The organism is Staphylococcus sp. HMSC055C03 (genome assembly GCF_001809385.1).
In the GTDB taxonomy this organism is placed as follows: domain Bacteria; phylum Bacillota; class Bacilli; order Staphylococcales; family Staphylococcaceae; genus Staphylococcus; species Staphylococcus simulans.
Map to the genome: position 1 here is coordinate 1 of NZ_KV797474.1, position 57671 is coordinate 57671.

A 57671-nucleotide genomic window follows, 5' to 3' on the forward strand; every position below is an offset into this window, starting at 1 on the left:
GTTAGCTATATTTTTTTACTTTGCAACAGAACCTGAAAATCAATATAACAACGTAAAAAATGCGGCAAGCAAAATGGCCGACATTAAAGAAAGTGGACACAAAATTGTTGTGACACACGGTAACGGACCGCAAGTAGGTAACATCATCGTTCAAAACGAAGCGGCTAAAGACCAAGTTTCTCCAATGCCGATTGATGTATGTAACGCTGAATCTCAAGGTTTCATCGGTTATATGATGGAAAGTGCACTGAAAAACGATTTATACCAACGCGGTATCGATTCAAATGTTGTGTCATTTTTAACAATGGTTGAAGTCAGCAAAGATGATCCAGCTTTCGATAATCCAACGAAACCAATCGGTGTGTTCTTCTCAGAAGAAGAAGCAAAACGTATGGAACAAGAACAAGGTTTCACTATGGTTGAAGATGCTGGCGGTGGCTATCGTCGTGTTGTACCTTCACCAGAACCAATGGTGATCAACGGTGTAGACGCGATTAAACGCTTAATGACAGACACAGTTGTCATTTCATCTGGCGGTGGCGGTATCCCTGTATATCGTGACGATGACGGCAAAATTCATGGCTTAGAAGCGGTTATTGATAAAGACCGTTCAGGCTTGAAATTAGCTGAACAAGTGAACGCTGATACGTTCATTATGTTAACTGACGTACCGAATGTTTATATCAACTACGGTAAAGAAAATGAAGCGAAATTAGAAAACATCTCAGTTGAGGAAGCGGAACAATATGTTGCGGAAGGTCAATTCCCAGCAGGCAGTATGTTACCGAAAATCCAAGCTGCGATTGAATTCGCGAAAACAGGTAAAGAAGCGATTATCTGTTCATTAGCAGACGCTGTCGATGCTTTAGAAGGTAAAGCAGGTACACGTATCACTTTAAATAAATAAGTGACGTGATGCATAGTAAGGTATGTTAATCTTCTATACCTGTACTTGCATTGATGAAACGAAAGACATAGAATAAAGTTAATTCAATGAGGTGGGGAGATTAGGTTCTGTCCTACCTCTCTCTTTATTTTCAAATAAACTTAAATAAATGAAGAAAGGGTGAGCATATGGTACAGGATGAGCGCTTCCAAAAACATAGATTGCGCGATTCGTGGTTGATTGTTCTTGCGATGGTCTTTGTCGCATCAACATTACGTGCACCGTTAACAGCAGTTGGTCCGGTTATTGATCAAATTAAAGATGCCTTATCAATCAATAACAGTGTGGCAGGTATCTTAACGACGATCCCGCTGTTGATTTTTGGTATTGTATCACCGCTTGTATCTAAAGTATCCTCTCGTCTGACGATGTCTAAGACGGTGTTCTTATCTACGATTTTAGTCATTATTGCTTTAATCGTACGTGTCTCTGGCGGATTCCCGATTTTCATCCTTGGTACAGTGTTGCTAGGTATTGGTATTGCCTTTGGTAACGTCGTGCTGCCAAGTTATGTAAAATGGAAATTCCCGCTTCAAATCGGTCTAATGACAGGCTTATACAGTGGTACAATGAACTTCACTGCAGGTTTAGGCGGCGGCTTAAGTTATCCGTTATCTGAAGCGGGTACATATCGTCTATCGTTAGGTTTCTGGTTAGTATTTGCGATTATTGCGATTATATTATGGGTTCCGCAAATGCTTTCAGGTACGAAACAAGAGAAAGCCATGCTTGAACAAGCAGCTAAAGAAGAGAAAAAGTTATTTAAAATCAGTCGTTCTAAACTCGCATGGACAGTCGCATTCATGATGGGCTTCCAATCTATGATTTTCTATACAGTTGTCGCATGGGTACCGTCTATCTTAGTAGATAGAGGTGTAGATGCTTCAACAGCAGGCTACTTATTGATGCTGAACCAATTCGCACAAGTACCGATGACGTTTATTTTCCCTATTTTAGCGTCACGTATGAAGAACCAAAAACTATTAGTGACTATCGTTTCCGCATTCTTTATTATCGGATTCGCACTGTTCTTCTCACAATCATTCACGCTATTAATTATCGGTATGATTTTAGCCGGCTTTGGTATGGGTTCTGGATTTAGTTTATGTATGACATTCTTCTCAATCCGTGCACGTACAAGTGATGGCAGTATCGCATTATCTGGCTTCGGTCAATCAATCGGTTACTTCATCGCCGCAATCGGACCATTCTTAATCGGTTTACTACACGATGTGACTGGTGGATGGATTTCTGGAATTATTTCACTCGTTGCGATGGGTGTCTTATTCTATGTATTTGGATTGCTTTCTTCACACGGTGAAGTAGAAGATGAATTAGCATAGTTACTTTAAGCATGACAGTAAATAGACTTACGCTGTCATGCTTTTTTAATGGAAATTTAGAGATACATTCATAGCCCTTTTGAGAATGGTCTCATATAATGGAAGTAAGTCGAAATAAAGGGAGAAATCAATGGAAAATTTTAATGAGTATTTAAATAAAATCGAGGATCCAAAACAAAAGGAAATTTTAACAACTGTTTTTAACTGGGTAGATGAAACGTTTCCTGAGTTAGAAAAAGCCATTAAGTGGAATCAACCTATGTATACACATCATGGTACCTATATTATCGGATTCAGTCGTGCAAAGGCACATTTCTCTATAAATCCTGAAGCTGCAGGAATGAAGCCGTTTATAGACCGTTTTGACGCAAATGGCTATACGTATACTGAAAACTTATTCCGTATTAAATGGACGCAAGATATAGACTATGACTTATTAAAGGATATGATTCAATTCAACTTAGAGGATAAAGCAGACATTACGTCTTTTTGGCGTCATTATAAATAAAGTCAGTAGGTGTTTATATGGATGATAAGACAATTGAAATGTTGAAAACACATGCAATGTACTTATTAGGGCTAGAATTAAAAGTGTTTGATAATCGTCATATTAATCAAATTGTAAATGAAATTAAAACGCCGTTTATGAATTACGAAAGTAAACAATTACGTAAGTCTTTAAAGACTTACATTAATGAGATGAGCAGTCAGCACATTTACTTTTATACCAATGCGTTTAATGTCCATTATTATTTCTTCAAGTATCGTAAACAAAAACAATTTATTATGATCGGTCCTTTCTTAAATGAACGACCGACTGAAAAACAGAGTCATGAAATGCTGCAAGAAGCGGGCATTAAAATATCAAAGATGGCTACTTTGAAACAATATTTATTGAGCATTCCGGTTTGTAATCGTAGAGACGCATTGAAAATGACACGATTAGCCGTACGTTTTATTAAAAATCGAGATGTGAATTATGAAGTCATTCCATTTACATTAAAGATGCATACAACAGAACTAGGTTATACAGCGACACAAGAACAATATGAATTCACATTGAATGAATTAGAAGAAAGATATAAAGTTGAGAATCAATTAATCACTGCGATGGAAAATGGTGATAAAGAAACAGTATTTAATTGTCTGATAAAATTAATGAGTAGTGTGGCTGGTATGAAACGTTCAAATGATTACGCTTTAAACGCAAAATATAAAGCTTATATTTTAAATACATTCGGACGTAAAGCAATCGAAAAAGCAGGCGCAAACTTGTTGCTAGTCGATCAGATTTCTAAAAAATATGCTGCTGAAATAGATGAAGTAGTTAATTTGCAGGGACTCAGTGATGTGATGCATGCGTTAACTATGGAATACACCGATATTGCTCAAAAAGTGAAACAGTACGAACACACACCAAAAGTTAATAAAATTCTGCAGTATATCGATTTACATTTAGATCATCCACTCACGCTTCAATATTTAGCAGAGATGGTTGATTTATCTCCTTCTTATTTATCTAGAATCTTTAGCGAGGAATTAGGCGTTACCTTATCACAATACATCATTAAAGCTCGCATTAAAGTTGGGCGGGACTTGTTAGTGCGAACCAATATGTCTGTCTCTGACATTGCAGTTTATGTCGGGTTTAAAAATCAAAGTTATTTTACTCAAAGATTTAAAGAAGTATATCACATGTCTCCATTAAAGTATCGAAAAATGAAAAAACATACAAAATGATGAAACCGTTTACAATCGCTACACCATTATTGTATCTAAATTCATAAACATAAACAATTTTTCATAGTATAAATTTGTCAGAAATCTCGGAAAAAACGCAAATAAGGTAAAAATTTGTATAAAAACGTAAAAAAAATGATAAAAACAGCGGATATTCCAAGAGTAAAAAGTAAAATAGTAACGTAAAATTTCATATCATTTTTCGCCGAAAATTCATTGTTCGTGTAGATAAATATTACAAAGAAACGCTTTTATATCAAGGGTTTAACTTGATTGATAAAGGCGTTTTTTTATTTGCATTTTTTGCATAAAAAGAGGTCTGAAATCTGATGGAAAATTGACCATTCTTAAAAAAACTTTTACTTTAGTGGTGAGCTAGCTAGTTAAAAAAGTATTTTTAAGGGAGGATTAAACAATGCATAAATATACAATATTGGAACAGTTGCATAACAATTATCTGGTCGCAGTTGTCAGAGGCAAATCACAAGAAGATGCACAAAATATGATTGATCAAATTATAGAGGGCGGAATCAAAAATATTGAAGTAACATTTACAACACCAGGTGCAGAACATGTGATTCAACATTTACAACAACATGCTGATGACACAGTTGTGATTGGTGCTGGCACTGTACTTGATGCGCATACTGCGCGTATCGCAATCTTAAACGGCGCTAAATATATCGTCAGTCCAAATTTTGATGGAGACATTGCACAGTTATGTAACTTGTATTCAATTCCGTATCTGCCTGGTTGCGGGTCGGTCACAGAAATTACAGATGCATTGAAATCAGGTGTAGATTTAGTCAAAGTCTTTCCAGGTGATGTGCTTGGTTCAGATTTTATCAATGCAGTTCACGGACCTATTCCAAATGTCGAAATGATGCCTTCAGGTGGTGTATCCATTGATAATATGGACGAATGGTATAAAAAAGGTGCATTTGCAATCGGTATTGGCGGCGGATTAACAAAAGGTGCGAAAGACGGCAGTGATAACATCATTTATCAGAACACGAAGAAATTTGTAGAACGCTTCGAACGTATTCGAGGTGATAAGTCATGAATTTTATCACACTAGGTGAAATCATGATGCGTTTAACACCTCCAAACCATCAAACGATTACAGAAACCACATCGTTTGATGCGGTCTATGGCGGTGCAGAAACGAATGTAGCTGTCGGGTTAGCTGGATTCGGCGTATCAACACAAGTGATAACGGGATTACCTCAAAATGAGCTTGGGCAAGCTGTATTAAGAACTTTAAGAAAGTACGGTGTCGGGACAGATCATATCGTACAAGCTGATGGCAGATTAGGTGTGTATTACTTAGAAAAAGGATTTGCTTATCGACCTTCTAAAGTAGTGTATGATCGTGCGAATTCAGTATTTTCACAGTTGGATACAACGTCAATTGATTTTGAAGCAGCTTTTAAAAATCAACAGTGGTTCCACTTTACAGGTATTACACCTGCATTGAATGAACAGTTGTTTAAGGTTACGTTACAAGCCGCAAAAGCCGCAAAATCACAAGGCTTATTTGTAAGTTGTGATTTAAACTTCCGCGCAGCATTATGGTCTTTTGAAACAGCACGTGAGGCGATGTCTGAGTTGTTACCTTATGTTGATTTAATCTTTGGTTATGAACCTTTATCACTTACAAATGAAGATGGAACGGATAAAAAGGATGGCTTAGATAGATTAGCTTCGATTGAAACATTAAAACCATATTTAGCTGAAATACACGAACGCTATGACATTGAATACATTGCTTTTACACAAAGAAAAAATTTTACGAACTCAAGAAACCGCTTACAAGGTTTTATATCACATAGAAACCATATAGAACAGACAGCACAATTTGATTCAGATATTTTAGACCGCGTCGGTACTGGTGACGCATTCAGCACAGGGATTATTTATGGATTAATGGAAAATTGGGATTTGAGAACGACAGTTCAATTTGCGATTAACAATATGTTGTATAAGCACGCCATCCATGGTGATTATCATACAGCGGATGTTGAAACAATTTTCCAAATTACAGATTCAGCGGATATTAAACGCTAGAAAAGAGGTCATGCTATGGAAACGATGACAAAACGACAAGAGGAAAAAGTTGAAACATTTAAAGCGATAGAAAAGCCGAAATTACCGCTCAAAGAGAAAATTGCTTATGGATTTGGTGACTTAGGTAACGGAATGATGTTTGACTTAGGTCAAATCTACTTACTTAAGTTCTATACAGATGTTTTAGGAATATCAGCAACGTATGCAGGTTTAGTATTCCTAATTTCAAAAATATTTGACGCTTTTGTCGATACAGGTGTCGGATCTTATGTAGATTCACGTAAAAATATTGGTCCAAGAGGTAAGTTCAGACCATATATCTTATTTGGGACAGTACCTTTAGCAATTATGACAGTAATGACCTTTATCACCCCGAATTTAGATTATACCGGTAAAGTGATATGGGCATTCGCAACTTATATGATATTCAGTATGGCTTATTCAATTGTTAATATTCCTTATGGTTCACTTTCTGCATCTATGACAGTAAACGCAGATGACCGTACACAACTTTCAGTGTTCAGAAATATGGGGTCACAAGGTGCGTTGTTCATTACAGGTATCATTGTTTTACCTATGGTAAGCCAATTCCCTAATCAAGCAATTGGGTTCCCAGTTGTTGTAGGTGTACTTGCGGCAATTGGTGTGATTTTCCACATCATTTGTTATAAAGGTGTTAAAGAACGCTTTACAGTAGAACCCCCTGATACAAAAGGACAAAGTAGAATTGCGTTTAAAAACTTATTGAAAAACGGAGCATTCGCAGTGCTTGCCTTCTATACATTACTAACAATTACAGCCATGTTCTTAAAGCAATCTACACAATTGTATTACTTCCAATATGTACTTGGCGAAGTTAATTTAGTAGGCATTGTTAGCTTGTTCAACTTTATCGCACTGATTCCAGCATTATATCTTACAACTGTTTTAAGTAAGAAGTTTGGTAAAAAAATGACTGCGATTATTGGTGTTGTAGGCTTTATCATTTGTGAAATGTTAAACTATGCATTCTTTGGAGAGAACGTTGTAACCTTCTTAATCTTTAGTACATTAGGCATGTTCTTCCTAGTGATTCCTAATACAGTTACATGGGCATTTATCGCAGACGTTGTAGAATACGGCCAATGGAAATCAGGAGTTCGTACTGAGGGGATTATTTATTCAAGCTACAGCTTCACACGTAAAGTATCACAAGCTTTAGCTGGATTTATTCCAGGTATAGCACTAACGTTTATTGGTTATCAACCGAATGTCGAGCAAACTGCCGATACATTACAGGGGTTAGGACTTTTATACTTTGTCGTACCTGCTGTTATCAGTTTAATTGCGGTAATTGTCTTCGGAATATTCTATAAATTAACAGATAAACGACATGAACAAATTGTAAAAGAATTAGCGTTAAGAGAAGAAATTTAAAAGGAGCGTATATACTATGGCATTTATCAATGAAACTTTTATGTTACACAATGATAAAGCAGTACAACTTTATGAAGATTATGCAAAAGACATGCCAATTTATGACTACCATTGTCATTTAGACCCTAAACAAATCAGTGAGGATCATCACTTTGATAACATTACAGATTTATGGTTGAGCGGCGATCATTATAAATGGAGAGTTATGCGTGCTCAAGGTATCGAAGAACATTACATCACTGGAGATGCGGACAAAAAAGAAAAGTTTGTCAAATGGGCACAAGCACTTCAAAACGCAGTCGGCAACCCAGTGTATCACTGGTCACAATTAGAACTTGCGATGTACTTCGGTGTCTATGATTTATTAACTGAAGATAACGCAGAAGAAATTTATGAACGTGTGAATCAATATCTGAAAGACAATCATGTGACAACGCAATCTTTAATTAAAGAATCAAAAGTTAATTTGATTTGTACGACAGATAATCCAACAGATGATTTACATTATCATGATGAAATTAAAGCCCAATCTGATTTCAAAACAGCGGTTTTACCAGCATTCAGACCTGATGCAGCATTTAAAATCGGTTCACAAGATTTCATAGATTTTGTTGAAAAACTAGCTGAGATTACTCAACCGATTCAAAGTGTTGAAAGCTTCATTGACAGTTTGAAACAACGTATCGATTACTTCCACGGCAAAGGCGGCAGATTAGCTGACCATGGTTTGGAACGAATTGATTATGAAGATTTCACATCAGAAGAAATCACGGACATCTTCAGAAAAGCATTAAGCAAAGAAACGGTTTCTGATTTTGAAAAAGCACAATTTATCACATTCGTCTTAAATGAGTTAAGCAAAGCATACGCTGACAAAGGATGGACAATGCAAATTCACTTCGGTGCGATCAGAAATAACAATACGAGAGCATTTGAAAAGCTAGGTCCAGACACAGGTTTTGATTCAATTAACGATCAAACGAACTTAGCCTATAACTTGAACCATTTACTAGACATGATGGAACGTGAAGATCACTTACCAAAAACGATTCTTTACAACTTGAACCCAAATTATAACGACGTTGTAGGTTCAACAATTGCGAACTTCCAAACAGAGCCAGGTATTGCGAGTAAAATCCAACACGGTGCTGGCTGGTGGTTCAACGATACAAAACGCGGCATGTTGAGACAAATGTCATCACTAGCTGATCAAGGTATGCTGATGCACTTTGTAGGTATGTTGACTGACTCAAGAAGCTTTATCTCATACGCACGACATGAATACTTCCGTCGCATTCTATGCACATATATCGGAGAGATGGTTGAAAATGGAGAAATTCCAGATGAACCATCATTATTAGAAAAATTAATTAAAGGCATTTGTTACAACAATGCTTATCATTACTTTGGATTAATTAAGGAGGAGAATAATCAATGAAGATGACATTTCGTTGGTATGGTAAAGAAGATCCAATTAGTTTAGAGTACATTCGTCAAATTCCTGGTATGGAAGGGATTGTCAGCGCAATTTATGATGTACCTGTTGGTGAAGTTTGGCCATTAGATAAAATCGAAGCACTAAAGAAAGAGATAGAAGATGCTGGTTTAGAGTTATCTGTGATTGAAAGTGTACCAGTACATGAAGATATTAAGTTAGGACGTCCTACACGTGACAAGTATATTGAAAACTACCAACAAACATTACGTAATTTAAGTAAAGCGGGAATTAAAGTTGTGTGCTATAATTTTATGCCAGTGTTTGATTGGACGCGTTCAGACTTAGAATATCGTTTAGACGATGGTTCAACTGCTTTAATCTATAACGAAGACCATATCAAAAAGATGGATCCATTAAGCGGGGAACTTTCATTACCTGGTTGGGATTCAAGTTATACGAAAGATGATTTAGCAGATTTATTTAAAGCTTATGAATCTGTTGATGAAGAAAAGCTATGGGAAAACTTGTCTTACTTTATTAATAAAATTATCCCTGTAGCTGAAGAGGAAGATATTTTAATGGCGATTCATCCGGATGATCCACCATGGAATATTTTCGGCTTACCACGTATTATCACAAACAAAGAAAACTTAGAACGCTTCATTAACCTTTATGATTCAAAATCAAATGGTTTAACAATGTGTTCAGGTTCATTAGGCTGTGATAAAAATAATGATTTCCCTGAAATGTTACGTTACTTCGGTAAAAAAGACCGCGTACACTTCGTGCATGCGCGTAATATCAAACATACAGGTACACATTCATTTGAAGAGTCTGCACACCCTTCAGATAAAGGTTCTTTAGATATGTATGAAATTGTTAAAGCTATGCATGACTTCGGTTATGAAGGTCCTGTACGTCCAGACCATGGCCGTATGATTTGGGGCGAAACAGGTAAACCAGGTTACGGTTTATATGACAGAGCACTAGGTGCGACATATTTAATCGGACTTTATGAAGCAGTAAGCAAAGGTAAGGAGTGAGTATATGATTCCGTACGAAATTGATTTGAACAATAAAACAGTAGTAGTGACTGGTGGTAATGGTGTCATCGGTTCAGCGATGTCGAAATCATTAGCTCAAGTCGGTGCTAATATTGCGATTATTGGGTTGAATGATGAGACAGGTGCACAAGTTGTACGTGAGATTGAAGAAGCGGGCGGTAAAGCACTCTTCGTTTCAGCAAGCGTTACAGATAAAGCACAGATGGAACAAGCAAAAACAAAAATCCATGAAGCATTTGGCAAAGTGGATGTGTTAATTAATGGTGCAGGCGGTAACCATCCTAAAGGTACGACGGATGATGAACATTTCGATAAAGATAATAAAGATCAAATGCAGACATTCTTTGAATTGGATGAAGCAAGTGTTGGTTTTGTGTTCGACTTGAACTTCTTAGGTACGTTCATTCCATCACAAGTCTTTGCGCAAGACATGATTGATAACAAAGAAGCAACAATCATCAACATTTCATCAATGAACGCATTTACACCATTAACTAAGATTCCAGCATACAGTGGAGCAAAAGCAGCTGTCAGCAACTTCACGCAATGGTTAAGTGTTTACCTTGCTGATACAGGCGTACGTGTTAATGCGATTGCGCCAGGGTTCTTAGTGACATCTCAAAATGAAAAGTTATTAATTAAAGAAGATGGCAGTTATTCAGCACGTGCAGAAAAAATCTTGAATGCGACACCTTTACATCGTTTTGGTAAACCAGAAGAATTAATCGGTGCATTATTCTTCTTAGTCGATTACCGTTCCTCAAGCTTTGTGGACGGCGTAGTATTACCAGTTGATGGTGGGTTCAATGCATATTCAGGCGTATAATAAATGAAGGAGAGAATGATATGTTATATCCAATTACAACAGAAACAAGAAATATTATTGATTTAAATGGCACTTGGAAATTCCGATTAGAACATGCGAATGAAAAGTTAGATGCGACACAACCATTAGATACTGATTTAGTGATGAGTGTCCCAGGTTCATATAACGAGCAAGGTGCGATTAGTGAGATTCGTAACCATGTGGGTACTGTCTTTTACGAAAGAGACTTTATCGTACCAAAAGCATTACGTGACGAGCGTTTAGTTTTACGTTTCGGATCAGCTACACATGAAGCGATTGTATATATTGATGGTGAAGAAGTTGTATCTCATAAAGGTGGTTTCTTACCATTTGAAGTGGATATTACAGATAAAGTTGGCGCAGGCAGCCACCGTTTAACTGTGTCAGTAAACAACATTTTAGATCACTCAACACTACCTGTAGGTAACTATGAAGAGTTTACAGATGAAGATGGCAACTTAATCAGAAAGAACACACCAAACTTCGACTTCTTTAACTATTCTGGCTTACACCGTCCGGTTAAAATCTACACAACACCACATAAATATGTAGAAGATATTACAGTGGTACCTAAAGTTGAAGGTGACAATGCGACAGTTCGTTATGAAACTGAGGTTGTCGGTGATGTGGAAGAGGTACGTGTTGAATTATTAGATGAAGAAGGTACAATCGTAGGTTCAGCAACAGGTGCACAAGGTGACATCAAAGTAGAAAACCCACGTCTATGGGAACCGTTAAACGCATATTTATATAACTTAAAAGTAACGTTATTCGACAATGGTGAAGTGGTTGATACGTATACAGAACGTGTAGGTATCCGCTCTGTTGAAGTGAAAGATGGTCAATTCTTAATCAACAACAAACCATTCTACTTTAAAGGATTCGGTAAACACGAAGATACACCTATCAATGGTAGAGGCTATAATGAAAACGCAAATGTTATGGACTTGAACTTAATGAAGTGGATCAATGCGAACTCATTCAGAACAGCGCACTATCCTTATTCAGAAGAAATGATGCGTCTTGCGGATGAACAAGGTATTGTAGTAATTGATGAAACTACTGCAGTAGGGGTTCACTTGAACTTCTTAGTACACTTAGGTAAGTCAAATAATCCTATTGATACATGGAAAGACATTAAAACAAAAGAAGCGCATGAACAAGTGATTCGTGAATTAATCGCACGTGATAAAAACCATGCATGTGTTGTAATGTGGTCTATCGCTAACGAACCAGAATCAGATGCTAAAGGTGCAAAAGAATACTTCGAACCGCTAGTACAACTGGCAAGAGACTTAGACCCACAAGATCGTCCAATGACAATCGTAACAATCATGTTCTCACAACCTGATAACTGTCAAGTTCAAGATTTAGTCGATGTACTTTGCTTGAACAGATATTATGGTTGGTATGTAGACCAAGGTGATTTAAGAGCAGCGAAAGCATCATTGAAGAAAGAAATGGATGGCTGGTCTAAAGTACAACCGAATAAGCCAATTATGTTTACAGAATACGGTGCAGATACTGTAGCCGGATTACACGCAATCGATGACATTATGTTCACAGAAGAATACCAAGTGAAATATTACGAAGCTAATCATGAAATCGTAGACCAATATCCACAGTTTATCGGGGAACAAACTTGGAACTTCGCTGACTTCGAAACAAGTACAGGCCATATTCGTGTCCAAGGTAACCGTAAAGGTATCTTCACAAGAGATCGTAAACCAAAATCTGTAGCGTTCTACTTCAAAGAGCGTTGGGCAAATATTCCAGATTTCTACTATAAAACAAAGTAAGCCAATGATTGAAACTCACTGAACATTAAAATATTAAATAATAATTACTCCCAAAATCCAATATATAAGTATATAAACAAAGCCTACTATATAAAAACAGCGCAGCCTCCCAGGGTTGCGCTGTTTGTTTCTGTTGATTAATTCAATTGTTTATTTCGCTTATCTTTCAAGTATAAGAGTGTTTCTATAATAAAGACGATAATGAGTGAGAAGCCGAATAAAGGCATTAAAACTCCTAAGATAATCAAAGTGATTATAAGTGAAATAGACATCGGCTTTTTCACACGTCTTGGTAGCATTTCAGCTTGTTTCATGTGTTTTAAGCGTCTAAACCAAGACATGAAACCAAAGATGATTCCGCCTAAAAAGGCGATACATACGAGTAAGTTAATAATTTTGTTAGCCATACCGAAGAGGTGGCCTTCGTGAAGCGGAATACCCCAAGCTAACCATTTCGCTAGGATACCGTAATCTTGATAATCCACTTTACCTAATTGTTTACCAGTATATTGGTCCATATAACGTGTGGTTTCTTTTTCAGGTGCGACATCAAAGCCGGTTACACCACTATTGCTGGCTTTAGATAGCGTAAAGGAACCATCAGGACTGGTTGGATAAACAATCGCAAAAGGACGTGTTAAACCTTGCTTTTCAGCGTTGTGAATCACTTTATCCAAAGATAATTGACCGGGAATATTTGTCATCGGCATCGCCATACTACCATGATGCCCGCCACCTTCTGATTGTGGTGCTGCTTTTTGTCTTAAAGCCCATGGAATTTCATTGGCTTCTGATTTAGGTGGATTTGCGACGAGTTGAGTTTGTCCTAATTGTGGGTACGCAGTTGAAATCTGATTGATTTTAGCACCCATGAAGCCAGACCAAGGTAAGCCTGTAAAGACTAAGATTAACATCGGAATGGCGATTATTAATCCGACAATCGCATGCCATTTTTGGAATTTGAGTACTTTGTTGTTAGATTTTAATAACTTTTTACGTACTAACATATAATTACCAGATAATATCATAAAAACAGTCCAACATGCGGTTAATTCAACTAAGTAGTTAATCGCAGTATTTTCAGTCGAAAGGGAACTATGTATACTTCTGACCATATTGGAATAGGTGTATTTCGCATTTTGTTGATCGACAATTTGGTTATGATTGTCTAGAAAAATATAGTAAGAATTACCTTCCATATCACCAATTGTGATGCGGTTATTGTAAGGTGACTCCATCACACTGACTTTATTGATAGTGTAACCAGGATGTTCTTTTTCGATTTGTTTAATCGCATCGGTCATAGATTGTTGTTTTGTATGTTCGCTTTGACCATAGAATTCGTGCTTATACAATTGATTTTCAACTTCAGGGAAGAAAAGATAAGCAATACCTGACAAAGTCAAAGTAATTAATAAAGGCGTAATAAAGACCGCAGCGTAAAAGTGTAATCGCTGCATAGGATTAAATGTGTTGGGTTTCATAATTTACCTCTTTATCTATATAAAATGTAATGATTTCGCTTTATATAAAAGCTACATTATATTATTACAGATTTTTAAATAGATGAAGGACAAATGTTTGTCATATTTTGAAAATTGTATGACGGAAGTGTGAAAATTGTAGATAAAAGGAGTTTAATGCTATGTTAGTTAAGTTAAAATATATTGCCGTTTCATCCGAAAAACTATATCGATAAAAGTTACCTTTATGTCATTTACGAACATTCTGCAAAGTTTGTTTAGTTACTGTAAATAGGGTTTTTAAAGAAGGCAAGTTTGGGTTACGTTAAAGATGAGTAAACTAGATAAACTTAGGAGGCCTATAATGAGAAAAATCGGTATCTTTTTAACAACGTTAGTTGCGGTAGCATTAATTTTTACTGGAATTGAAGACATTGTGAAAGGTGCAGAAGCTCAAGCAGCTAAAGCAATTACGGGTGAAGTAGTTTCTGATGAATTGGATCCAGACGGTGACGGATGGGCAAATATCGGATTTGAAAATATCAAATTAGATGAACCTTACCAAACTAAGTTAGTTCAATTAACACATCTGAAAGACACTGGTAAAATGTCTACGACTGAATACAATGAAAAAGTTGCTGCATTAATTTCAGAAGCAAGATCAATTGATGCATCTCAATCACAAGAATTACCAGCAGCCGGTGAAGCTGAAAGAAATCTTGTATTAGTAATCTTTGGCTTGTGTATTTCATTAATAGGTATGGTAACTGTTATGACTAGTAGAAAACGTAAAAGTGAATAACGAAAGAAATGTTCTAACAAATCTTTCAACAAAGTCAAAATTAAAATTATTAGAAAATACAAAATATTGATTGACTAATAATAACTACTATAATATCATTAAGTTACAATACTAATAATTGTATTGTACTTATACCTAAAATTACAGAATCTACTAAAACAAGGCAAAATGCCGTGTTTATCTCGTCAACTTGTTTGGCGAGATTTTTTTTACATTTATTAAATTTTAAATATTCAAATTATAAGGGAGTGATAGTATGAATAATAGTTATATCTTAGGACTAGATATCGGAATTACATCAGTGGGTTATGGAATTATTGAATATGAAACAAGAGATGTTATAGATGCAGGTGTTCGTTTATTTAAAGAAGCTAATGTAGAAAATAATGAAGGACGACGATCAAAAAGAGGGGCAAGACGACTTAAGAGACGTCGTAGACATAGATTACAAAGAGTAAAAAAATGTTGTTTGATTATAAATTATTAAATGAAGACAGTGAAATAAGTGGAATAAATCCATACGAAGCTCGCGTTAAAGGACTAAGTGAAAAATTAAGCGATGAAGAATTTTCTGCGGCATTGCTTCATTTAGCAAAGCGCAGAGGTGTACATAATGTAAGTGATGTGGAAGAAGATACAGGCAATGAATTATCCACTAAAGAACAAATCGCAAGAAATAATAAAGCCTTGGAAGATAAATATGTTGCGGAATTACAGTTAGAACGATTAAAAGAACAAGGCGAAGTAAGAGGTGCAGCTAACCGCTTCAAAACATCTGATTACATCAAAGAAGCAAAGCAGTTATTAAAGACACAAAGTAATCATCATAAAATTGATGAAACTTTCATAGAGACATATATCAGCTTATTAGAAACTAGAAGAACATACTATGAAGGTCCAGGAGAAGGTAGTCCATTTGGCTGGAAGGATATTAAGGAATGGTATGAAATGTTAATGGGACATTGTACATATTTCCCTGAGGAATTACGAAGTGTTAAATATGCTTATAATGCTGATTTATACAATGCCCTAAATGATTTAAATAACTTGGTTATTGCACGAGATGAGAATGAGAAACTAGAGTATTATGAGAAATTCCAGATCATTGAGAATGTCTTTAAACAAAAGAAAAAGCCGACACTCAAACAAATTGCGAAAGAGATACTTGTGAATGAAGAAGATATTAAAGGCTATCGTGTAACGAGTACAGGTAAACCAGAATTCACTAATTTTAAAATTTATCATGATATAAAAGGCATTACATCCCGAAAAGAAATTCTGGAGAATGCTGATCTACTCAATCAAATCGCTGAAATTTTAACGATTTACCAGTCAGCAGAAGACATACAAGAAGAATTAGCTGAACTGGAACCAAAATTGACACAAGAAGAAATCGAACAAATTTCAAATTTAACTGGTTATACCGGCACACATCGTCTCTCCCTAAAAGCTATCAATTTAATATTGGATGAATTATGGAACACAAGTGATAACCAAATGACTATTTTCAATCGTTTGAAACTTGTGCCGAAAAAAGTGGATTTAAGCCAACAAAAAGAAATACCAACATCTTTAGTGGACGATTTTATCTTATCACCAGTGGTGAAACGTTCATTCATTCAATCCATCAAAGTGATTAATGCTATTATTAAAAAATTCGGTTTGCCAAAAGATATTATTATTGAGCTAGCAAGAGAAAAGAATTCTAAAGAGGCACAAAAGTTCATCAATGAAATGCAGAAAAGAAACCGCCAGACTAATGAAAGAATCGAAAAAATCATTAAGGAAACCGGTAAAGAAAAAGCTAAGTTTTTAATTGAAAAGATTAAACTGCATGATATGCAAGAAGGAAAATGTTTGTATTCATTGGAACCTATTCCATTAGAAGATTTACTTAATAATCCATATCATTATGAAGTTGATCATATTATTCCTCGTTCTGTTTCTTTTGATAACTCTTTCAATAATAAAGTGCTAGTAAAACAAGAGGAGAATAGTAAGAAAGGGAATAGAACGCCATTTCAATATTTGAGTTCTTCTGATGCGAAAATTAGTTATGAGATATTTAAAAAGCATATTTTGAACCTTTCTAAAGGTAAAGGAAGAGTTTCTAAGAAGAAAAAAGAATATTTATTAGAAGAAAGAGATATTAATCGATTTAGTGTCCAAAAAGATTTTATTAACCGTAATTTGGTAGATACACGATATGCGACTAGAGAGTTAATGAATTTATTAAGATCCTATTTTAGAGTAAATGACTTAGATGTCAAAGTAAAATCGATTAATGGAGGTTTCACGAGTTTCTTAAGAAAAAAATGGAAGTTCAAAAAAGAAAGAAATCAAGGTTACAAACATCATGCTGAAGACGCATTGGTCATTGCTAACGCTGACTTTATTTTCAAAGAATGGAAAAAACTAGATACAACTAATAAAGTCATGGAAAACCAAACAGTTGAAGAGCAACAAGCTGAAAATATGCCGGGAATTGAAACTGACGATGAATATAAAGAAATATTTGTAATCCCGCGCCAAATACAAAGTATTAAAGACTTTAAAGATTATAAGTACTCACACAGAGTCGATAAAAAACCGAATAGAGAATTAGTAAATGATACCTTATATTCAACAAGGAAAGATGATAAAGGCAATACACTTATCATAAATAACATCAAAGGACTATATGACAAAGATAATGATAAATTGAAAAATTTAATTAAGAAATCACCAGAAAAATTATTAATGTATCATCATGATCCACAAACTTATCAAAAACTGAAAACTATTATGGAACAATACAGTAATGAGAAGAACCCGCTTTATAAGTACCATGAAGAAACAGGCAATTATTTAACTAAATATAGTAAAAAAAGATAATGGACCTATCATCAAAAAGATTAAATATTACGGTAAAAAGTTAAATGCGCATCTTGATATTACAAGCGACTATTCAAATAGTCAGAATAAAATAGTAAAACTATCATTAAAACCATATCGCTTTGATGTTTACTTAGATAATGGTGGATATAAATTTGTGACAGTTAAAAATTTAGATGTCATCAAAAAAGAAGGTTTCTTTAAAATTGATTCAAATGCTTATGAGAAAGCAAAAAGTGAGAAAAAAATTGATCAAAATGCAGTGTTTATCGCAAGTTTTTATAATAATGATTTGATTAAAATTGATGGAGAGTTATATAGAATTGTAGGGGTGAATAATGACTCGGTAAATAGAGTGGAACTAAATATGATTGATATAACTTATAAAGAGTTTTTAGAAAATATTAATGATAAACGAACGCCGCGAATATTGAAAACGATATCTCAAAAAACATATTCTATTGAAAAATATTCCACAGATATTTTAGGGAATCTTTATAAAGTGAAAAGTAAGAAAAAGCCTCAAATGATCATGAAAGGGTGAGTAGTTTTTGGCGTGGAGAATTGTATATCTTTCAGAAGTAGATAAACTTGCATTAAACTTAAATAATTTGAAAATCGCAAAAGGGGATTTGGAGGTTAAAATCCCCTTAAGCGATATTTTCGCTATTCTAATTGAAGACTTAACAACAACAATAACTTCAAGGCTTATGATAGAGCTTTCTAAATATAATATTTTAGTTGTTTTTTGCAATCAACAACATTTACCAGAATGTATGGTGCATCCAATTAATGGTCATTTTAACCAATACGGACAAATGAAAGAGCAACTTCAATGGTCAGAACAAAATAAAGGAGAATTGTGGAAACATATATTGGTTCAAAAAATTCAAAATCAGATTCAATGTATGAAACATGTTGGAGTCCTTGATGAAAGAATTATTAAAATGAAACAGTTGCAAACTTTAGTTACATCTAGAGATGAAATGAATATAGAAGGACAAGCTGCTAAATATTATTTCAATACATTTTTTGAGGATTTCAGACGTGATGATGAATTTTTAATAGAAAATATGGTGTTGAATTTTGGTTATACAATTTTAAATTCAGCAATCGCTAGAACCATTGTGGCAAAAGGGTTAATTCCAGCACTTGGTATTCATCATATTGGTGCACGAAATCATTTTAACCTTGCATCAGACATCATTGAAGTATTTAGACCATTAGTAGATTTATATCTATTAAAACATCCTCCAGAAGAAGAATATATGACAAAGGCATATAGATTAGAGTTAGTGAATTTAATGCATGCAAGAGTACAAATTGACGGAAAGCAGCACACAGTTATTAGAGCGATTGAAATTATGGTTCAATCAATCATTGAGTATTTCAGAACGGGGAGATATGAAACACTCAAGCTACCAAACATTAAACAATATTCTTTTTATGAATCATGAGTTATAAATTTATGAGAGTAATGATAATGTTTGATCTCCCAACTGACACGAAAGAGGAAAGACGCTTATATAGTAAGTTTAGAAAAGGGCTGATTTCTGAAGGGTTTTTGATGATGCAGTACTCTATTTACATTAAAAGTTGTATAAATAAAGATTCAGCAGAAAGCAGTGTGAATTATGTGAAACGTATCTTGCCGCCTGATGGTCATGTGAGAGCATTGACAATTACGGAGAAGCAATATGAGAAAATGAAAATATTACTGGGTGAAGAAGATAAAAATATTGAGATATTAGGAGATAATCGTACCATTTTATTTTAGGAGAAAAAATATGTATGAAGCGGTTTTAGAGATTAGTATTGAGGAATTACCAAGAGTTATTTTAAATACTAGTGAGTATACCTCTATTTACAATGAAGATTCAACACATGAAGAATACATTCTAGAAACACTTAAGAATTACTTTCAACCAAGAAATTCCAATAAAGACTGTGTAACCATTACAAATCTTTTAGAATGTGAGAGGGTTTCAAATAATCGGTTTAGAGGTTTTATCTTGAATCATTCTGCTATAGAAAATGAGCATCAATTAGCAGCAACAAGTATGATGACTAAGAAAATCATTAGAGAATTGCATAATGATATGGAAATAGAAGGATATATCAATTCGATTAATGTATTATTGGATGACTTAAGAGAAAATCTAAGAGGGACTTTACCTTTGGCTGTTAAATCATTTGATTTAAAGCAGTTTATAAGACTGCTTTCATTTAAATATGATTACACTGAAGATTATGCTAGGCTGATTAATCGTTTAGAACAAGTAGTCCCGTTAGTAGTAGATGAAATGAATTATCAAGCAAAAGAAAAGGCGTTTTTGATTTATCTGTATCCAGAAGCGGGTTTAAGTATAAAAGAGCAAATTAGATTTAGAAAAACATTAAATGATCTGCCAATTCCAATAATAGTATTAACAGAGTCCTCATATTTTTTATCAGAGAATATCAAAGGTTTGAACTACTTTATCAACAATATCCAAATGATTACTGAAGAGTTTATTGATGATAGTTACTGGAATGCGCCAATTAATATAGAAATAGAAAAGTTTAAAGAGAGATTTGAGTATTTGTTTAAAAAATATTGTTCTTTTCTAGAAGTTAATCCTACAATTTCTAATTATAATTTGACGGAAATTGTTGTTTTCGATGATTTGGATCTTTATATAGTCATAGCTTTTTTAAAACATTGCAAATTTAACTATCAACTAGACATTGATAGGGAGAAAATTTCTTCAGCATTATCAGCGTATCTATTTTCTTAACCAAAATTCAAGTTTATAATTGTGCTAGAGGTTTTAGTACTCTGTAATTTTAGGTATAAGTGATTCATTGTCCGCAACAGCAACATCAGTCACATGGTTTTAGTACTCTGTAATTTTAGGTATAAGTGATTCACTAACCCAAAAGGAACTTGAACTGCACCTGTTTTAGTACTCTGTAATTTTTAAGCAGCTTCGGCTGCTTTTTTCTATTTTCTGTCATTGACATACTTTAATGATAGGCATACAATAATTCTGAAAATTACGAAAACATCAGGTCTTTTGCATCACGAGAGGAGTCTTTTTATGGAACACACAGCGATGAATCATACTTCACCCACACATCCAGGGACCAAGATAGGTCCCAAATATTTTCTTTTTAACTTATTAAATGGGGTTGCGATTGGTATCGTAGCAGGTTTAATCCCGAATGCGATTTTAGGAGAAATCTTAAAAGCACTTGTCCCATTTAATCCAGTCTTTACGCAATTACTACACGTTACGACTGCTATTCAATTTGCGGTGCCTTGTTTAATCGGTGCGTTAGTTGCGTATCGTTTTAAATTTACACCTTTAGGTATCGCGGTAGTTTCAGCGGCTTCCTTTATTGGTAGTGGCGCTGTCGTCTTTAAACATAATGCATGGGTTATCACAGGTATTGGTGACTTAATCAACACTATGTTCGCAGCTGCAATCGCTTCACTTATGATTTTGTTTATTGGTGAACGTTTTGGCAGCTTGAACTTGATTATATTACCAACATTTGTGGCAGTAAGTACAGGTTTCATCGCATTGCATACACTACCTTATGTCAAACTCGTCACAACAGTCATCGGTAATATGGTCAACAGCTTTACTGAATTACAACCGATACCGATGTGTATTTTGATTTCATTAGTTTATGCATCAATTGTTATTTCGCCAATTTCAACCGCCGCATTATCCATGGCAATCGGTATTGAAGGATTAGCTGCAGGTTCAGCTTCCATCGGTATAGCGGCAGTAGAAGCAGTATTAACGATCGGAACATTGCGTGTTAATCGTTTAGGTGTACCGATGACAATCTTTTTAGGTGGCGTTAAAATGATGTTGCCGAACTTAGTACGTCATCCGATTATTTTCCTACCGATTACTACGACTGCGGCAGTAACAGGTTTTGTGGCAAGTTTAATCGGTATTGGAGGAACGAAAGAATCAGCTGGTTTCGGTATCATCGGTTTAGTTGGACCGATCAATGCGTTCAGATTTTTAGATTACGGCGACTTCTGGCTTAAAGCGATACTTTGTGCAGTCGCATTCTTTATCGTTCCATTTATTACTGCGTTTATCGCGCACTTTGTTTATAGTAAAATATTTAAAATTTATGATGAAGAAATCTTTAAATTTATCGATTAATACATTAATGTGACAGAAATCATATGTGTGGTTTCTGTCTCTTTTTTATTGTGATACAAAAGATAGCTTATTTAGAAAGGGTTATAAGATAATTCATTCTACCATTTTAGTGGTTTCTTACTATTATATGTTCTTAAAACCATTATTAAATTCGAGCAGATATTGACTTTAAGTATTTTAAATATTAGAATTATCAGAATATTACAAACATAATTAACAACACAGAAAACGGAGGAGAATATATGGGAGGAACTATGACAAGACCAGGTACCAAGGTGTCGGTGGGTACATTTTTTTATAACGTATTAAACGGGGTCGCATTCGCAATTATCGCAGGACTCGTACCGCATGCGGTATTAGGGGGAATTTTAAAAGCATTATCACCGTACTCTAAATCAGCAGGTGTTCTATTACAAGTAGCAACAGCCATTCAATTTACGGTGCCGATGTTGGTTGGTGCATTAGTCGCACATCGCTTTAAATTCACACCGCTTGGCATTGCGGTTGTTGCGGCAGCTACATTTATCGGAAGTGGGGCAGCGCAATTTAAAAATGGTGCATGGGTAATCACAGGTATTGGTGACTTGATCAATACGATGTTAGCAGCTTCAATCGCCTCACTTTTAATTTTATTCATAGGTGAACACTTCGGAAGCTTGAATTTAATCATTTTACCTACCTTTGTAGCAGTCATTACTGGGTTTATTACATTACATACTTTGCCATACGTAAAATTAGTCACTACAGGTATTGGACATATCATTAATACCTTTACAGAGATGCAGCCAGTGTTAATGTGTATGCTGATTGCGATTGCTTATAGTATGATCATCATTTCACCGATCTCCACAGTAGCAACATCTATGGCCATCGGTATCAGCGGTCTAGCAGCTGGTGCAGCATCAATCGGTATTACAGCAGCTGAAGCAACATTAGTCTTTGGGACAATCACTGTAAACCGTCTCGGTGTTCCTGGCACAATTTTACTAGGCGGTGTTAAGATGATGCTTCCAAATATGGTTAAATATCCTGTGATGTTAGTACCGATTACAGTTACCGCAGCCATTTCAGGTTTTGTGGCAAGTTTCATCGGTATTGGCGGAACAAAAGAGTCTGCAGGTTTCGGTATTATCGGTATGGTCGGACCGATTAATGCCTTTAGATTTATGCATGTTGATGAAATTTGGTTGAAATTAGTCTTGATTATCACCGCATTCTTTGTCGTTCCATTTACGGTTGCTTATATAGCGCACTTTATTTTCATCAAAATCTTTAAACTTTATGATAAAGAAATCTTCAGATTCCTAGGATAATCGTATTTCTGACAAATAAAATCAAAAATTTAATAGGATTGTAATATCGTCTAAACCCTGTTGTACCATTGGATATTAAATTAAACACAATTCGAAGTGTAAAATTATAGCAAAAAAAGTCTTTTACTTAGGCAACAAATGTATTATATTAAAACAATACGCATGAAAAGGTTTTCATCTAAATTGTCAGAAAACTTATGAAAATGGCGATAAAAGGCATGATTTCATATTATTAAAATTTCTTATAGAATTTGAGTTGTGATTTTAATACCCAAGTTAATCGATACGGATGGGGCATAAATGTTATAATTAAATTTGTTGGCCGTTTTTAAAACGGTTACAATTTTCAAAAGTATCTTAACAACTGAAGAGATAACAGTGTTAAACATATAAAGACTGCCCGAGCTGAAGCTGAGTTTCAGTTTGTGCAGTCACATTCTTAAACAAAGGAAAGAACGTCTGGATAGATGTTCAGTATTACCTAACACAAAGGGGAGGCAAAACAATGGATTACCAAATTATCAGTGAACAAGCTATCTTAGTTCGCTTTGAACCACAGATTGCACCTGAGACATTCAAGAAAGTCCAACAACTTGTGGTTTATTTGGAACGCCAAGATCATGAAGCGATTAAAGAGATTGTACCGTCTTATCGTGCAGTGATGATTCACTTCGATGATCATAAGATTCATGCGAAAGCATTAATCGAAGACTTGAAGCTTGATACGCTCGATGTAAGTGATATTGAGACGTCAGAAAGCTCCAAAGTGGTACGTATTCCAGTCATTTATGGAGGAAAATACGGACCTGATATTGAAGAAGTCGCTAAGCTTAATGATTTAACAGTTGAAGATGTGATTCAATTACATACAGAACCAACTTATTTAATTTATATGCTAGGATTTATGCCTGGTTTCCCATATCTTGGTGGATTAGATGAGCGTCTGTATACACCAAGAAGGGATGAACCAAGAGTACGTATTGATGCTGGCTCTGTCGGCATTGCGAAAAACCAAACTGGTTTGTATCCGCAAGATTCGCCAGGCGGTTGGCAAATTATCGGACGTACACCTTTAGATGTGTTCGACTTGGACCGTGAACCAATGACACTTTATGAAGCGGGAGATCGTATTGAATTCTATCAAATCTCACAAGATACGTATGATGAGATTATCGCACAGAAAAACGATCCTGATTTTGATATAGAAAGATGGGTGACTGTTCAAGATGAGCATTAGAATTATTAAACCAGGACTATTCTCAACAATTCAAGATATCGGACGTTATGGTTACCAAAAAGAAGGTTTCTCTAGTGCAGGTGCATTAGATAGATATAGTTACCGTTTAGGTACACAATTAATCGGTAATGAAGGTCCAGCAATCGAAGCAACTATTATCGGACCGACATTACAATTCTTAGAAGATAATACTGTAGTTATTACAGGCGCAGAATTTAAAGCAACATTGAATGGTGAGCCGATTTCCCACCAAACGGTTGTACAAGTATATAAAGGTGATGTACTCGCATTAAACGCCGCAATTACAGGCGCAAGAGGTTATTTACACTTCGGTCATCCGATTGACGTACCTGAAGTTGCAGGAAGTTATGCGACGCATACACGTACTAAAATGGGTGGTTTCCATGGCCGTGCATTAAGAAAAGATGATATGATTCCGGTTCATTATAATAATGATTACCGTCGTCATGTCGGTTATACGAGCGATTTAGATTTAATCCATGAAGGGACAGATGCGATCAGAGTTGTGGAAGGCCCGCAATATGATAGCTTCCCTGATGCTAGCCATGAAGGGTTAGTGTCAGAACCTTTTGAGATTTCTGAACAATCGGATCGTATGGGCTTTCGTTTGAAGGGTGCTTCTATTCCGCCGACTGACAGTGCAGATATTATTTCTGAACCTGTTGCACTCGGCAGTGTACAAGTACCGAATGACGGTAACCCGATTGTATTGATGAATGATAAACAAACAGTCGGCGGTTACACTAAGATTGCGACAGTCTGCCAGTCAGACTTAAGTGTCTTGGCACAAAAACAACCCGGTCAAAAAGTGAACTTTGAGTGGGTAACTGTGGAAGAAGCCATTCAACATTTAGATGATTATAATAAAGGTTTCGAAGCTTCATTAGAAGCAATAGAAAAAGAACCGTTGTTTGACATGAGGGAAATGAGAACAACATCAAAACGTATTAGCGAATTACTAGAGGGGGATGAATAGAAATGAAATTAGAAGAAATCAAAGATTTAATTAACTTAGTTAAAGAGAACAAGGTGAACAAGTTCAAATATAAAGATGAGGCACATGAAATTGAATTAGATTTTTCATCACCGCAACAAACACAACCAGCAACACAAATTCAAAATCAAGCAACATCTAATCCAGCACCAGAAGCGGCTCAAGAACCACAAGCTGATAACCAAGCATCTGGTGAAACAGTGAATGCGCCAATGGTCGGTACATTCTTCTTGCAAGATACAAAAGAATTAACTGAACCGATTGTGAAAGTCGGAGACAAAGTTAAAAAAGGCGATGTTATCGGTTATATCGAAGCAATGAAAGTCATGAATGAAGTAACTAGTGAAGTAGAAGGCGAAGTTACAGATATCTTAGTTGATCATGGCACAAATGTAGAATATGACCAAGCACTGATTGAAGTTAAGTAAAGGGGTGAGAAATTATCATGTATCGTTGTTTAATTGCGAATAGAGGAGAAATCGCTGTACGTATTATTCGTGCCTGCCGTGAAGTGGGCGTTGAAACAGTAGCCGTATATGCGAAAGGAGACGAAAAGAGTCTGCATGTCAGTTTAGCAGACCAAGCCATTTGTATTGGCGAAGCGAATCCGCTTGATAGCTATTTAAATATTAATCGTATTATTGCAGCAGCAGAAATTACAGGTGCCAATGCAATCCATCCAGGTTATGGTTTCTTATCAGAAAGCCCTAACTTTGCGCAAAAAGTAGAAGAAAATGATATCTACTTTATTGGACCGACAAAACGTACGATGGAAATGATGGGTGATAAAATCACTGCACGTCAAACAGTTGAATCTGCCGATGTGCCGATTATCCCAGGTTCTATCGGTGCGGTACATTCTGTTGATGAAATTAAAGAAATTGCTAAAGATATCGGTTATCCAGTCGTATTAAAAGCCGCAAGCGGCGGTGGCGGTAAAGGTATCCGTATCGTTAAAGAACCAGAACATTTAGAGAAAGCTTTTAAAGAAGCACAAAGTGAAGGTAAAAAATACTTCGATGATGATCGTATTTACGTTGAAGCATTTATTCCAGTTGCGAAACACGTAGAAGTACAAGTTATCGGTGACGGTAAAGAAAATTATGTACACTTAGGTGAACGTGACTGTTCAGTACAACGTAAAAACCAAAAATTAATCGAAGAATCACCATGTGCAGCACTATCAGAAGAAAAGCGTCAAAAGATTTGTGAAGACGCGGTTAAAGTTGCGCAAGCATCTAATTACCGTAGTGCGGGTACAATCGAGTTCTTAGTAACTGATGATGCATATTACTTCATCGAAATGAACGCACGTATCCAAGTAGAACATACTGTCACAGAAATGCGTGCTGACAGAGATTTATTACAAGCACAACTTTACTTAATGAAACATGGAGAACTGCCATTCAGCCAAGATGATATTCACTTCACTGGCCACGTGATTGAAGCACGTATCAACGCAGAAAATCCAGAACGTAAATTCCAACCTTCACCTGGTAAAGTCAAAGCATTACATTTACCACAAGGTTTCAATGTACGTGTCGATTCATTATTGTATCCAGGTTATGTCGTGTCACCTTACTATGATTCACTTGTCGCAAAAGTGATTGTCAAAGGTGCAAACCGTACGCATGCGATTGAGAAATTAAAAGCAACACTTGATGAAATGGTCATTGACGGTTTCTCAACAACGGCTGATTTCTTGTATGCGGTATTATCATATCCAGCATACGCTGATGGTGATGCTAAAGATGTCGATATTAAATTCTTAGACCGTCATCAAATTACTAAGGGGGCTGCTTTAACATGAAAATAGATTTGAATTGTGATTTAGGCGAAGCATTCGGTAATTATTCATTCGGTGGAGATCATCAAATTATTCCTTTGATTACCTCCGCAAACATTGCCTGCGGATTCCACGCAGGTGATGAAAATGTAATGTATGAAACTGTGAAACTTGCGAAAGAAAACGGTGTGGGCATCGGTGCACACCCAGGCTTCCATGATATTCAAGGTTTCGGACGCCGTAATATGGATTTATCACCTGATGAGATTTATACCTTGGTTGCATACCAAATTGGTGCTTTATCAGCGTTTTGCCGTATTCACGATGTCAAAATCAATCATGTTAAACCTCATGGTGCCTTATATAACATGGGTGCACGTGACAAAGATATTGCACACGCAATTGCACAAGCAGTATATGACGTGGACCCATCACTAATTTTAGTGGGCTTATCTAATACATTATTAGTATCAGAAGCCGAAGCAGTCGGTTTGAAAGCCGCAAATGAAGTATTCGCAGACAGACGTTATGAAGAAAACGGTCAACTAGTAAGCCGTAAAGAAGCTGACGCTGTGTTAACGGATACGGATGAAGCGATTGAACAGGTTGTGAAGATGGTTAAAGAAAACAAAGTCATTGCGAAAACAGGAAAAGAAATTGAGCTTAAAGCAGATACAATTTGTGTGCATGGCGATGGCGCGCATGCATTGGAATTCGTATCGAAAATACGAGAAAGACTAACGAAAGAAGGTATTTCGATTACGAAATTAGGGGGTTAATCTATGGGAGAAAACAAACCGGAGTTCCAGTTCACTAAGGAACATAAGAGACTGTTATTAGGGTCAGTCTTCTTAATGGCGACATCAGCCATCGGTCCAGCGTTCTTAACACAAACAGCGGTTTTCACACAACAATTCGCCGCAAGTTTCGCGTTTGCGATCTTATTATCTATCATTATTGATATCGGAGCGCAAATCAATATTTGGCGTATCTTGGTTGTGACAGGCTTACGTGGACAAGAAATCGCGAACAAAATGGTTAAAGGGTTAGGGACCTTCATTTCCATTTTAGTTGCGATCGGTGGTCTGGCCTTCAATATCGGTAACGTCGCAGGAGCCGGTTTAGGTTTAAATGCGATTTTCGGTATTGATGTAAAATGGGGTGCCGCAATTACAGCCATTTTAGCAATTGGCGTATTCATTAGTAAGAGCGGTCAAAAAGTGATGGACTTCGTAACGATGATCTTAGGGGTAATGATGATTGGTATTACAGCGTATGTAATGGTGAAATCAAATCCACCATACTTAGAAGCTGCAGAGAAAATGGTTATGCCTGAACATCCAGGTGCTTTAGTATTACCGATTATCACATTAATTGGTGGTACTGTAGGTGGTTATATCACATTCGCAGGTGCACACAGAATCTTGGATTCAGGAATTAAAGGGAAAGACTATCTTCCGTTTGTTAACCATTCAGCGATTGCTGGTATCTTAACAACAGGTGTCATGCGTGGTTTATTATTCTTAGCTGTATTAGGTGTGGTTGTTACAGGTGTGACATTAAACCCTGAAAACCCGCCAGCATCAGTATTCGAACACGCACTTGGACCAATTGGTAAGAATATCTTCGGTATCGTATTATTCGCAGCTGCCTTATCATCAGTAATCGGCTCAGCGTACACAAGTGCAACATTCTTGAAAACGTTAAGCAAATCATTGATGAAACGCAGTAATATCATTGTGATTGTGTTCATCGTTGTTTCAACGATTACATTCTTATTAATCGGTAAACCAGTTAAATTATTAATCATCGCAGGTGCGTTGAACGGTTTAATCTTACCGATTACATTAGGTGTTATTTTAATCGCAAGTAAGAAAAAGTCAATTGTCGGCGATTACAAACATCCAACATGGATGTTAATGTTCGGTGTACTTGCTGTACTCGTAACAATCGTAACAGGATTCTTATCATTCCAAGGTTTAGCGGATTTATGGAATTCTTAATAACATCAATCAAAGACACACGAGCAAACGTTGCTCGTGTGCTTTTTTGAGTAATAAGGTATGTGAGGTTTCTAGCATACCGATGTATACATAATAAAGATAAATTTAGTATAAAGGATATATATTTATATAAATGAAAACGCTATACTATAACTAATGAGATAAAAAGTAATACTTGATTCATCAAAATACTCGTATTCAATCGTTTGGAAAGGATGATTTACATGACAACAGAAGCGGTGATTGGCATCGATTTAGGAACGAGCGCAATTAAACTGATTGCGGTCGATCGCTTAGGCAATGTACTCGGCACACAAAGTGAACCGCTCAAACTTTATCACGACTATCCAGGTTATTCAGAACAAGCACCAGAAGAATGGGTGGCAGCTGCAGTAAATGGGCTCCATCATTTATTAGCACAACCAGTATTATCAGATGTTTCGATTGAAGGTCTTTCATTTTCAGGTCAAATGCATGGACTTGTTATTGTAGAACAGGCAGGTCAACCATTAAGACGTGCAATTTTATGGAACGATACACGTACGACTCCTCAATGTGAACAAATCAAAGCGAAGTATGGTGATCAAGTTCTTGGTAATCCTGTGGTCGAAGGATTTACACTGACTAAACTCTTATGGGTACAACAACATGAACCGGATTTATTTAAACAAATTGATACGTTTATGTTGCCGAAAGACTATTTACGCTTTGCGTTAACAGGTGTATTGCACACAGAGTATTCAGATGCGGCTGCAACGATGTTATTAAATCCACAAACTAAGGCATGGGATAAAGCGTTAGGTGCTTCGTTTGATATTCCAGACCATATTTATCCAGACTTAGTTGAATCACACGCACAAGTCGGTGTATTAAAAGCTGAGTTACAACAACAATTGTCTCTTAATAAACCTGTACCTGTTTTTGCGGGTGGGGCAGACAATGCATGTGCAGCGCTAGGCTCAGGCGTGATTCATCCTGATGATGCGATTTGTAGTATCGGTACATCAGGTGTGTTATTAATTTGCGAACCTGTCGGAGAATCAGAAGGCTATGGTCATAAAATTCATTTGATGAATCATGCGGTACCGGATGTTAACTATTTAATGGGTGTGACGTTAAGTGCAGGCTATAGTTTGAGTTGGTTTAAACGTGAATTTTATCCTGAAGATGATTTCACCACTTTAATGAAAGATGCTGAAGCGTCTCAAATTGGTGCACACGGTTTAATCTTTACACCTTATCTAGTTGGAGAGCGTACACCGCATGGTGATGCGTCAATTCGAGGCAGCTTTATTGGTATTACAGGTAATCATACACGTGGTGATTTTGGACGTGCAGTGGTAGAGGGTATTACGTATTCTTTATATGATTCATTAGTATACTTGCGTAGTATTGGACGCAATGTGACTAAGATTGTCTCAACAGGTGGCGGTGCTAAGAGTGATTTCTGGCTCCAACTTCAAGCAGATGTCTTCAACACTGAAATCTATAAGTTGAAACATGAAGAAGGACCAAGTATGGGTGCAGCAATGTTAGCAGCATACAGCTTAGGCTGGTATGATTCATTGAAAGATTGTGCAGAGGCCTTTATTCATTATTCAAAAGTGTTCCAACCTGATTTAAAACGTCATCAGACGTATGAAGCATACTTTGAAATTTACCAACAAGCCTATCAAGCTACACGTCATCTCACAAGTGACTTGTTAGTACTTCAAAAATAAATAAAAATCCCTTGAGTACTTTAATAAAGTGTCTCAAGGGATTTCTTTACATAGCGTCTATCAAAATTATTTACCGTTTTTCTCTAAATAGTAACCAATCCAAGCGCCTAATGGAAGACCGATAATTGGTGTTGTGATCGCACTTAACACAATGGCAGAAACAATCATGATAATACCGTTTTTAGAACCAAAGCGCATATGTTTGATTGTTTCTACAACATCTTCTACATATTCCTTGAATGACATAGGATGACCTCCTTTTAGAATTATTATTTAGTTAATTTCAATTTAAATATAACATTTTTGAATGAAAAAGCGTAAGAATGTGAATAATCCAGATTAGAAGAGAGGAGGGAAGAGATGCAGTTTGAATACTTAACAGAAACAACAGAACGGTTAGAAGTCAAACCAATGAATACAGAAGATTATGAGCAATGGGTAAAAGGCTATGCAGGTCGAGCCATGCCTCAAAGTCCTTTTGATGAAGGTTTTTTAGAGATATCTCATTACTCTAAAGCGTGGTTTCAGCGTTTGATTGCACAACAACAAGCGCTTATTCAATCAGATGATACTTATGTCTTTGGTGTATTTCGCAAAGCTGATGGTGTACATCTCGGCAACTTCAATTTAGTAACGTTAGCACGTCAACATTTTCAATGGGCAGAATGCGGTTATGCGATTCATAATCAATTTTGGCGTCAAGGTTATGCGTATGAAGCTTTTACTGCCATATTTAAAATTGCTAAGCGTTTAAAATATCATCGACTAGAAGCCCATGTACATCCAGGTAATCATGCCTCCATCGCCTTATTGAAGAAGTGCGGTTTTGAGTATGAATGTACCAGAACACAATTTATTTTTGAGAACGGGGAATGGACAGATCGTCTGGTTTATTATATCAACTTGAATGATACACCACCGCTTCACCCAACCTCTTTCTAACTTTACAAAAATTTAAAAAACAATTCGGCAGTTTTTCGCTATACTAAAAACAAGCAAACAAAATAGAGAGAACACGATAAAGGAGGCATGCATCATCATGAAAGGCAGACTACTCGTCTCATCAGATATTCATGGACATAAAGAAGCACTCGCAACCTTACTTGCTTATGTAGATTATAATCCTAAACGTGATCAGCTGGTTTTGTTAGGGGATTATGTCAATCATGGACCTGATTCTGATGGGACCCTTAAAATGGTACAACAGTTACATCGTGAAGGTGCGATTGTTTTATTAGGCAATCATGATGTACGCTGGATGAAGTCAAAAGAAAAAGAGAAACGCAAATGGAAAGCTGTCTTAAAACAATTCGACAGTATGGCACATATTGGGGATTACTTATTTGTTCATGCAGGAGTTAACCCTAAGAAGTGTTTATCCAAACAAAAATTAAAAGAAGTATCTGGGTTTGAACCGCCCGCAAAATTATCGCGAAAAATTAAAGGAAAATGTGTCGTACATGGTCATGTACCGACGAAACGATTAGGGGTTAAACAACATCGCATTCACGTCGCAGACCATACGATTGATATCGATACAGGCGCAGGACACGGTAAACGTTTATCACTCGTAGATTTAACACATCAACACGTCTGTGCGGTAGAAGTCGGTCGACTCAAGAAAATTTATGAATATAGCTATGCATAAAAAATAAACCTAAAGGTTGTCGGCCTTTAGGTTTATTTTGATTACTATCTTTCATCAGCTTCTTTATCCGTTTTTCTGAACATCATAAAATTCACCACATTAAAGACAACCAGCAAAATTAATAAGATAACCACTTCAGTCGTGACAGCTTGTTGGCTTTCGTTATTACCAAATATCATAAATGTGATGAGGTTAGGCAACGTAATAACTAAAGCGACCATCATCAACATCCACTCTTTCTTCAGTGCTGTAATACATAAAATGATGCCAATCAGCACACAACCTACAATTAAACTTGTACGACTTGAAAGTGTAATGAACGTATAAATAGGATAGTGTGATGTGAAATATATACTTGCGACAAAAAGGCCCATGACAATGATTCCTAAAAAGAAACAAGCGACATAAAGCTTAATAGGAGTCTTGTCTCTGGATAAGATTTCATAACCCCATTTAATCACTATTGTTTTAATAACCTTCCAAATTAAAAAGCCGACTAAGAGCACTATAGCTAAATGAATGATAAGGCCTAAAGTCAAATTAAATTGACCATAAAAGAAACTGGGCAGAATAGTAAGTAACAACACCATAGTGATTGTTTTAGTTAAAAAACGTACCCATTTACGATCATGAGGGACTTCTTGTGAGATATGATTGATATAAGACTCCACAGAATGATCAGTAATACTTTTGGTCGAATGTCCATGTGCGTGTGCTTCATGGAAATGATCGCGCAATTCTTCTTCAATTGCTTCTACCACGTTTTCATCTTTACCTCTCTCTAGCAACGTCATACGTAATTTCAGTAAAAATGTTTCTTCTGATTGATTTAACATTCTTTGTCACTCCCTAATAGGTTGTTCATGCCTTGATTTAACGCATGCCACTTTTGTTTGAATTGTTTCAGCTCTGATTGTCCATCATGCGTAATGGTATAGTATTTACGTTTAGGACCACCGGAATCTGATTTACGTGTTTCGCTTTGGATGTAACCTTTTTTACTGAGACGCAGTAATACAGGATAAATACTGCCGTCACTGATTTCCGGAAATTGTTGTGCATTAAGTTTTTCTAGGATTTCGTAACCATAAGTTTCTCCTTGAGCGATTAAAGCTAAAATAGCACCATCTAGTAAACCTTTCATAATTTGATTAGAAATTGTCATATATGTCACCTCGTTACATCAGCAAAAACTAACTAACTTATAATGTAAGATAGTATAGATTATAGTCTTTGTCAACTATCTTATAATAAAAGGTAGTTGACTAAAAAAGACATACACCCCTATGAAAGGATGTATGTCTACTGTTAGTAAATTTATGATGAGTGATGTTGTTGATGTTTTTTCATTTCTTTAGGCATTGAATGACCACAACCTTTGTTGATGTCACAAGCTGCGCATTTGCCTTGTTTTGATTTTTTGAAGAAGCGGACGATTGTAAAGGTCGCATATCCAAATATCAATAAAAAGATGACAAGATTAATGAGTAGTGTCATAAATAATTCCTCCTAGAAAAAGAGTTGGCTAGATTGGTAGAACACAAATGCTAGGAGATAGGCAATCGCAATCGGATAAAGTGTTGCGATAATCGTCCATTTCCAAGACACTGTTTCTTTTCTGATGGCTGCGACAGTGGACAAACATGGAATGTACAATAAGATAAATAACATAAACGCATACGCTGATGCGGTTGTGAAATGACTCGCAATCATATTTGTTAAACCTTGGCTGTCTACGGCGTAAATAATCGCCATTGCGCTGACAACGACTTCTTTAGCTAAGAAGCCAGGGATTAATGTAGCACCCGCTTGCCATGAACTGAATCCTAAAGGAATCAATAATGGCGCAATCGCTGCACCGATTAAGTGTAAGAAACTATAGTCAACATCAACGCCAAAGCCAGTTGGACCTGCATAGTTTAATAACCAAATAACGACTGATCCACCGAAGATAAATGTACCTGCTTTTTTCACAAAGCCTTTTGCTTTTTCCCATGTACTACGCCAAAGTGTTTTTGCTGATGGTAAACGATAAGGTGGTAATTCAATCACAAAAACTGAGTTTTCCTTTTTCAAAATTGTTTTTGTCATCACAAAGCTGACAATTAATGCGACGACAATACCAATCACGTATAAACTTAACACGATGAGTGCTTGGTGTGTTTGGAAGAAAACACCTACAAATAATGCGTATACAGGTAAACGCGCTGAACATGACATGAATGGTGTAATTAAAATCGTCGTTAAACGCTCTTTCTCTTGTTCAATAGAACGCGTTGCCATGACACCTGGTACATTACAACCAAAACCGATAATCATTGGGATAAATGATTTACCATTAAGACCTAAGCCTTCCATGACTTTATCCATAATCAAGGCAATACGTGCCATATAACCTGAATCCTCTAATACTGAAATAAAGAAGAATAGAATTAAGATTTGCGGTACGAAAACTAAGACAGCACCGACACCTGCGATAATCCCATCTGTAATCAAATCTTTCATGAATGGGAAGAGTCCAATCGCATCCATTCCTTGGTTGACCCAATCTGTAAAGGTACCGCCGATAAATTCATCTAATTTATCTGACAGCGGGGTACCGATCCATGAGAAGGTCGCTTGGAAAATCAGCCACATGATACCTAAAAAGATAGGGATACCTAAAATCTTATTTGTTAAAATTTTGTCGATACGGTCAGTCAAATATTGTTTTTTCTTATCTTGATGCGTAATGACATCTTCAATAAGTGTGTCGATAAACTCAGTACGTGAACGACGCATACTATCCACGATTGAAATATCTAATTGTTCAGCAAGATGATTACGGATTTGACGTAAATCTTCATGATGATGTGCACTGATATAGTGTTCAATGGCTGGATTGCCCAGTAAATATTGAACAGCGATAAAACGATGGCGTTTCTCAGGCAATTCTAAATGATGTTTTAAATAATGTTGTATTTCAGATAAGGCGTGTTCAACTTTATGCTCGTATGGAATTTTCAATGGTTGTGATGTAGATAAAGTTTCTTCTTTCAAGAGTTCTAAGATGCTATCGATACCTTGGCCGCTTCTCGCCACAATCGGCAAGATCGGCAACTTCAAACGACGCATCAATAAATTACGATTGATTTGGATGCCGCGTTTCTCTGCGACATCGCCCATATTTAAACAAAGCAATAAAGGCGCCCCGAATTCCATCAATTGTGTCGTTAATAATAAATTACGTTTTAATTGTACTGCGTCGACAATGTTGATGATTTTTGAAAACTCATCGTGCAGTAAATAATCTGTCACGACTGTTTCATCTTTCGAAATCGGTAATAAGTCATAAATACCAGGTAAATCGACCAGATCTCCTTGCTTATCTGATAAAATACCGACTTTCTTTTCAACGGTCACACCGCTCCAGTTGCCGACATATTCATATGAACCTGTCAGAGCATTGAACAGTGTGGTTTTGCCGACATTCGGATTGCCGACAATACAATAGGTATTAGACATGCGCTTGCTCCAATGTGATTTTACATGCATCACAATGTCTGATGCCGATACATTGTCCGTCCATTTCTAATGTGCATGGACCTTTCATGAAGAATTTCTGACGTACTTTAATTTTGCTTCCGACTGTAAAACCAAGTGCGCTTAAGCGATGTGCTAGCATTGTATTATCGAAGTTCATGTTGATGATTTTATAAGTTAAACCTTTTTTGGCGTTTGCTGCGTCTACCATACGGGACACCTCTCTCGTTTATTACTAATTGATAACTATTATCATTGATATTTTACACTAAAAAGAAGATGACTACAATATAAAGTTTAAAAGTTATTTCGAACATTATTTGAACAGTGTTACATTTTTTGTTTGTTTCAAACAAACTGAGTATGTGTATGAACCTTTACAAAATTTTGAAAATGGATTGTCAAGCCTATTGCCTTTTAAGTTTGTTGTATATTATAATCAATCTTGTTAACAAACATTTTGTCATCATAATAATGATAGAAATGATTTTTTTGTTTTAGGCACAAATTTTGGTGCGATTATTTATTCCTCATCTTAGAACATCTCCAACTCGCAACGAAAAAGCTAGGCTGTTTATGTAAGAATAGACAGTTGCTTAAACTTCATGACCACGCATGCAAACGTGCGTTATTTTCAAATGATGCATTTTTTTCATTCCATTAACCTAAAATCAATTTAACACTTGATCATGCACGCTTATGCGTATCTTAGTTGTTTTTGTGACTTCAATGCTTAATGCATTTAATGTTAAGCAAGTATGAAGCTATTTTTGCGTTTCTTTAGGTTTATTGTATACTTTGTTGTTTCTGTCGTTAATTGCGATTTAAGAATGTTAATTACATGTAAAACTTATGCAACAATTCAATTAATGTGAATTAATTTATTTTGTTTTCCTTTATAATGGTTATCAAACGGTCGGAATTTGTTGTGTAAGTTAAAATAACTTTAACGTTTCTGACATGTATCATTCAATTTCCGCATTACGGAGGTAACGAAGCAATATGGAAGAAAATAATAGTTTTGATTTTTCAAATGTATGGAGGATAATCAAGCGTTACTTAAAGTGGTTGATTATTTTTCCTATTGCAGGTCTGATTTTAAGCGTGCTGTTAACAGCACTTATAGCGCAACCGAAATATGAAGCAACTTCACAAGTATTGATTGAAAAAAGTGATAAAGGCGATTTGACGATGGCTGAGAAATACCAAGCTGATTCTCAAATTGTGGCTACATATACAGATATTGCGAAAAGCCCACGTGTCTTAGGCAAAGTGGCAGAAGAGATTGGAAAAGATGAAGATGCGAAATCCATCACTGAGAAGGTAGAAGTGAACAACCAACCGAATTCTCAAGTATTGAACTTTACCGCAACGGCTAATAGTGAGAAAGATGCGGTGAAAATCGCAGATACTGCTGCTGAAGTACTTAAAGAAGAGGTCAATGCAATATCACCAGATGGCGGTATTGAAATTCTTTCTAAATCCAAAGATGATGTGAAAGAAATTTCATCAAGCATTGCTAAAAATGCATTTATAGGGTTGGTCGCAGGCTTTATTATCGCAGTTATTTTAATCTTAATCCGAGAGTTCTTAAATCAATTAAAAAGTTCTTCAAAACCAAATACACATCAGACACAACATACACAACAACGTAGACGTACAAAACGAGAAGATTTAACACAAGATGACTTTGAACGCTAAGATAAGCGCAAGTCTTGCAGCAAGAATCTGAGAGGAACAGCGGGTTGGGACAGGTAAGCTTCCCAACCTTTTCCATTTCATTTAGAAATAACATAAACATTACACCGAGAGTAAACAGAGATCAATTAATTGAGGTGAAATAAAGTGTCAAAAATTTCCGCAAGACAGCAGCGACTGATATTACTATTGTTTATTGATTCAATCATTGTTGCTTTTTCTGTCTTTTTGAGTTATTTAATTCTTGAACCATATTTCCGCGGTTATTCTTTATCATTGTTAATTTTATCATCACTGGTATTGCTGTTTTCTCATCACATCTTTGCCAGTGTATTCAACTTATACCACCGGGCTTGGGAATATGCGAGTGTCAATGAAATGATTGTCATAGTTAAAGCGGTCACATGTTCGATGGCCATGACCGTTTTAATCGTACCGTTCTTTACACATGAAGGTCCGTTTTTGAGATTATACTTCATCACATGGATGATGCATGTGTTATTAATCGGAGGCTCTCGTTTATCATGGCGTTTATTTAGAAGAACACTGGTACGTAAAGGCGTTAAACGTAAGAATACATTAGTTATCGGCGCTGGTGAAGGCGGTTCAATGTTGATTAACCAAATGTTGAAACGTCCGACTATGGGCATGGAACCTGTTGTAGTCGTGGATGATGATCCAAAGAAACAAAAGTTGACGATTACAGAAGGGGTTAAAGTTCAAGGTACTATTGAAGATATCCCAGATCTAGTTAATAAATATCGTATTAAAAATATCATTATTGCGATACCAACGTTAACACAACAGCGCTTAAGAGAAATCAATAGTATTTGTGAAAACACACAAGCGACTGTATTGAAAATGCCGAACATTGAAGAAGTTATGTCAGGTAAATTAGAAGTCAGCCAATTAAAGAAAGTAGAAGTTGAAGATTTACTTGGACGTGATCCTGTAGAGTTGGACATGGAAATGATTTCCAAAGAATTAACACATCAAACGATTATGGTTACAGGTGCCGGCGGTTCAATCGGTTCTGAAATTTGTCGACAAGTGTGTCGTTTTGCACCCGCACGTATTATTTTGTTAGGACATGGTGAAAACAGTATTTACTTAATTCACCAAGAACTTCAAAAACAATACGGCGATCAAATTGATATCGTACCTGTTATCGCTGATATTCAAGACCGTTCACGCTTATTTAAAATCGTCAGTCATTACCAACCATATGTGGTTTACCATGCAGCTGCACATAAACATGTGCCGATGATGGAATATAACCCAAGTGAAGCGATTAAAAATAACGTAATCGGAACAAAAAACGTGGCTGAAGTAGCGCGAGAAGCGAGAGTATCTAAGTTCGTTATGATTTCTACAGATAAAGCAGTGAATCCGCCGAATGTGATGGGTGCGTCTAAACGTGCCGCTGAAATGATTGTACAAAGTATGAATGAAGAAAACAGTCATACGAACTTTGTGGCAGTAAGATTCGGTAATGTATTAGGTTCACGTGGTTCTGTTATCCCGTTATTCAAGAAACAAATTGAAGCGGGCGGTCCAATTACAGTGACACACCCTGAAATCACACGTTACTTTATGACAATCCCTGAAGCAGCACGTCTGGTATTACAAGCAGGTGCGATTGCGGATGGCGGTGAAGTCTTCGTATTAGATATGGGAGAACCTGTTAAAATCGTAGATCTTGCGAAAAACTTAATTCGCTTAAGCGGTTATAGAGATGGAGACATTGAAATCAAATTCACAGGTCTCAGACCTGGTGAAAAGTTATATGAAGAGTTGCTTGATGAAGACGAAATCCATCCAGAACAAGTTATGAAAAAATCTACCGCGGTAAAGTAGAAGAAATGAAAAATGAAGATGTCCTACGTATTTTAGATGAGATTATTCATAGTAAGGACTATAAACAAAAATTAATTGATCTTGCGAATCATCGCTACGACATTAACAATAAACCACAAAAAGATGATGAAGGGAACACTGACATCCCTCCCTTTCGTCTAATCAAATAACACCTCAACTAAGCATCTGATGAAAATCAGGTGCTTTTGTTAAAAGTTGACTATTACACGATAAAACCCTAATATTATCAGTGATGTAAACGTTACAATTTGTGATGAAATCACAGTTTAAAGATAAAGAGATGAACGTTTTAAATGTGGCTGTTTAAAAGACAAGTCAAGGTATAATCTTGATAATTTCAGACCACCTGATGAAAAAGGAGATATTGTATGACTAAGATTAAAAAAGCAGTAATTCCCGCAGCAGGCCTAGGAACACGTTTCCTACCAGCAACAAAAGCGATGCCGAAAGAAATGTTGCCGATTTTAGATAAGCCGACGATTCAATATATCGTTGAAGAAGCCTATCGCGCAGGAATTGAAGACATTATTATTGTGACAGGTAAACACAAACGTGCCATTGAAGATCACTTTGATAATCAAGTTGAACTTGAAAACAACTTAAGAGAAAAAGGCAAAACAGATTTATTAGAGAAAGTGCAACGCTCTACACACTTAGCCAACGTATTTTATGTCCGTCAGCGTGAACAAAAAGGTTTAGGCCATGCGATTTGGACAGCAAGACAATTCATCGGTAATGAACCATTCGCTGTTTTACTTGGTGATGATATTGTGGAATCTGATACACCAGCGATTAAACAATTAATGGATGTTTATGATGAAACAGGCAAATCTGTCATCGGTGTACAAACAGTGCCAGAAAAGGAAACACACCGTTATGGTATTGTGAAACCTGAGAAGCAAAATGGGCGTTTGTATGAAGTGGAAAAATTCGTCGAAAAACCAGCGCCAGGGACAGCACCATCAAACCTTGCGATTATGGGACGTTATGTCTTAACACCTGAAATATTCGATTATTTATCTACGCAAGATAAAGGCAGCGGCGGCGAAATTCAATTAACAGATGCGATTGAACGCTTGAATCATGACGATGAAGTGTTTGCGTATGATTTTGAGGGACATCGTTTTGATGTTGGAGAGAAAATCGGATTCGTTAAAACGACGATTGCTTATGCATTAAAAGATGATGAAATGAAAGAAGAAATCAAATCATATATCCAATCTTTAGATTTATAAGCCATAATTTATAACAGAGGATGTTTATTCGCATCTTCTGTTTTTTCATGCACAAAATAGGAAGTTTCCGTTATAGATTAATAACTTAGGGTATATTAATAATGAATAGGTTAATACTAAACTTTATCAAGAAAGAAGTGAAGTTGTATGTATAATAATATTTTAGTACCGTATGATTTCGGTAATGCGTTCAACAATGTACCAGACCAATTAGAAGCTTTAACAAGAGGAAATGATCAAGCCAAAATCACTGTGTATCATGTGATTTCTGAAACTGAATTAGCAAACTATGTACGTTATCAAAACAAACACTTTGAAGAAGTGACAAAAGAAAAAGAAGTCGACATGAAACCATTTATACAAATCCTTGAAGATAAAGGCATGAACTATGAAATTGTCTTTACAACAGGTAGTCCGACAATTGAAATTTTAGATGAGTTAGAGAAAAATCATTATGATATCGTTGTGATGAGTAACAAACGTTCTCGTATTGAAATTAAACACGTACTTGGCCATGTGACTCATAAAGTCGCAAAACGTTCTAATACGCCAGTATTAATCGTTAAGTAAATCTATAACATGGTCTTTGAATAGATATAACAGATAGAAACCGCTTCGGCGGTTTCTTTTACATTTCTCTGATAAAAAGGGGTAGAGGTAAGAAAAAGAGGAGGTATTTCCATGGAAATCTTAAAGTATCAAGATTGGAAAGAAGAGCATCAAACATTACATTTAATTGCGCAAATACTAGGTAAATATAAATTAGCGTGTGCTTATCAAGCACCTCAATGGGAACATGTAGTCTTAAATATTACACCTGAAGGCTTTACGACAGGGATGTTGTATTTTGGTGAAAAATATTTCTCAATCAGCGTGAACGTATTAGACGATCAAATCGAAGTGCGTGTGAATGAAGATATGACAACCTTCCCACTACAAGATGGCAAAACAGTTCAAGACTACTACAAACAAATCACAGGAACAGTTAAAGAGTTTGATATTGAAGTCGACATTAATCCAGAACCTCAAGAATTGGCAGATAAAACACCATTTGATGAAGATACAAAACATCACCATTATGACCATGATAAAGCAGTGAAAGCTATCCAACTCTTTCAGTATGCGAATCGTGCATTAGAACGCTTTGTGCACCCTTTACGTGCACGTGTAGAAGGTCCTGGTTTATTCTGGGGAACATTCGATGTATCAACATTAGTGGTGTATAACGAAATGCATGAAACATTCAAACCACGCCAAGTGATTGAATATGGTTGTTTCGATGAACGTTTTGTAGAATTTGGTTTCTGGTTCGGTGATGATAACTTTGAAGGACCTACTTTCTTCGTCTTACCTTATCCATTCATAGATGCTGACTTTACGTATGAAGGTACATTACCAGAAGGCGCTTATTTCAGTAAACAATTAACAGAATTTGTTTATGAGTTACAACGCGGTGATTTAGATGAATTAGATACGATAGATGAAACATTTAAACGCGGCTTTGAAATCTTTACTGAGCACCAAGGTTGGGAAGACACGTCACATTATACGATTCCATTGAATATGCCGAAGAATAACGTATCAGACCATGAGTAATAGCACATCCATGATAATTCCGTTATAATAAACGCACATATAAATTCTCAACTAAGAAGGAGCGAAGACATCCATGATTGAAATGGACGGCATTGTAGCCAAGATGAAAAATCAAAAGATCAATTACGATAGAGTCTTAAAGAAAATGATACAGCAATGGGAGCGCTCAGAGGAACGTCCTAAAATCTTATTGCACAGTTGTTGTGCGCCTTGTAGTACGTATGTGTTAGAGTTTTTGACACAGTATGCGGATGTGGCGATTTATTTTGCGAACCCGAATATTCATCCAAAGAAAGAATATGAACGCCGTGCGTATGTACAAGAAGCATTTATTAAAGATTTCAATGAACGTAATGGGACAAATGTCCGCTATATCGAAGCCCCTTACAAGCCGCATGAATTTATGAAGATGGCGAAAGAACGTGGTGTGACAGATGAACCAGAAGGCGGCTTACGTTGTACGGCATGTTTTGAAATGCGTTTGGACATGGTGGCAGAAGCGGCTGTCAAATATGGTTATGATTATTTCGGCAGCGCATTAACATTATCGCCAAAGAAAAATGCGCAGTTGATTAATGAAATAGGATCAGAAGTTCAAAAATTATATGATGTTAATTATTTACCGAGTGATTTCAAAAAGAATAAAGGCTATGAACGTTCTTTAGAAATGTGTCGAGACTATAATATTTATCGTCAATGTTATTGTGGCTGTGTTTTTGCGGCACAAGCACAAGGGATTGACTTTAAAGAAGTGAATAAAGCAGCCCAAGCTTTCTTTGATGAGCTTGAGCACAATGAAACTACACAATCATAAATCAATTAAGCTCCCGATGAGGCAGGCACTGATACAGTGAATCCTTTATCGGGAGCTTTTTTTTATTTGAGTTTGTGATTAATCTCATTGACTAAGCGTTTATTCTTAATATAGTTGATGATCCAAATCATACTGTAGATGAAGAGGAAGATGAGTGTAAATACCAAGATATTTAATAAATCGAGCGGGAACCATCCAGCTAACATCGCAAGCGGTAAGAATCCAACATAACAGAGTACTAAATGGACGAGTGTTGTTTTAAGCAAGCTCCAATCTGTTTTATAATAAATCATTTCAGCGAGTGTGAAGAGTACACCAATTAATCCCCATATGATGACACATACGAACATGGTCATCACTTCAGAAAGATGTGTATGATAGTACATTCCCATTGTTGAAACGGGTGATAAGGGTTCGTATTGACCTTGCGCAAAAATAAACGAGAAGATAAGAGACATTGTGATACCTATCGTTATGCCAACCATAAAACCGATACATAATTGTTTAATCATATGTTTCATTGGAATAACCTCGCTTTCAATTGTTTTAAATAACGTCGTGAGGAATAAGTTGCTTCACCATGTTTCATTTCGATATGAATCATACCGTTTTTACTTAAGCTTAAGTGCTTAATATTATGCATGTTAATGATTTCTGATTGTGAGATTCTGATGAAATCCTTTGGCAAGGATTGTTCTAGCTGATAAAAGCGCTGTTGAATGTGCAGACGATGCGATGTTGTATAGGCGAAGAGTTTGCGCTGTTCTGAACGGATGTAGAGGAAATCTTCTATGGGGAAGCGGTATGTGTTTTCATTTTCTTTGCCTGTTAAAGTTTGAATGGTTGATGTTTGTTGTGCAGCTTGGATAATCGCATCGACTGTTTTGGAATGTTCGTGTGCGTAGATATCAACATATTCTTCAGGATAAGTCGGATTAAAATAGGAATTGATTTTCATGAGCACTCGCTCCTCTCTTTAATTCTATTAAAGCAGAGCTTGATGATTATGAGAATAGTTTTGATACATGTGGTATCAAGGGGACGACAAGTGGTTAAAAAACAAAAAAGAGAGAAGGTCTGGGGAAACCTTCTCTCCATTACAGTGATTTTAGAAATGAAGGGGAATCATTTCTAGTACTTGTAATAACAATATCAATTTTTAAGGAGTTTACTCATTGTTCAATACACTCAGGGGAAAGTGTATTGAGACTAACCATTTAGTATATTTCTATCAGAGTTCATCAATATGATTGGTTATCATTCTTATTACTTACTTTGCCTACAATTTTTAAGGAGTGGATTGAGCATGTATGACATGCAGACGTTGAATCCTCTGTCATCCAATCTATCTGTTTCATGAATGCTCAACTTTTGAATATACCTACGACTCATTTTTAGAGATAAGCTCGTGCATTCGATTCATATTATCGGGGCACATCATTCCTTACAGCCGCTTACGAAAGTTGGGAGTATACTAAGTAAATGGTTGGGGAGCCACTTACTTTAAAATGCAGCTGTTTTGAAATTTTGTTGTTAATTTGATGTATCAGGGGAAACACATCAAAGTTTAATATGATTCGAATATGTCAGCATCGAAATTAGGATGGGGTAATCCTGTCTTCGTTTTCGCTTATATGAGCAACTCACCTCCTGAAATATACTAAAATTGATACATGTTTCTTTAGGATGCGGGGAACATCTTTAAAGAAATATGCAGCAACATGACAGAAATCCTACCACGGTGTTCCTGCCAATGACATTTCTAGGTTGTTGTTCTGAGATGTACTCGTTCACTGTAAAGCGTCGCATTATCGTAAAATAATGCCGCCAAATTAAAATATTAAATAGATAGCGTTGTTTAAAGCGCTCATCTATCTGTTGTTCGTGTCTCAGGGGTCTCATGAACAACATTATCGCTTGAAACAACTTTGTTATCTATTTCACATACTACAATAACATGAGTTGTGATTAAAATCACTATAAATGGTGCATAACTTTTTAGAGTTGTGACGTTATTGTGAAACTGTACAGTTTACTGTTGTACTATGTAAGCGCTGTACCACCACAGAATGATTGTATACAATACGGAATGTTGTGTTTCTTCCTATTAAAATAAGAAATGCGCCTCGTTTGTGTATATAGGACAAGGGTATAATAAATATAAAGTGTTGATTATTGTTTGAAAGGAAGGATACTTGTATGGCAATCAAAGTAAAACGCATTTATGATGATAAAGCAGAAGATGATGGTGTACGTGTATTAGTGGATCGAGTTTGGCCACGTGGTATTTCAAAAGAAAATGCGAATTTGGATGAATGGTTAAAAAATATCGGACCGACAAAAGAATTAAGAGAGTGGTTCAACCATGATGCAGATAAGTTCGAAGACTTTAAAAAGAAATATATCAAAGAACTTGAAAACAATGATGAACAAAATGAAGAACTCAAAACATTAGAAGGCATGGTTAAAGATGCACGTAAAGATGTGATTATTCTATTTGGCGCTAAAGATGAAAAACATAATCAAGCTGTTGTCTTACAATCTTATTTGAAAGATCAAGGATACAAGTAACGTTAAATTAACCAGTAATCATTGAATAAATATTGAAGCAATCCAGTAATGCATATAACGCTTTACTGGATTGTTTTTTATTTGCAATTAAAAATTTACTGTTCTAATACAGTGATTTTTGAATGTAACACTTAATCTAACAGAGTCACAACCTTGACACATGTTTATTAAAACGTTTTCATATTTTAGTGATTTATTTCACAAGTCAAGGTATAATAGTATGTGAAAAGGTGAACAAACAATAAACCTAAAATACACATTATCCATGGAGGGATATCAATGATTGAACCAAAATCAAGAAAACAATCAGCATGGGCAGGATTTGAGACTGGCAAATGGACTTCAGAAGTGGATGTTAGAAACTTTATTCAATTGAACTACACAATGTACAATGGCGATTCATCATTCTTAGAATCACCAACACGTGCAACAAGTGATTTATGGAAACAAGTTATGGAATTATCTAAAGAAGAGCGCGATCGTGGCGGCATGTGGGATATGGACACTAAAGTTGCATCAACAATCGTTTCACATGATGCAGGCTACTTAAACAAAGACACTGAACAAATCGTAGGTGTTCAAACTGAAAAACCATTCAAACGTTCAATGCAACCATTCGGTGGTATTCGTATGGCGAAAGCAGCTTGTGAAGCATACGGTTATGAATTAGATAAAGAAACTGAAAAAATCTTTACTGATATTCGTAAAACACATAACCAAGGTGTATTCGATGCTTACTCTAAAGAAATGTTAGCTTGCCGTAAAGCAGGTATCATCACAGGTTTACCAGATGCATACGGACGTGGACGTATTATCGGTGACTATCGTCGTGTAGCATTATATGGTGTGGACTACTTAATTGAAGAAAAAGTAAAAGACTTCAATAACATGTCTACTGAAATGGACGAAGCAACAATCCGTTTACGTGAAGAATTATCTGAACAACACCGTGCATTACATGAATTAAAAGCAATGGCTGAAATGTATGGTTATGACATCAGCAAACCAGCTACAAACTTCAAAGAAGCAGTTCAATGGTTATACTTTGCATACTTAGCAGCGATCAAAGAACAAAACGGTGCTGCAATGAGTTTAGGACGTACTTCTACATTCTTAGACATCTATGCAGAACGTGACTTACAAAATGGTGACATCACTGAACGTGAAGTACAAGAAATTGTGGATCACTTCATTATGAAATTACGTCTTGTAAAATTTGCAAGAACACCTGACTACAACGAATTATTCTCAGGAGACCCAACTTGGGTAACTGAATCAATCGGTGGTGTAGGTATTGACGGACGTCACATGGTTACTAAAAACTCATTCCGTTTCTTACACACATTAGATAACTTAGGACCAGCTCCAGAACCAAACTTAACAGTTTTATGGTCACAACGTTTACCAGAAAACTTCAAAACTTTCTGTGCTGAAATGAGTATCAAATCAAGTGCGATCCAATACGAAAACGATGACTTAATGCGTGAAAGCTATGGCGATGACTATGGTATCGCATGTTGTGTATCTGCAATGCGTATCGGTAAACAAATGCAATTCTTCGGTGCACGTGCTAACTTAGCGAAAACTTTACTTTACGCTATCAACGGCGGTAAAGATGAAAAATCAGGCAAACAAGTAGGTCCAGAATTCGTACCAGTAACTTCAGAAATCTTAGACTACGATGAAGTGTATGCGAAATTCGATCAAATGATGGAATGGTTAGCAGGCGTTTATATCAACTCTCTAAACATCATCCATTACATGCATGATAAATACAGCTACGAACGTATTGAAATGGCGTTACATGATACAGATGTTATGCGCACAATGGCAACAGGTATCGCAGGTTTATCAGTAGCTGCAGACTCATTATCAGCAATCAAATACGGTGAAGTTCGCGCTATCCGTAACGAAGATGGCTTAGCAGTAGATTTCGAAACAACTGGCGACTTCCCTAAATATGGTAACAACGATAAACGTGTAGACGATATCGCTGTAGAATTAGTAAAATCATTCATGAAAAAATTACGTAAACACAAAACTTACCGTGATTCAGAACATACTATGAGTGTCTTAACAATCACTTCAAACGTTGTTTATGGTAAGAAAACTGGTAATACACCAGATGGACGTAAAGAAGGCGAACCATTCGCACCAGGTGCTAACCCAATGCACGGACGTGACGAACACGGTGCATTAGCATCATTATCATCAGTTGCGAAAATCCCTTACGAATATTGTAAAGATGGTATCTCTAATACATTCAGTATCGTACCTAAATCATTAGGTAAAACAGATATGGAACAAAACCATAACTTAGTTTCTGTATTAGATGGTTACGCAATGCAACATGGTCACCACTTAAATATCAACGTATTTAACAGAGACACATTATTAGACGCAATGGAACATCCTGAAGAGTATCCACAATTAACAATCCGTGTATCTGGATACGCAGTTAACTTCATTAAATTAACAAGAGAACAACAACTAGATGTTATCTCAAGAACGTTCCACGAAAGAATGTAATTAAGGTAAAAGCCGCATTTATTGCGGCTTGATGCCTATTATGAATAAAAAGTATGCCGTATAAAAAATAAGAGTAATATGGATCATGAAACAAAAAGAAAGGACGATTATTATGGAAGGAAGAATTCACTCAGTAGAAAGTTTAGGGACAGTTGACGGCCCAGGCCTTCGCTATATTATATTTACGCAAGGATGTTTGTTAAGATGCCTGTACTGTCATAACCCTGACACTTGGGGTTTGACTGACGCATCCCGTAAAGCGACAGTTGACGAATTAGTGGATGAGATTCTTCCATATCGTCCTTACTTTACTGTCTCTGGCGGAGGTGTCACAATCAGCGGTGGCGAACCTTTGCTTCAAATGCCATTTGTAGAAGCATTATTTAAAGAGCTTAAAAAAGCAGATATTCACACATGCATTGATACTTCGGCAGGCTGTGTGAATGAAACAAAAGCATTTCTTTCCCATTTAGATAATTTGCTTGAGTATACTGACTTGATTTTGCTCGATTTAAAACATATTGATAATGAAAAACATATCGCATTAACAGGTAAACCTAATGAACATATTATTAAATTTGCGAAGATGTTGTCAGAACGAAAACAACCTGTTTGGATTCGCCATGTCCTTGTACCAGGTTATACTGATGATGAAGAAGATTTAATTAAACTCGGTGAATTTATTAACTCACTTGAGAATGTAGAACGCTTTGAAATCTTACCTTATCATCAACTTGGTGTGCATAAGTACGAAGCATTAGAACTTGAATATCCACTTGAAGGTGTAATCGAACCGACAACAGAAGAAGTTGTACGTGCATACGATTTAGTAAACTTTAAAGGTATCACTCCAGTTAGTGTATAAATATTAGAACTAAAAAAACAGACGCTTAGAATGAATTTTTCTATGTGTCTGTTTTTCAATATGCTTAGATTGACATGAGATGAAATTCTTTTTTAAGATAAAGTTGTTGTTCAAATCTAATGAATCAGTTTTTGAATTAAACGACTTAAAGTTAGGGAAGAGATAAATAAGTCGAGAGGATAAAACTTCACAACATTTCAAGGAGGGCATACTATGTTTGAAAAAATCTTAACATCATTAGGTGTAGGTGCATTAACAGTAGAAACACGTTTAGAAAAAGATGTGTTTGATGCTAATGAATTGATTAAAGGTAAAGTCGTATTAAAAGGCGGAGATGCGGATCAACAAATCTCTAAAATTAAATTATCTTTAATCGAACACAAAGAAAATGAAACAGAACACAGTGACTTTGATGAAATGGAAAATGTTTTACAAGTCTATGAAATTCATAGTGAACAAGTCGTTGAAGCGGCACAAACAGTGGAGAAACCATTTGAATTTCCACTAGAGAATTATGAATTCCAAAAAGATACAGATGCGTTGACGCTCAGAACTTATGTTTATATTGATAATGGTGCTGACGCAGAAGAAGACGCTGAAATTTCAATTCAATAAACTATAATTATTTGAAGTATATAAAGAAACACCACATCATTTCTATCGCAAAGGTTGAGGTTTGTGATAAAAGTGATGTGGTGTTTTTATGTTTGCTTTTGTATTTCAAATCATCTTGAAATACGAATGACCACTTTGCCAGTTGCGTGGCCTTGTTGAATGTATTCTAAAGCTTTATCTGTTTCTTCAAAATCAAAAGTTAAGTCTAACACAGGTTTGATTTTACCTGATTCAATCAATTGTCTGATTTTGTTGAGTTGTGAACGACTGTCACGTGTAAAGATAAAGTGATATGAAGCGTGATGTTGGCGTGCTGCACGATGAACTTTACGGGCCGCAAATTTTAATAAGAAACGTTTCCATAAAGAGAGTTTCAAATCTTTCGCGGTTTGCGCATCAGGAATGCCGCTGATAGAAACCACTTTACCTAAAGGTTTTAAAATCTTAAATGCTGAAAATAAGTTTTCGCCGCCTAACGTATCAAAAACACCATCATAGTTGGTTAAACTATCAGTAAAGTTTTGACGACGGTAATCGATGATGTTATCAGCACCGAGATCTTTGACAAGCTCACGATTTTTACTGCTGGTTGTTGTCGCAACGTAAGCGCCTAATACTTTCGCAAATTGAATCGCAAAAGAACCAACGCCCCCAGAGCCTGCTTGGATTAAAACTTTTTGATCTTTGGTTAAATGCATGACGTCATTTAAAGCTTGGTAAGAAGTTAAACCTGCCATAGGAATAGAAGCAGCTTCTTCATAACTTAAGTGATTTGGCATTGCCGCAATTTGGTTTTGCGTAGCCGTAATATATTCTGCGAAAGCACCTGCTTTTAAGCCATAGACATTGTCACCGACTTGGAATGCAGAAATATGCTTGCCGACTTCCACGATTTCCCCCGCAAAATCATGTCCCATAATATAAGGTGTTTTATAATTAAAGAAGAGGCGCATTTTACCGCCTTGCGCAATTTTAAAATCGACCGGATTGACACTTGCCGCATGTATTTTAATAAGCACTTGATTGTCTTTAATTTTAGGTCGTTTGATTTCTTTTAATTCTGCTTTGGCATGTTTGCCATATTTTTTATTGATGATTGCTCGCATTTTCACTTTTGCCATACCCTAAACACTTCCAATTTCTAATTTACTTTATTATACACCTACTTTCCCTAGAAATACGCAGTTTAATCTATGTTTCACAAGCTTGTGAAATTGTGTTATTTATATTCTTGGCGCAAATAATTGTTTTTGATTTTGACTCATTCTCTATTCATTTCATTCTCGTTTTGATGTATTCTCATGGTAAAATATAAGTAAGCAAGTGTCACAAAGCACAGATGAAAGAGAATACTTGAAGGAGTGACAGTATTATGAGAATGGTGGATTTAATCGATAAGAAAAGGGACGGCAAGGCATTAACGACTGAAGAAATTAATTGGATGGTCGAACACTATACGAATGGTGACATCCCAGATTATCAAATGTCGAGTCTTGCGATGGCAATTTATTTCCAAGATATGAATGATGAAGAGCGTGCTGCTTTAACCATGGCAATGGTACATTCAGGAGATATGATTGATTTATCCAAAATCGAAGGGATTAAAGTTGATAAACACTCTACAGGCGGCGTAGGAGATACGACGACATTAGTACTTGCGCCACTCGTTGCGGCAGTGGGTGTACCAGTTGCTAAGATGAGCGGACGTGGATTAGGACACACAGGCGGTACTATCGATAAATTAGAAGCGGTTGATGGCTTCCATGTAGAAATCTCAGAAGATGAGTTCATTCGTCTTGTAAATGAAGATAAATTAGCAGTAATTGGACAATCAGGTAACTTAACACCGGCCGATAAGAAGATTTATGCATTGCGTGATGTGACAGGTACAGTAAATTCTATCCCATTAATCGCATCTTCTATTATGAGTAAGAAGATTGCGGCGGGTGCCGATGCGATTGTTTTAGATGTTAAGACAGGTAACGGCGCATTCATGAAGACGTTAGATGATGCGAAAGCATTGGCACATGCGATGGTTAAAATCGGTAATGATGTCGGCAGACAAACTATGGCGATTATTTCTGATATGAGTCAACCACTCGGCAATGCGATTGGTAATGCGCTTGAATTAAAAGAAGCAATCGATACATTACGTGGTGAAGGACCAGAAGATCTAACTGAACTTGTAATGACGCTTGGTTCTCAAATGGTCGTGCTCGGCGGTAAAGCTGAAACATTAGATGAAGCACGTACGTTACTTCAAGAAGCTATTGATAGCGGTGCAGCTTTAGATAAATTCCGCACATTCTTAGGCAATCAAGGGGGTAATACAGAAGTAGTAGACCATCCTGAATTATTACCTCAAGCCAAATACCAAATTAACATTCCAGCCAAATCAAGCGGTGTTGTCACTGAGATTGTGGCGAACGAAATGGGTATTGCGTCTATGATGCTAGGTGCAGGACGCCAAACAAAAGAAGATGAAATAGATTTAGCTGTCGGCTTAGTTCTGCATAAAAAAGTCGGGGACAAAGTTGAAGAGGGCGAAAGCCTGATGACAGTTTACAGTAATACGGAATCCATTGATGATGTCAAAGCTAAAATCTATGATAATATTACGATTGCGCAAACAGGTGAAGCACCGACATTGATTCATACGGTGATTACTGAATAAATTTGAAATAAAGAAAGATAGGAGCGAATGAGTATGACAACTCCATTTAAACGTGTACATTTAATTGTGATGGACTCTGTAGGTATCGGAGAAGGGCCAGATGCGGCCGCATTCAACGATGAAGGCAGCCACACTTTAAAACATACATTAGAAGGATTTAAACAAAAATTACCGAATTTAGAACGTTTAGGATTAGGTAATATTGATCAATTACCAGTTGTTAATGAAGTCGAACATCCTGAAGCCTTTTATACAAAACTCAGCGAAGCTTCTGTTGGTAAAGATACAATGACAGGTCATTGGGAAATTATGGGCTTAAACATCATGCAGCCATTTAAAGTTTATCCTGAAGGTTTCCCAGATGAACTAGTTAAAGAAATTGAAGATATGACAGGACGTAAAATAGTCGCGAACCGACCAGCTTCTGGTACGCAGATTATTGATGAGTGGGGCGAACATCAAATGAAGACAGGTGATTTGATTGTCTATACTTCAGCTGACCCTGTACTTCAAATTGCGGCACACGAAGATATCATTCCTTTAGAAGAACTTTATGATATCTGCGAGAAGGTCCGTGAATTAACGAAAGATCCTAAATATTTAATTGGACGTATTATTGCACGTCCTTATGTGGGCGAACCAGGTAATTTCACACGTACGTCAAATCGCCATGATTATGCATTGAAACCATTTGGTCGTACTGTCATGAATGAATTAAAGGATAATGGTTACGATGTCATCGCAATTGGTAAAATCAATGATATATATGATGGTGAAGGTGTAACGAAAGCAGTACGTACAAAAAATAATATGGATGGTATGGATCAACTTGTTGAAGTTGTTAAACATGACTTTACTGGACTCAGTTTCTTAAACTTAGTTGATTTCGATGCGTTATATGGCCATCGTCGTGATAAAGATGGTTACGCGCAAGCAATCAAAGAATTTGATGAACGTTTACCAGAACTCTTTGAAAATCTGCAAGAAGATGATTTAGTCATTATTACTGCAGATCATGGTAATGATCCGATTGCGCCTGGTACAGACCATACGCGTGAATATATTCCAGTATTGTTCTATAGTCCTAAATTAAAAGATCAAGCACATGAACTTAGCGGTGATACAACGTTCAGTTCTATCGGTGCGACAATCGCAGATAACTTTAATGTACCAATGCCTGAATTCGGACGCAGCTATTTATCTGAATTAGGTGTTGAAACAGAATAACTGAATTTCCTAAGTAAGTTAGTTTAAATACAAAATAACGTTCTATCCAAGTAATCAGGATAGAACGTTATTTTTATGATGTATATTTAATTGTGTTTACGAATTTGAAGTGCGTTTGTCACCAATATGGATTTTCTGATCACCATCTTTAATCCATCCTGCATTACGACACACTTTATAAAGCAAGTAGCTGACGATGGCAGGTAAAGCAATTTGGAAAACACCGATTAAAATCCAAGTGTGAAGTGAAGCACCCATGGTATTTATCGTCATAATCTGTCCAATAAAACCGCTCGTTCCCATCCCTGCACCTGCCGCATTATTAGTCATTGGGAAGAGTGTCGTCATGATTGGAGCGACAATTGCGCTTGCGAGTGTCGGTGGAATAAGTATTGCGGGGTTCATTAAGATATTCGGTACTTGCAACATACTTGTACCGATACCGACTGAAATGATACCGCCGACGCCATTATCTTTATAGCTCGTTACCGCAAAACCGACCATTTGTGCACAACAACCGATTGTTGCGGCACCTGCGGCTAAACCAGATAAATCTAGCATTAAAGCTAAAGCCGCACTTGAAATCGGTGCTGTTAAAGCTAGACCAAAAATCACTGCGACTAAGATACCCATCACAAGCGGACGTTGATCAGTCGCAAGCATAATCATTTTACCAAGTGACACCATAAAGTCATTTAAGAATGGTCCAATAAATTTAGCCACTGCACCACCGACAATTAAAGTAAGTAATGGTGAGATAATAATGTCAATTTTCGTTTTAGCTGCATAAAAACGACTTAATTCAGTGGCGATTAAAGTGGCAACGAAGGCACCTACTGCACCGCCGCCAAACTTATCATAGCCGAGAGAACCGACGATGATACAAGAAAAGACAACTAAAGGTTGTGCACCTAAACCATAGGCAATGGCGCCACCGATTGCGGCACCTGTTAAGCCCATTGCTACCGTGCCGATTTCAGATAAAAAATGTAAATTTAAAACAGGAAACAAAGTTTGTTTACCGATAGTTTGTAAGATTAAACCGATAATAAGTGAACCGAATAGGCCTAAGGTCATATAACTTAGACCTTGAATAAACCAACGATGTAGAAGTTTTTTCATTTAGGATTTCACCCTCCAATTATTTGTCATTAGTATAGCATAAAAGCAACTGCAAAAAAGATTGTTATTTTGAATAACACGCTATTGTAAAAAGAAATAAACAAAAGTCATGTTCCTAAGAAGAGGGTTAATAAAAGCAAGTTATAATTATAAGATAAGTGGTATATATTATGTATGAGACATTTTAGAACGGGGGAAGAAATAATGGATAAGTTATGGCAACAAAATTTACCGATTTCAGGTATTAAAGATATTGTACCTGTCGCAGGCGGTGACGTGAATGATGCATATCGTATTGATACTGAAAATGATGAAACTTTCTTCTTATTAGTACAACCGAATACTTCTTATGACTTCTATGCGGCAGAAGCAGAAGGGTTGAAAGATTTTGAGTATGCGGAGGTTACTGCACCGCGTGTGATTGCGAATGGTGAAATTGATGGAGATGCTTATTTAGTATTAAGTTGGCTAGAAGAGGGACCACGAGGCAGCCAAGCAGAACTGGGTAAATTGGTCGCAAAATTGCATGATTTCCATAATCCAGACAAACGTTTTGGTTACGACCACCCTTATGAAGGCAGAGATATTTCTTTCAATAATGAATGGACAGATTCTTGGAAAGAAATCTTTGTGAATCGCAGATTGGATCATTTAAGAGAAGTGGTCGTTGAAAAAGGATTGTGGAACGTCGATCAATTGAATAAATTTGATAATGTACGTCAAGTGATTGTGAATGCATTAGACAATCACAAAAGTAAACCATCGCTATTACATGGTGATTTATGGGGCGGCAACTATATGTTCTTAGAAAATGGTGAACCTGCACTCTTTGATCCAGCTCCAATGTATGGCGATCGTGAATTCGATTTAGGAGCGACAACGACATTCGGTGGTTTCTCTGAAGAATTCTATGAAGCTTATGATAAAGCTTATCCTTTAGATGAAGGTGCGTATCAACGCATTGAATTCTATAAATTCTATTTATTATTAGTACACTTAGTGAAATTCGGTCCAATGTATGAAGGCAGTGTAGATGCTTCAATGGATAAAATTTTAAGTGATGCCAACTTCTAATTTGAATCATAGCGACTTACTGGTAAAGTAGGTCGCTTTTTACATAGCTTTTGTTCTGGTGGAATTTTACTCCTTTGTCCATTTCAAGCGTAAAAAATGTTAATTTATAAGTAAGTTTAAAAATGGGGTGAGAATAATGTCAACTAAGATTAAAGACCTAGAGTTAGAAGCATCTGAGTTAACAAGAACAACACATCAATTAGGAATTCCAGTGATGATTCTTTTCGAGGGTGTACCTGCAGCAGGGAAAACACGTTTATCTAATGAATTATTATTAACTTTGGATGCGAAATACTCGAGCTTTATTGCGACCGCATCACCGACACCAGAAAATTTACGTTACCAATTCTTACAAAAGTATTGGAACACATTACCAGGCAAAGGAGATATTAATATTTATTTCCGTAGCTGGTATGCGCACTATATTGATTACAAAGTAAATGGGATTAAGCATTTACAGTACAAAGATTATCATGTATTGCGTGATCAAATTGATGGTTTTGAAACGATGCTTGAAAACGACCAATACGAAATCATTAAATTTTATATTGAAATTGATGAACAAAAACGCCAAGAACATATTAGACAAACGAAAGAAAATCCTCTTACAAGATGGAAAGCACAAGAATACGAAAATGTTATTCCGGATGATATTTATCTTGAAGAAATGCGTGAAATTCTTCAAGATCCAACTCAAAAAGATTGGAAGATTATTGATTATACGGATGGAGAAGCGGCTACTATTTTAATGTATGAACACATTATCAAACGCCTTAAAAAAGCGATTAAAGCTTATCACGAACGTGTTCAAACACGTGATGGTTTATTTACTGAAGGGTATACAACAGATGTTTTCGATAATCCATTAGAAAAAGTCAGTAAATCAGAGTACAAAACACAAATAGAAAAACTTCAAGCACGTATGTTAGAAATTCAATTTGCGTTATATGAACGAAAAATTCCATTAATTTTAGTGTTTGAAGGTATGGATGCGGCAGGTAAAGGCGGTAATATTAAACGCATTCGTGAGAAACTTGATCCGACGGGTTATGAAGTCAATGCGATTAGTGCACCTACAGATGTTGAACTTGCACACCAATACTTATGGCGTTTTGCGCGAGATATGCCACGAACAGGACATATTGAACTTTTTGACCGCAGTTGGTATGGCCGTGTACTGGTAGAACGTGTAGAAGGTTTTGCGACAACGGATGAATGGCAACGTGCTTATCATGAAATTAATGACTTTGAAAAAATGTGGACAGATGAAGGAGCAATTCTGTTAAAATTCTTCTTAAGCTTAGATAAAGATGTTCAGTTAGAACGTTTTAAAGCTAGAGAAGAAAATCCGGATAAACAATGGAAGATTACGGATGAGGATTGGCGCAACCGTGAAAAGTGGGATTTATATTTAGAAGCCAGTGCGGATATGATTCAAAAAACCGATACTCATAATGCACCATGGTATGTTGTGCCAGCTGATCATAAGAAAACAGCGCGTATTGCGGTATTAAAACGTATTATTAAAACATGTGAAACTGCTTTGTGGGGCGTACACCA

At 36.3% G+C, this 57671-nt stretch carries 53 protein-coding genes and 1 pseudogene (1 of these 54 running past the window's edge); 43 read left to right on the top strand and 11 right to left on the bottom strand.

The features are described 5' to 3' along the window. Positions 1 to 7 precede the first annotated feature (7 nt). From arcC to uidA, 11 genes are all read left to right on the top strand, one after another. Positions 8 to 907: a carbamate kinase gene (arcC, locus tag HMPREF2603_RS00125; protein ID WP_070468831.1), complete on the top strand. Its 900-nt coding sequence runs from the start codon at positions 8 to 10 to the stop codon at positions 905 to 907. A 167-nt stretch (positions 908 to 1074) separates the two neighbouring features. After that, positions 1075 to 2289, top strand: coding sequence for a CynX/NimT family MFS transporter (locus HMPREF2603_RS00130; protein WP_070462808.1), 1215 nt, complete (start codon positions 1075 to 1077; stop codon positions 2287 to 2289). A gap of 130 nt (positions 2290 to 2419) precedes the next feature. Next, entirely contained in the window at positions 2420 to 2797 is a 378-nt protein-coding gene (locus HMPREF2603_RS00135; RefSeq protein ID WP_002479892.1) for an iron chaperone, read from the top strand. Between the two features lie 17 nt (positions 2798 to 2814). Next, a complete protein-coding gene (locus tag HMPREF2603_RS00140; protein ID WP_002479891.1) occupies positions 2815 to 4029 on the top strand; it encodes a helix-turn-helix domain-containing protein in 1215 nt (404 codons plus the stop codon). Between the two features lie 415 nt (positions 4030 to 4444). Then, positions 4445 to 5092, top strand: a complete 648-nt coding sequence (locus HMPREF2603_RS00145) for a bifunctional 2-keto-4-hydroxyglutarate aldolase/2-keto-3-deoxy-6-phosphogluconate aldolase (RefSeq protein WP_023015519.1) — start codon at positions 4445 to 4447, stop codon at positions 5090 to 5092. Further along, positions 5089 to 6096 carry a sugar kinase gene (locus tag HMPREF2603_RS00150; RefSeq protein WP_002479889.1) on the top strand — a complete coding sequence of 336 codons (1008 nt, stop codon included), beginning with the start codon at positions 5089 to 5091 and terminating at the stop codon, positions 6094 to 6096. Before HMPREF2603_RS00145 ends, HMPREF2603_RS00150 begins: the two co-directional genes overlap by 4 nt. 15 nt (positions 6097 to 6111) lie before the next feature. Further along, positions 6112 to 7512: a glycoside-pentoside-hexuronide (GPH):cation symporter gene (locus HMPREF2603_RS00155; protein ID WP_002479888.1), complete on the top strand. Its 1401-nt coding sequence runs from the start codon at positions 6112 to 6114 to the stop codon at positions 7510 to 7512. Positions 7513 to 7528: 16 nt separating this feature from the next. Beyond that, entirely contained in the window at positions 7529 to 8950 is a 1422-nt protein-coding gene (gene uxaC / locus HMPREF2603_RS00160; protein WP_060803554.1) for a glucuronate isomerase, read from the top strand. Continuing rightward, positions 8947 to 9993: a mannonate dehydratase gene (gene uxuA / locus HMPREF2603_RS00165; RefSeq protein WP_023015517.1), complete on the top strand. Its 1047-nt coding sequence runs from the start codon at positions 8947 to 8949 to the stop codon at positions 9991 to 9993. The genes uxaC and uxuA overlap by 4 nt, the downstream gene beginning before the upstream one ends. A gap of 4 nt (positions 9994 to 9997) precedes the next feature. Then, positions 9998 to 10840, top strand: a complete 843-nt coding sequence (locus HMPREF2603_RS00170) for an SDR family oxidoreductase (protein WP_060803555.1) — start codon at positions 9998 to 10000, stop codon at positions 10838 to 10840. 20 nt (positions 10841 to 10860) lie between these two features. Next, the gene (gene uidA, locus HMPREF2603_RS00175; protein ID WP_060803556.1) at positions 10861 to 12660 is read left to right on the top strand and encodes a beta-glucuronidase; all 1800 of its coding nucleotides are present in this window, start codon (positions 10861 to 10863) and stop codon (positions 12658 to 12660) included. A 137-nt stretch (positions 12661 to 12797) separates the two neighbouring features. Here the strand turns inward: uidA and HMPREF2603_RS00180 are convergent, their stop codons facing one another. Continuing rightward, positions 12798 to 14144, bottom strand: coding sequence for a PepSY-associated TM helix domain-containing protein (locus HMPREF2603_RS00180; RefSeq protein ID WP_060803557.1), 1347 nt, complete (start codon positions 14142 to 14144; stop codon positions 12798 to 12800). Between the two features lie 343 nt (positions 14145 to 14487). On the opposite strand from HMPREF2603_RS00180, the gene HMPREF2603_RS00185 reads away from it, so the two are divergent. From HMPREF2603_RS00185 to xylB, 16 genes are all read left to right on the top strand, one after another. Then, complete coding sequence (locus HMPREF2603_RS00185; protein ID WP_070462817.1) at positions 14488 to 14925, top strand: LPXTG cell wall anchor domain-containing protein; 438 nt, start codon at positions 14488 to 14490, stop codon at positions 14923 to 14925. Between the two features lie 256 nt (positions 14926 to 15181). Further along, positions 15182 to 15412: a hypothetical protein gene (locus HMPREF2603_RS13555; protein WP_060803559.1), complete on the top strand. Its 231-nt coding sequence runs from the start codon at positions 15182 to 15184 to the stop codon at positions 15410 to 15412. Then, complete coding sequence (gene cas9, locus HMPREF2603_RS00195; protein ID WP_261676359.1) at positions 15388 to 17799, top strand: type II CRISPR RNA-guided endonuclease Cas9; 2412 nt, start codon at positions 15388 to 15390, stop codon at positions 17797 to 17799. Before HMPREF2603_RS13555 ends, cas9 begins: the two co-directional genes overlap by 25 nt. A gap of 19 nt (positions 17800 to 17818) precedes the next feature. Next, positions 17819 to 18343, top strand: a complete 525-nt coding sequence (locus HMPREF2603_RS13560; RefSeq protein ID WP_261676361.1) for a hypothetical protein — start codon at positions 17819 to 17821, stop codon at positions 18341 to 18343. A gap of 7 nt (positions 18344 to 18350) precedes the next feature. Then, positions 18351 to 19256 carry a type II CRISPR-associated endonuclease Cas1 gene (gene cas1, locus HMPREF2603_RS00200; protein WP_060803560.1) on the top strand — a complete coding sequence of 302 codons (906 nt, stop codon included), beginning with the start codon at positions 18351 to 18353 and terminating at the stop codon, positions 19254 to 19256. Between the two features lie 11 nt (positions 19257 to 19267). Next, a complete protein-coding gene (gene cas2 / locus HMPREF2603_RS00205) occupies positions 19268 to 19576 on the top strand; it encodes a CRISPR-associated endonuclease Cas2 (RefSeq protein WP_060803561.1) in 309 nt (102 codons plus the stop codon). A gap of 10 nt (positions 19577 to 19586) precedes the next feature. Next, entirely contained in the window at positions 19587 to 20576 is a 990-nt protein-coding gene (locus HMPREF2603_RS00210; protein WP_060803562.1) for a hypothetical protein, read from the top strand. 303 nt (positions 20577 to 20879) lie between these two features. Continuing rightward, on the top strand, positions 20880 to 21968 hold the full coding sequence (locus HMPREF2603_RS00215; RefSeq protein ID WP_083297505.1) for a PTS sugar transporter subunit IIC: 1089 nt from the start codon (positions 20880 to 20882) through the stop codon (positions 21966 to 21968). A gap of 242 nt (positions 21969 to 22210) precedes the next feature. After that, the gene (locus HMPREF2603_RS00220; RefSeq protein ID WP_148130407.1) at positions 22211 to 23281 is read left to right on the top strand and encodes a PTS sugar transporter subunit IIC; all 1071 of its coding nucleotides are present in this window, start codon (positions 22211 to 22213) and stop codon (positions 23279 to 23281) included. Positions 23282 to 23786: 505 nt separating this feature from the next. Further along, positions 23787 to 24518, top strand: a complete 732-nt coding sequence (pxpB, locus tag HMPREF2603_RS00225) for a 5-oxoprolinase subunit PxpB (RefSeq protein ID WP_002479878.1) — start codon at positions 23787 to 23789, stop codon at positions 24516 to 24518. Further along, positions 24508 to 25515, top strand: a complete 1008-nt coding sequence (locus HMPREF2603_RS00230; RefSeq protein ID WP_060803563.1) for a 5-oxoprolinase subunit C family protein — start codon at positions 24508 to 24510, stop codon at positions 25513 to 25515. The genes pxpB and HMPREF2603_RS00230 overlap by 11 nt, the downstream gene beginning before the upstream one ends. 2 nt (positions 25516 to 25517) lie before the next feature. After that, a complete protein-coding gene (locus HMPREF2603_RS00235) occupies positions 25518 to 25961 on the top strand; it encodes an acetyl-CoA carboxylase biotin carboxyl carrier protein (protein ID WP_023015510.1) in 444 nt (147 codons plus the stop codon). Between the two features lie 17 nt (positions 25962 to 25978). Then, positions 25979 to 27343 carry an acetyl-CoA carboxylase biotin carboxylase subunit gene (locus HMPREF2603_RS00240; RefSeq protein WP_002479875.1) on the top strand — a complete coding sequence of 455 codons (1365 nt, stop codon included), beginning with the start codon at positions 25979 to 25981 and terminating at the stop codon, positions 27341 to 27343. Then, positions 27340 to 28098 carry a 5-oxoprolinase subunit PxpA gene (gene pxpA, locus HMPREF2603_RS00245; protein ID WP_057510028.1) on the top strand — a complete coding sequence of 253 codons (759 nt, stop codon included), beginning with the start codon at positions 27340 to 27342 and terminating at the stop codon, positions 28096 to 28098. Before HMPREF2603_RS00240 ends, pxpA begins: the two co-directional genes overlap by 4 nt. Before the next feature lie 3 nt (positions 28099 to 28101). After that, a complete protein-coding gene (locus HMPREF2603_RS00250; protein WP_070501854.1) occupies positions 28102 to 29322 on the top strand; it encodes an NRAMP family divalent metal transporter in 1221 nt (406 codons plus the stop codon). Positions 29323 to 29546: 224 nt separating this feature from the next. Beyond that, positions 29547 to 31043 carry a xylulokinase gene (xylB, locus tag HMPREF2603_RS00255; RefSeq protein WP_002479872.1) on the top strand — a complete coding sequence of 499 codons (1497 nt, stop codon included), beginning with the start codon at positions 29547 to 29549 and terminating at the stop codon, positions 31041 to 31043. Between the two features lie 66 nt (positions 31044 to 31109). Here xylB and HMPREF2603_RS00260 read toward each other — a convergent pair whose 3' ends face one another. Continuing rightward, on the bottom strand, positions 31110 to 31289 hold the full coding sequence (locus tag HMPREF2603_RS00260; RefSeq protein WP_002479871.1) for a VraH family peptide resistance protein: 180 nt from the start codon (positions 31287 to 31289) through the stop codon (positions 31110 to 31112). Between the two features lie 114 nt (positions 31290 to 31403). Between HMPREF2603_RS00260 and HMPREF2603_RS00265 the strand changes: the two genes are divergently transcribed. Further along, positions 31404 to 31985 carry a GNAT family N-acetyltransferase gene (locus tag HMPREF2603_RS00265; protein WP_070501855.1) on the top strand — a complete coding sequence of 194 codons (582 nt, stop codon included), beginning with the start codon at positions 31404 to 31406 and terminating at the stop codon, positions 31983 to 31985. A 97-nt stretch (positions 31986 to 32082) separates the two neighbouring features. Continuing rightward, positions 32083 to 32691 (top strand): metallophosphoesterase, encoded by a 609-nt coding sequence (locus tag HMPREF2603_RS00270; protein WP_002479869.1) that lies wholly within the window; start codon positions 32083 to 32085, stop codon positions 32689 to 32691. Positions 32692 to 32735: 44 nt separating this feature from the next. Here the strand turns inward: HMPREF2603_RS00270 and HMPREF2603_RS00275 are convergent, their stop codons facing one another. The 5 genes from HMPREF2603_RS00275 to HMPREF2603_RS00295 form a co-directional block, all read right to left on the bottom strand. After that, the gene (locus tag HMPREF2603_RS00275) at positions 32736 to 33527 is read right to left on the bottom strand and encodes a hypothetical protein (protein WP_060803565.1); all 792 of its coding nucleotides are present in this window, start codon (positions 33525 to 33527) and stop codon (positions 32736 to 32738) included. Beyond that, positions 33521 to 33856 (bottom strand): PadR family transcriptional regulator, encoded by a 336-nt coding sequence (locus HMPREF2603_RS00280; protein ID WP_060803566.1) that lies wholly within the window; start codon positions 33854 to 33856, stop codon positions 33521 to 33523. The genes HMPREF2603_RS00275 and HMPREF2603_RS00280 overlap by 7 nt, the downstream gene beginning before the upstream one ends. Before the next feature lie 152 nt (positions 33857 to 34008). Then, positions 34009 to 34188 (bottom strand): FeoB-associated Cys-rich membrane protein, encoded by a 180-nt coding sequence (locus HMPREF2603_RS00285; protein WP_060803567.1) that lies wholly within the window; start codon positions 34186 to 34188, stop codon positions 34009 to 34011. Between the two features lie 12 nt (positions 34189 to 34200). Continuing rightward, complete coding sequence (gene feoB / locus HMPREF2603_RS00290; RefSeq protein WP_070501858.1) at positions 34201 to 36195, bottom strand: ferrous iron transport protein B; 1995 nt, start codon at positions 36193 to 36195, stop codon at positions 34201 to 34203. Continuing rightward, positions 36188 to 36424: a FeoA family protein gene (locus HMPREF2603_RS00295; protein WP_002479865.1), complete on the bottom strand. Its 237-nt coding sequence runs from the start codon at positions 36422 to 36424 to the stop codon at positions 36188 to 36190. Before HMPREF2603_RS00295 ends, feoB begins: the two co-directional genes overlap by 8 nt. 791 nt (positions 36425 to 37215) lie before the next feature. On the opposite strand from HMPREF2603_RS00295, the gene HMPREF2603_RS00300 reads away from it, so the two are divergent. The 6 genes and pseudogenes from HMPREF2603_RS00300 to HMPREF2603_RS00325 all read left to right on the top strand — a co-directional run bounded on the left by HMPREF2603_RS00300 (position 37216) and on the right by HMPREF2603_RS00325 (position 43434). Then, on the top strand, positions 37216 to 37914 hold the full coding sequence (locus HMPREF2603_RS00300; RefSeq protein WP_060803569.1) for a YveK family protein: 699 nt from the start codon (positions 37216 to 37218) through the stop codon (positions 37912 to 37914). A 144-nt stretch (positions 37915 to 38058) separates the two neighbouring features. Beyond that, a pseudogene (locus tag HMPREF2603_RS00305) lies at positions 38059 to 39938 on the top strand (polysaccharide biosynthesis protein). A 219-nt stretch (positions 39939 to 40157) separates the two neighbouring features. Next, positions 40158 to 41024 carry a UTP--glucose-1-phosphate uridylyltransferase GalU gene (gene galU, locus HMPREF2603_RS00310; protein WP_002479862.1) on the top strand — a complete coding sequence of 289 codons (867 nt, stop codon included), beginning with the start codon at positions 40158 to 40160 and terminating at the stop codon, positions 41022 to 41024. Between the two features lie 147 nt (positions 41025 to 41171). Beyond that, positions 41172 to 41594 carry a universal stress protein gene (locus HMPREF2603_RS00315; RefSeq protein ID WP_002479861.1) on the top strand — a complete coding sequence of 141 codons (423 nt, stop codon included), beginning with the start codon at positions 41172 to 41174 and terminating at the stop codon, positions 41592 to 41594. A 111-nt stretch (positions 41595 to 41705) separates the two neighbouring features. Then, positions 41706 to 42620, top strand: coding sequence for a DUF5996 family protein (locus tag HMPREF2603_RS00320; RefSeq protein WP_083297506.1), 915 nt, complete (start codon positions 41706 to 41708; stop codon positions 42618 to 42620). 73 nt (positions 42621 to 42693) lie between these two features. Beyond that, entirely contained in the window at positions 42694 to 43434 is a 741-nt protein-coding gene (locus HMPREF2603_RS00325) for an epoxyqueuosine reductase QueH (RefSeq protein WP_002479859.1), read from the top strand. A 62-nt stretch (positions 43435 to 43496) separates the two neighbouring features. Here the strand turns inward: HMPREF2603_RS00325 and HMPREF2603_RS00330 are convergent, their stop codons facing one another. Both HMPREF2603_RS00330 and HMPREF2603_RS00335 read right to left on the bottom strand, forming a co-directional pair. Beyond that, positions 43497 to 43955: a DUF3021 domain-containing protein gene (locus HMPREF2603_RS00330; protein WP_057510022.1), complete on the bottom strand. Its 459-nt coding sequence runs from the start codon at positions 43953 to 43955 to the stop codon at positions 43497 to 43499. After that, positions 43952 to 44392: a LytTR family DNA-binding domain-containing protein gene (locus HMPREF2603_RS00335; RefSeq protein WP_060803570.1), complete on the bottom strand. Its 441-nt coding sequence runs from the start codon at positions 44390 to 44392 to the stop codon at positions 43952 to 43954. Before HMPREF2603_RS00335 ends, HMPREF2603_RS00330 begins: the two co-directional genes overlap by 4 nt. 1241 nt (positions 44393 to 45633) lie before the next feature. Here HMPREF2603_RS00335 and HMPREF2603_RS00340 point away from each other — a divergent pair. The 4 genes from HMPREF2603_RS00340 to HMPREF2603_RS00355 all read left to right on the top strand — a co-directional run bounded on the left by HMPREF2603_RS00340 (position 45634) and on the right by HMPREF2603_RS00355 (position 50014). Continuing rightward, positions 45634 to 46005, top strand: coding sequence for a DUF488 domain-containing protein (locus HMPREF2603_RS00340; protein WP_002479856.1), 372 nt, complete (start codon positions 45634 to 45636; stop codon positions 46003 to 46005). A gap of 279 nt (positions 46006 to 46284) precedes the next feature. Beyond that, positions 46285 to 48534: a formate C-acetyltransferase gene (pflB, locus tag HMPREF2603_RS00345; protein ID WP_002479855.1), complete on the top strand. Its 2250-nt coding sequence runs from the start codon at positions 46285 to 46287 to the stop codon at positions 48532 to 48534. Between the two features lie 109 nt (positions 48535 to 48643). Next, on the top strand, positions 48644 to 49399 hold the full coding sequence (gene pflA, locus HMPREF2603_RS00350; protein WP_057510118.1) for a pyruvate formate-lyase-activating protein: 756 nt from the start codon (positions 48644 to 48646) through the stop codon (positions 49397 to 49399). A 213-nt stretch (positions 49400 to 49612) separates the two neighbouring features. Then, positions 49613 to 50014, top strand: a complete 402-nt coding sequence (locus tag HMPREF2603_RS00355) for a sporulation protein (protein WP_002479853.1) — start codon at positions 49613 to 49615, stop codon at positions 50012 to 50014. A 110-nt stretch (positions 50015 to 50124) separates the two neighbouring features. On the opposite strand, the gene HMPREF2603_RS00360 is transcribed toward HMPREF2603_RS00355, so the two are convergent. After that, the gene (locus tag HMPREF2603_RS00360) at positions 50125 to 51120 is read right to left on the bottom strand and encodes an NADP-dependent oxidoreductase (RefSeq protein ID WP_031262648.1); all 996 of its coding nucleotides are present in this window, start codon (positions 51118 to 51120) and stop codon (positions 50125 to 50127) included. Between the two features lie 266 nt (positions 51121 to 51386). On the opposite strand from HMPREF2603_RS00360, the gene HMPREF2603_RS00365 reads away from it, so the two are divergent. After that, positions 51387 to 52688, top strand: coding sequence for a pyrimidine-nucleoside phosphorylase (locus tag HMPREF2603_RS00365; protein ID WP_060803571.1), 1302 nt, complete (start codon positions 51387 to 51389; stop codon positions 52686 to 52688). 33 nt (positions 52689 to 52721) lie between these two features. Next, the gene (deoB, locus tag HMPREF2603_RS00370) at positions 52722 to 53915 is read left to right on the top strand and encodes a phosphopentomutase (RefSeq protein WP_002479850.1); all 1194 of its coding nucleotides are present in this window, start codon (positions 52722 to 52724) and stop codon (positions 53913 to 53915) included. A gap of 96 nt (positions 53916 to 54011) precedes the next feature. Here deoB and HMPREF2603_RS00375 read toward each other — a convergent pair whose 3' ends face one another. Further along, positions 54012 to 55037: a PTS sugar transporter subunit IIC gene (locus HMPREF2603_RS00375; protein ID WP_002479849.1), complete on the bottom strand. Its 1026-nt coding sequence runs from the start codon at positions 55035 to 55037 to the stop codon at positions 54012 to 54014. 204 nt (positions 55038 to 55241) lie between these two features. On the opposite strand from HMPREF2603_RS00375, the gene HMPREF2603_RS00380 reads away from it, so the two are divergent. Next, positions 55242 to 56111: a fructosamine kinase family protein gene (locus HMPREF2603_RS00380; RefSeq protein ID WP_002479848.1), complete on the top strand. Its 870-nt coding sequence runs from the start codon at positions 55242 to 55244 to the stop codon at positions 56109 to 56111. A gap of 136 nt (positions 56112 to 56247) precedes the next feature. Further along, positions 56248 to 57671, top strand: partial view of a polyphosphate--AMP phosphotransferase gene (locus HMPREF2603_RS00385; RefSeq protein WP_023015496.1) — the 5' portion only. It continues 7 nt past the right edge of the window; 1424 of the gene's 1431 nt are visible here — the first part of the coding sequence; it begins with the start codon at positions 56248 to 56250; its stop codon lies off the right edge, out of view.

Bases quoted from the DNA above. Each gene is read 5' to 3' on its own strand.
- HMPREF2603_RS00375 (WP_002479849.1), bottom strand. From the start codon at position 55,037: ATGAAAAAACTTCTACATCGTTGGTTTATTCAAGGTCTAAGTTATATG.
- HMPREF2603_RS00315 (WP_002479861.1), top strand. From the start codon at position 41,172: ATGTATAATAATATTTTAGTACCGTATGATTTCGGTAATGCGTTCAAC.
- uxaC (WP_060803554.1), top strand. From the start codon at position 7,529: ATGGCATTTATCAATGAAACTTTTATGTTACACAATGATAAAGCAGTA.
- HMPREF2603_RS00240 (WP_002479875.1), top strand. From the start codon at position 25,979: ATGTATCGTTGTTTAATTGCGAATAGAGGAGAAATCGCTGTACGTATT.
- HMPREF2603_RS00330 (WP_057510022.1), bottom strand. From the start codon at position 43,955: ATGAAACATATGATTAAACAATTATGTATCGGTTTTATGGTTGGCATA.
- HMPREF2603_RS00295 (WP_002479865.1), bottom strand. From the start codon at position 36,424: ATGGTAGACGCAGCAAACGCCAAAAAAGGTTTAACTTATAAAATCATC.
- HMPREF2603_RS00145 (WP_023015519.1), top strand. From the start codon at position 4,445: ATGCATAAATATACAATATTGGAACAGTTGCATAACAATTATCTGGTC.
- pflB (WP_002479855.1), top strand. From the start codon at position 46,285: ATGATTGAACCAAAATCAAGAAAACAATCAGCATGGGCAGGATTTGAG.
- HMPREF2603_RS00155 (WP_002479888.1), top strand. From the start codon at position 6,112: ATGGAAACGATGACAAAACGACAAGAGGAAAAAGTTGAAACATTTAAA.
- HMPREF2603_RS00135 (WP_002479892.1), top strand. From the start codon at position 2,420: ATGGAAAATTTTAATGAGTATTTAAATAAAATCGAGGATCCAAAACAA.
- HMPREF2603_RS00320 (WP_083297506.1), top strand. From the start codon at position 41,706: ATGGAAATCTTAAAGTATCAAGATTGGAAAGAAGAGCATCAAACATTA.
- HMPREF2603_RS00230 (WP_060803563.1), top strand. From the start codon at position 24,508: ATGAGCATTAGAATTATTAAACCAGGACTATTCTCAACAATTCAAGAT.
- HMPREF2603_RS00340 (WP_002479856.1), top strand. From the start codon at position 45,634: ATGGCAATCAAAGTAAAACGCATTTATGATGATAAAGCAGAAGATGAT.
- cas9 (WP_261676359.1), top strand. From the start codon at position 15,388: ATGTTGTTTGATTATAAATTATTAAATGAAGACAGTGAAATAAGTGGA.
- HMPREF2603_RS00300 (WP_060803569.1), top strand. From the start codon at position 37,216: ATGGAAGAAAATAATAGTTTTGATTTTTCAAATGTATGGAGGATAATC.
- pxpB (WP_002479878.1), top strand. From the start codon at position 23,787: ATGGATTACCAAATTATCAGTGAACAAGCTATCTTAGTTCGCTTTGAA.
- HMPREF2603_RS00280 (WP_060803566.1), bottom strand. From the start codon at position 33,856: ATGACAATTTCTAATCAAATTATGAAAGGTTTACTAGATGGTGCTATT.
- deoB (WP_002479850.1), top strand. From the start codon at position 52,722: ATGACAACTCCATTTAAACGTGTACATTTAATTGTGATGGACTCTGTA.
- HMPREF2603_RS00215 (WP_083297505.1), top strand. From the start codon at position 20,880: ATGGAACACACAGCGATGAATCATACTTCACCCACACATCCAGGGACC.
- galU (WP_002479862.1), top strand. From the start codon at position 40,158: ATGACTAAGATTAAAAAAGCAGTAATTCCCGCAGCAGGCCTAGGAACA.
- HMPREF2603_RS00285 (WP_060803567.1), bottom strand. From the start codon at position 34,188: ATGACACTACTCATTAATCTTGTCATCTTTTTATTGATATTTGGATAT.
- feoB (WP_070501858.1), bottom strand. From the start codon at position 36,195: ATGTCTAATACCTATTGTATTGTCGGCAATCCGAATGTCGGCAAAACC.
- HMPREF2603_RS00180 (WP_060803557.1), bottom strand. From the start codon at position 14,144: ATGAAACCCAACACATTTAATCCTATGCAGCGATTACACTTTTACGCT.
- HMPREF2603_RS00130 (WP_070462808.1), top strand. From the start codon at position 1,075: ATGGTACAGGATGAGCGCTTCCAAAAACATAGATTGCGCGATTCGTGG.
- HMPREF2603_RS00150 (WP_002479889.1), top strand. From the start codon at position 5,089: ATGAATTTTATCACACTAGGTGAAATCATGATGCGTTTAACACCTCCA.
- pxpA (WP_057510028.1), top strand. From the start codon at position 27,340: ATGAAAATAGATTTGAATTGTGATTTAGGCGAAGCATTCGGTAATTAT.
- cas2 (WP_060803561.1), top strand. From the start codon at position 19,268: ATGAGAGTAATGATAATGTTTGATCTCCCAACTGACACGAAAGAGGAA.
- HMPREF2603_RS00250 (WP_070501854.1), top strand. From the start codon at position 28,102: ATGGGAGAAAACAAACCGGAGTTCCAGTTCACTAAGGAACATAAGAGA.
- HMPREF2603_RS13555 (WP_060803559.1), top strand. From the start codon at position 15,182: ATGAATAATAGTTATATCTTAGGACTAGATATCGGAATTACATCAGTG.
- uxuA (WP_023015517.1), top strand. From the start codon at position 8,947: ATGAAGATGACATTTCGTTGGTATGGTAAAGAAGATCCAATTAGTTTA.
- HMPREF2603_RS00260 (WP_002479871.1), bottom strand. From the start codon at position 31,289: ATGTCATTCAAGGAATATGTAGAAGATGTTGTAGAAACAATCAAACAT.
- uidA (WP_060803556.1), top strand. From the start codon at position 10,861: ATGTTATATCCAATTACAACAGAAACAAGAAATATTATTGATTTAAAT.
- HMPREF2603_RS00185 (WP_070462817.1), top strand. From the start codon at position 14,488: ATGAGAAAAATCGGTATCTTTTTAACAACGTTAGTTGCGGTAGCATTA.
- HMPREF2603_RS00170 (WP_060803555.1), top strand. From the start codon at position 9,998: ATGATTCCGTACGAAATTGATTTGAACAATAAAACAGTAGTAGTGACT.
- HMPREF2603_RS00140 (WP_002479891.1), top strand. From the start codon at position 2,815: ATGGATGATAAGACAATTGAAATGTTGAAAACACATGCAATGTACTTA.
- HMPREF2603_RS00355 (WP_002479853.1), top strand. From the start codon at position 49,613: ATGTTTGAAAAAATCTTAACATCATTAGGTGTAGGTGCATTAACAGTA.
- HMPREF2603_RS00275 (WP_060803565.1), bottom strand. From the start codon at position 33,527: ATGTTAAATCAATCAGAAGAAACATTTTTACTGAAATTACGTATGACG.
- HMPREF2603_RS00210 (WP_060803562.1), top strand. From the start codon at position 19,587: ATGTATGAAGCGGTTTTAGAGATTAGTATTGAGGAATTACCAAGAGTT.
- HMPREF2603_RS00325 (WP_002479859.1), top strand. From the start codon at position 42,694: ATGATTGAAATGGACGGCATTGTAGCCAAGATGAAAAATCAAAAGATC.
- HMPREF2603_RS00265 (WP_070501855.1), top strand. From the start codon at position 31,404: ATGCAGTTTGAATACTTAACAGAAACAACAGAACGGTTAGAAGTCAAA.
- HMPREF2603_RS00335 (WP_060803570.1), bottom strand. From the start codon at position 44,392: ATGAAAATCAATTCCTATTTTAATCCGACTTATCCTGAAGAATATGTT.
- HMPREF2603_RS00220 (WP_148130407.1), top strand. From the start codon at position 22,211: ATGGGAGGAACTATGACAAGACCAGGTACCAAGGTGTCGGTGGGTACA.
- HMPREF2603_RS00360 (WP_031262648.1), bottom strand. From the start codon at position 51,120: ATGCGAGCAATCATCAATAAAAAATATGGCAAACATGCCAAAGCAGAA.
- xylB (WP_002479872.1), top strand. From the start codon at position 29,547: ATGACAACAGAAGCGGTGATTGGCATCGATTTAGGAACGAGCGCAATT.
- HMPREF2603_RS00365 (WP_060803571.1), top strand. From the start codon at position 51,387: ATGAGAATGGTGGATTTAATCGATAAGAAAAGGGACGGCAAGGCATTA.
- HMPREF2603_RS00270 (WP_002479869.1), top strand. From the start codon at position 32,083: ATGAAAGGCAGACTACTCGTCTCATCAGATATTCATGGACATAAAGAA.
- HMPREF2603_RS00380 (WP_002479848.1), top strand. From the start codon at position 55,242: ATGGATAAGTTATGGCAACAAAATTTACCGATTTCAGGTATTAAAGAT.
- HMPREF2603_RS00235 (WP_023015510.1), top strand. From the start codon at position 25,518: ATGAAATTAGAAGAAATCAAAGATTTAATTAACTTAGTTAAAGAGAAC.